We start from the raw sequence: 57,671 nt of genomic DNA, 5'->3' as shown, positions 1-57,671 counted from the left end.
TGGGAACCCGGATGATGCTCGGGGGTATCTGTATGGTCCGACACTGACATTTCTGGAAACAATAGGAGTATCATGTCGTTCAGAGCTGCCGGATTTCGAAACTCTTTCAAAGGATGAACGCCTTCTGACGATTGTTGCCGGCTCGAATGAAGGGAATCCTCGGGAGCAGGGGTTTGCTGATGAAAAAAAGAAAAACACATGAATTCAGGACATTCTCTCTCCGCACGGTTTTTTGCCGCTTCTTTGAAAGCGTTCGCGCTTCTCGTTTTGTTTTGCGGCGTGTTTTTTGTGAAGGAAAAACTTTTTTCAGGTGCCGATGATCCTCTTGGACGGGAGTCTCATGGTGATATTCAGAAGTCAGTTCCGGAGGTGGCTGGCGTCTCGGATGAGAAAGACACTTTTTCCCCGATATCATTCGAATCGAGGGATCATGCGGCGGAATTCCGCCCGATTCGGAAGGAAGGCGTGTATGATCTGGCGCTTCCGTCGGCGCATGCAAGTGTTGTGATGGATGCTGAGTCCGGCATTGTTCTGCAGGAGAAGAATTCTCATGAAGAGCGCCAGATTGCTTCTTTGACGAAACTCATGACGGCGATATTGGTGGTTGAACATACTCAGAATTTGGATGAGCCTGTGAAGATTGATGAAGAAATGATCGCAGTTGAGGGGACGAGAATAGGTTGCCCTCGAACGGGATTCTGCAATGGTGTTCGGTTGCATGTCGGTGAAGAGATATCCGTGCGGAGTCTCCTGATGGCGATGTTGATGAATAGCGCGAATGATGCGGCGCAGTCGCTTGCCAAGCATACCGCTGGGTCAGTTGATGCTTTTGTGGAGCTTATGAATGCTCGGGCACGAGCTTTGGGACTCTTGGACACGCATTTCTGTACACCGTCGGGACTTGAACCGGATGGACGGGAATCGAGCTGCTATTCTTCGGCGTTTGATATTGCGCGTATTGCTTCTCAAGCGCTCAAGTATGATATTATTTGGGAGTTGGCGCGAACGCCCGGCACGACGATTATATCGAGTGACGGAAGATATTCGCACGATATATTTAATACGGATGTATTGCTTGGTGAGGACTCGCATCTTATTGGCACTAAGACAGGTTTTACGCCACTTGCCGGGTATTCGCTTTTGGCGATTTCGTTTGATCCGGACCGGCAGCATAAGGTAGTTTCCGTTGTTCTGAACGATCCGGAGCGATGGACCAGTATCAAGAAGATGTTTTCGTGGGCATTCCAGTCTCACTATTGGCGTTAATTAAAAGGGTCATTATGGTGCAAGTATCCGACATACAGACCATTCCTGAGGTGGTACATGTGCTCAAAATCTTGGTAACGGGACTTCTGGCGTTTTGTACCGCCTTCTTTTTGACGCCCTTATGGACACATATCCTCTACCGGAACAAAATCGGCATTCGCATTAAAGATCATGGCGTTTCGGGTGATAAGCTTACCGTGGTGAGTTCTCTGCATGCCGGGAAGGCCGGAACGCCGACGATGGGAGGCGTGATCGTCTGGTTTTCTGTGGCTGTCTTAGTGTTGTATTCTCACTTCGTGTTTCCTGCGATTGCGGAATTTTCCGGGAAAAATTTTATTGCGCGGCTTGATTTCTTCAGTCGGGCTCAGGTATGGTTACCGCTTTTTGCGCTTACGGCCGGAGGGCTTTTAGGGCTTCTCGACGATTGGATGAGCGTTCGAGGTATTGGAAAAAACAAGGGTGGCGGCATGCGTTTTCTTATGAGATTCTGGTGGCTCTTTGCGATTGCCGGGACCGGTGCGTGGTGGTTTTATGCCAAGCTCGGTTGGGATCGTATTCATGTTCCTGCTGTCGGTGATTTCTCAATCGGGTGGTGGTATATCCCGGTTTTTATATTCATAATTCTTTTCGCGGCTATTTCATCCAATGAAACCGATGGACTCGATGGATTGAATGGAGGCATTCTTCTGATGGCATTCGGATCTTTTGCGTTGATCGCATTTTTTCAAAACAAAATGGATCTTGCGGCGTTTTGTTCGGCGATTTCCGGCGCGCTTTTGGCATTTCTGTGGTTTAACATTTACCCGGCGAGATTTTTTATGGGAGATACCGGCGCCGTGTCGTTGGGACTTACGCTTGGAGTGGTTGCTATGCTTACGAATTCGGCGCTCGCACTCTTTATCATCGTATTTATCTACGTGCTCGAGTCCGGAAGTGCGGCGATCCAACTTTTCAGTAAAAAGTTTTTTCAACGGAAAATTTTTCTAGCGGCGCCGATGCATCATCATTTTGAAGCGCTTGGTTGGCCTGAGCCGAAGGTTGTTATGCGCGCTTGGATATTCACGGTCATTACCGCTGTCCTCGGTACTATTGTCGCTATCCTCGGTATGGGGCGGTATCATTGACAGGTATTTACGTTTTCTGTGTGTTATTGATATCGATTTGGTAACTCCTAACTTTTCCGTTTATGAATCTTCGAAGTGTTCGGGATGCGAATGTGGCGGGTAAGAAGGTTTTGGTTCGAGTGGATTGCAATGTCGAGTTGAATGAGAGTCAAGACGTGAAGGAGAAATACAAAGTGGCGGCAGCGCATCACACGGTCGAATACCTATTGTCGCAAGGAGCGAGGGTGGCGCTTGCGACGCATCTTGGTCGTCCGAACGGGAAGCCGGATGACTCATTTTCAGTCCGACATATTGTGGATGATGTGGAGCGAATATTGGCGCGCACGGTGCGTTTCTCGGAGAGCTGTATCGGCGATGGCGTCGAATCAAGTTTGGAAGATCTCGCTGAGGGCGAAATTCTCCTCTTGGAGAATGTCCGGTTCTTCCCGGGTGACGAAGCGAATGATCCGGCGTTTGCGCAGGCGCTTGCCGCGCCCTTTGATGTCTTTGTGAATGATGCCTTTAGCGTCTGTCATCGTGACCAGGCAAGTGTGACGGGTGTTACGAAGTTTCTTCCCAGCTTCGCCGGGTTGCATCTCTTGGATGAAGTGAAGCACTTGACCGATGCGCGAGAACGGCCGATTCGCCCGGCGGTGGCGATTATCGGTGGCGCGAAGATAGAGACAAAACTGCCGATTATTCGTATGTTCGAAGAGAAATATGACTGCGTGCTTGTGGCAGGAAAGGTAGCCTGTGAGGCGCAAGATGAACATATATCATTCTCAGACAAGGTGCTCCTTCCGGAAGACTACGCTCCTGAGCGGCAGGATATCGGTAGCAAGACGCTTCTTCGCTTTCGTGATGAGATACTCAAGGCGAAAACCGTCGTTTGGAATGGCCCTCTGGGAAAGTTTGAGAACCCCGAATATGCCGCGGGGACACATATGACGCTCGCGAGCATTATTGAGAGCGGCGCTTTTTCGATTGTTGGCGGTGGAGAAACGATCATTGCTCTTGAAGAAGCGGGACTATTTCAGAAAATTTCTTTCGTGTCGACGGGCGGTGGTGCTATGCTTGAATTCTTAAGTGGCGATCCGCTCCCGGGACTTCTTACGCTTGAGGACGAAACTCGCTAATTCGTTTCGTTTCCGTTGTTTATTGTCCGAATCCGAAGAAGCTGATTGGCTCCGGGAAAGTGATCGAAGTGAGTGTTGTTGCGCTGGATGCGGTGTCGGGGAAGAGAAAGAGCAATTCGTTTTTTGTTCCGATGCTTGACAGTTGAAATGGCGTGTCGGGTAGACTGGTGATGGTCAGCGTATCCCGACTTCCTCGATCGTCGAGTTCAATGGTTTTGATATCATTTCCGGAGAAGAAGACGGCATGTTCATAGTCTTTGGTCCACTGAACGTCATGTATGGCGCTTGAAAATCTTCCAATATCGATCCGATCATTTGCTTCGCGGACAGGTTGCACCTCCCATTTCCGCGTGAAGAATGCGAATATCTCCCAGTCAGTCCAATAGAGGAGTTTCTTTCCATCATCGGAGAATTGCGCGCCTTTTGCGTTCTTCGAGAGACTTTTGTACCACTCTCCCGTTGGCCCCTCGTTGAAGAGGAACAGATCTCCCGTTGCGTGATTCAGAAGGGCTATTCTTGTTTCATCGTATGCGATGAGCGAAAAAGACGCCTCGTATTCCGGCGAAAAACCTTCCGGTGGTGTTGTTGTGATTTGCTGTTTATCCGCGGGATTTCCGCTTGGGAATCGGTACAGTATGCCGGTTTTTGGTTGAAGCGTGATGAGAGTGTTGCCCACAGTGTCAAATGATTCGATGTTTTCCGAAAGCGCGGTTTCTTTGAGGGGTGTGTTTATGGGGAGTGTAAAGAGTGTTGTTCCCGAAAGGAAGAAAATCATAGCTGCGTTTGAGCTCCATTTCGCTTCCTGTGGATGTGGGACCCCGACAATATCTTTGATATCGGTTGTTGCCGGAATGTCCGTCCGAATGAGAAAAGTATGCTCTTCGTGTGTTTCTCGGGAGAGGAGGGAGAGAAGTATGAACGTGGCGTCCTTGGGCGACCATCGGAGCGCGCTTCTCTGGGTGTCCTTGTCAAGAAAGAAGTCGGTCGTGCTAAAGATTTGCTGTTGATCTCCGGTTATCGTGTTGAGAATCACGACGGTTGTTTCCCGGTCTCTTTCAGATATGACCGCGATGAGATTTTTTTGCGGAAGCGGAAAGAATGCCTCTCCGCCTTCGAATGATGCAAGGGTTTCTTGCGGGTAGGCGGTTCGAGCGAGGAGTACATTCCAAAATTCCGTGGCGATGCCGCTTCGAATGGTGACTTCTTTGGACCAGGTACTGAATCCGGGCGCAGAGACGGTGACAGCATGTTTTCCGGGAAGGATTCCTTCGACATGGTAGGAATTGTTGAGGCGATTGCTGTCTGCGGACACAGATTTTCCGTCTATTTGTATGTCGAGATTCTGTGTGGGGTTCGCTTGGATGGAGATGGAGCCGGTATATATAAAGATACCCCGCTCGAAACTATAGCGATACCCCATGAGAAAGAGAATGAGAATGGGAGTGGTGATGAGGAATGTGATCGCAAGCGACCAAAAGAATATACGCCGACGGATCGGACTCATAGAAAAAACGAGGATGAAATTATGCTCTCATGGTACTGATTCGAAGCTTTTCTCGCAAGCGTTGACCGTGGAAGTGGCGCGGTGTACGCTTTGGGTGTGTAGTGAGGGATTCAACTCGTTTCACTTTTCTCTATGAATGTGTTCGCTTCGTTTTCATCGTTTGTACCAGCGAAGTTTGCGGGGGATATCTCTTTCGTGTTGCTCTTTGTCGGCGGGAGTCTTACGCTATCGTTTGTCTTGGGGCGCACGCGGCTCTTGAGCGTCGTAGTGTTTTCGTACGTAGCGCTTGCTTTTGTCTTGGCGCTTCCGGCAGCGTGGCTTTCGTTTGCTCCGGAGGGGCGAGCAATTGCGTTTCTCGGGCTGCTTGTGGTACTTGTAATGGTAGGGGACTATATTCTTGACATCCACATATCCAATCCAACCTCTACCTTTTTCTCGCGCGTTCTGGTAATGGGTTGTCTGGGGACGGGTCTTGCTTTGAGTATGGCGCTTTCCTTAGTGTCGTCGTCTTTTGCGCTCCGGTTCCTTTCGCCGACGGTGTATGGCTATTTTTCCGATTCATGGGCGCGTCTGGTATGGATGGCGGCGCCGCTTCTTTTCCTGCTCTTTGTAAATAAGCGGAAACGTTAGTATAATGGCTTATTTAAAGCATTATATTGGTTTTCCTGCTGGTTGGGAAGGTGAGGGTTTGTTGAAGCATGTTCAAGAAAATGACGGATGCTTGACAGAACTCTTTTTGTTCCTCTATACTGCACATGCGAAGGAAGAAAGCTTTCCGCTTTCTTTTTTATCGCCAAAGCCCCTTAACAATTTGCGAAAGTATGATTGCAATTTTTTGCGGTCAATCCAATAGTTATACGGATCTATCAGTCTTCTTTTCTTCGTAAGGGGAAGGGAAGCATTGGGTTGAGGCAATCGGATTTGTGGTTTTAGTTGTGTTTAATTGAGGAGATGTGAAATGTGTAATGATGGGTGGGAATCGAGTTTGAGCAGTTTTTTTCTTTGTTTGAGGAGCCTCCCGCTGAGTTTCGAGGAAAAGGTAGCGCTCTGTGAGAAAATAGCCGACGCGCTTGAAGGAATGCCGATCGGGAAAGTGGATTTTCTTATAAAATCTCTCAGACCATTGAGATCTAACACTATTCCTCTCTCGGAGAGAGATCTTTCGGGCAGGGAAATAAAGGAAAATGTGCCGTCTGAAAGATAGACAACAAAAGTTCTTCTTAGTGCCAACATGGATGTTGACACCACAAATCCGATTGTCTCGCCTAACTTCGAGAGATTATTTTGTTGCTGTAAGATGGGCAATGAACATTGGTTTTTCCGATGATTTCTCGTATACATCTTTATTGAGAGTTTGATCCTGGCTCAGGATGAACGCTGGCGGCATGGATAAGGCATGCAAGTCGAGTGGGTTTAGACCCACGGCAAACGGGTTAGTAATACGTAGGAATGTTCCCTTAAGTCGTGAATAATTTGTCGAAAGACAAGCTAATACACGATGTGCTCTACGGAGTAAAGATTTATCGCTTGAGGAGCAGCCTGCGTCCTATCAGCTAGTTGGTGGGGTAAAAGCCTACCAAGGCTCTGACGGGTAGGGGGTGTGAGAGCATGGCCCCCAACATTGGGACTGAGACACTGCCCAAACTCCTACGGGAGGCTGCAGTCGAGAATATTCGTCAATGGGCGAAAGCCTGAACGAGCGATGCCGCGTGTAGGATGAAGGCCCTCGGGTCGTAAACTACTTTTTTCAGGAAAGAATTTCGATGACGGTACCTGGAGAATAAGAGGTTACTAACTCTGTGCCAGCAGTAGCGGTAATACAGAGACCTCAAGCGTTATCCGGATTTATTGGGCGTAAAGAGTGGGTAGGTGGTCGTGTTAGTCAGATGTCAAATCCTTCGACTCAATCGAAGAACTGCATTTGAAACGGCACGACTTGAGGCGGTGAGAGACCAGTGGAATTCACGGTGTAGTAGTGAAATGCGTTGATATCGTGAAGAACACCAAAGGCGAAGGCAGCTGGTTGGCACCGATCTGACACTGAGCCACGAAAGCGTGGGGAGCGAATGGGATTAGATACCCCAGTAGTCCACGCCCTAAACGATGCACACTAGGTATGGGAGGAATCGACCCCTTCCGTGCCGCAGCTAACGCGTTAAGTGTGCCGCCTGGGAAGTACGAGCGCAAGCTTAAAACTCAAAGGAATAGACGGGGATCCGCACAAGTGGTGGAGCATGTGGTTTAATTCGACGATAACCGAGGAACCTCACCAGGGTTTGAAATCTAGCTGGAGATCTTAGAAATAAGAAGTCCTTCGAGGCCGCTAGACCAGGTGCTGCATGGTCGTCGTCAGCTCGTGTCGTAAGATGTTCCGTTAAGTCGGGAAACGAGCGCAACCCCTGTCGCGTGTTACACGTATCACGCGAGACCGCCCAGCTCGGAGTGTAAAAGTTTTTGGGAATTTAAGTGAAAGAGACATCGTTCTTTTGGTTTGTTGTGGACAATCTTACTACGGAAGATTTCGGATTGACATCTTGCCGGGTTATGGGTTGGAGACCTATAGACACAACAATCGCACAACGAAGCTGTCAATCTTCAGTTGTACTTAAATTCCCTCCCAATTTTTTGCATTGCGAGCTGGGAGGAAGGAGGGGATGACGTCAGATCAGCATGGCCCTTTGACACCCTGGGCGACACACGTGCTACAATGGCCGGTATAAAGGGTTGCCAAGTCGCGAGACGGAGCTAATCCCAAAAAACCGGTCCCAGTTCGGATTGGAGTCTGCAACTCGACTCCATGAAGCCGGAATCACTAGTAATCGTGAATCAGCCAAGTCACGGTGAATACGTTCTCGGATCTTGTACTCACCGCCCGTCACACCAAGAGAGCCGGCAATACCAGAAGGCCCCGTGTCATATCGGGGACGACGGTGGGGTTGGTAATAAGGGTGAAGTCGTAACAAGGCATCCGTAGCGGAAGCTGTGGATGAATCACCTCCTTTCTAGGGAGTAATGGTGAACATTTCTTTGTCGCAAGACAGGGAAATCACACATATGGTCGTTTTCTTCTCTCGCTTCGGCGAGCGGAAGAAATCAGCATCTTGAGACGTTGGATTGACCGCAGAGGATTGCATCTTGAGAAAACGAACGCTTTTTGCGTTCGTTTTTGTTCTGAACGGGGGTTTCTTTCGGGAAGACGGATTTTTTGATTTCTTGCTGATGAACTTGACTGTATAGTGGATACGTGCTACTATGTCGAGTCAAGATTCCTTGACGTTGCTTTGGATTGGAGAGTGAAATGAGTACTCTTAAAAAATCGGGGATAGCTGTAGTTGTGTCCATGGTTTTGTTGCTAGGTGTGGGTTTAGTTTGGAAAATGACCTCTAGCGGGTGTAAGTGGGCTATCGGGAGTGGCTCTGTATCTGTATCTTGCAAAGAACGTTATCCGGATATTGTCATTCAAGATATTCAGATATTGAGTGACAATAATAATTCTGTGCTTCAGCAAGGCGAACGCATGTATATAATGTATATATCTGCGCGTGCGGTTGGGTATGTGGCATGGTCTAACCAGAAGACCGGGCAGACCGAATGGTTCGAGGCTGACGCATTTCCTCCGGCGGAACGAATGAAGGAATTTCTTCCGCAAAATCCGGCTGCGCAAGGGTTGTATGATGTCTACATCGACCAAGGGAAGACTCCGGAAGAAAGCGCTATTTTGGTATTGGAAAGCTCCTTGGATATTCGGCACAAAGAATAAGGAGGGAAGACGAAAGGAAACAGTGTTTCTAGAAAATTTCCAGCGGACGAGAATTTTGTGAAAGGCGAGGTATTTCAGAATATCTCGCCTTTTCTCTTTTAGGGGAGTATTATGTGACCATGAAATGGAAATTGCCACCGAAGATAAAAATCTATGAGGCGCTCGGGTGTGTTGCGGATGGGCGTATTGAGTTGATTGGCAAGAATGAGTCTCGGGTGTATTCGTCGAGTCGTGGAAAGTTTTATGTCGTAAAGTACGATGCCGGTGCGCGAGCGATCATGGCGAATGACAATGGCTCGTATTGGCGAGGGTATCTTGGGTATCCGGCAATTGCTTTTTTGATGAGTATTGGTGCTGTGTCATTCGATACTCGGTATGCGGAGGCACTGAAGGATATCGCGTGGAAGGATATCAATACGAGGTTCAAGAATGATTTTGAGAAAACGGAGAAATATATCCACGATATTCTTCGGGCAACGGACGTGTCTCTAGAAGGTTTCCTGCGGGAAGTCGATGATATCATGTCTCAAATTGAGACACTGGATCTGTCTCTTCTGGGAAAGAAAGTAAAACCACCGACGGGGTATTGAGAGGGTTTTGGTTCTTGCAAAATATTTGAAGTTGTAGGACAATTAACCGTCCCAATGTGGACATACTACAGTTGTTTCCCAACAAAAGAGGGTTGCGGTCGTGAATGTACCATACATCGGCATAACAGGATTTGTATCACGAGAGGAAGTTAATCAGGTGCTGGATGTTTTTCCGGAGAATTCCTACCGAAAACTTATGGTTGGCGTTCTGGTAAGTGAAAAAACACTCCAGGGTGTTCCGACCAAATGGTCAAGTCGCTACCCGAGTCCCAGAAATGTTGCCGGGATATTTCCGAAGCATCCAATGACAATCAATCTCGTTCACTTTCACGCACAAGAATCAGTGAAGTTGTTTGATCGGTTGCTGGAAGTGGCGGAATTGGGCGGGGAGAATTTCCATGGTTTCCAGCTCAATATTAAATGGCCGGGTGTTCGTGTTCTGGAACGTTACAAAGCGCGGTATCCATCCAGCACAATTGTTCTTCAGTGCGGTTCGGGAGCGCTCAAGTCCGCAAATAATGATCCGAAAATACTTGCTCGTTTTGTTCGTGACTACGTGGACGTATGTGGCTATGTGCTTGTAGATCCAAGCGGCGGACGGGGCGAGACTCTTGTTCCGGAAACGGCATTGAAATTTCTTGATCATTTGCACGATGTTCTTGAGGGTAAGATGAATATCGGCGTTGCCGGTGGACTGGGGATTTCCGGTGAGACAGGAGAGTTACTTCAACCTATTTTTGACATCTTTCCAGATACTTCAGTTGATGCGGAAGGAAAACTGAGAGATATGCCGGACGATATTCTCAATGTGCCGAGAGCATGCCGGTATTCCTTGGAGGTTCTTGAAGCATTGGCATCCGTGAGTGAGTGAACTTTCTTGAAACGTGCAAGCTGAAATCGGTCGTTAAATACGAGAGCCTGACCAGCTCTTTTTGTTTTCCTGCGGAGGGGATTTTGATGAGGATATTTTTGTAGTATATTCTAGGGGAGCGTAACTTGTGATTTTATATCTATGATGGGCGGATATTTTGGCGATGGTATGGGGTGGTTCGGGTTTGGATTCGGTTGGATCGCGACGATTCTTTTCTGGGGATTTGTGATATGGGGAATTCTCGCGGTAGTGCACGCGCTTACCGGTCGAGGATCATGCCGAGGATATTGTGATGGAGTGTCTCGACATGGCGGTGATGATGCAAATGAAGGGAATCGCGCGCTGGATATTCTCAAAGAGCGATATGCTAAGGGAGAAATCTCCGAGGAGGATTTTGAGAAAATGAAAAAGAATATACAATAATTCTTCTTATGCATTTTTCAAATATTGTCAAAAACTTTCTCGTACTGTTGCTTGGGGCGATCGAGTTCTTCTTGGGGATGCACTTCGTCTTGCGGCTTTTCGGGGCAAATACGGAGGCGCCTTTTGTGCGATTTGTTTCGGAGACGAGCGCGCCGCTTCTCGCGCCGTTTACCGATGTGTTCCGGAGCGGGCACGTGGTCGGATTCGTTTTTGATTTCTCGACGCTGCTCGCCCTTTTTGTCTATGTGTTTATCGGATATCTCCTGATTGAGCTCATGCAGCACCTAGATCGCCCTCATTGACAGATCGATAGTGAGAGTGTTCTTCCGGCGTTTTGAGATGTGGTATACTGGGAGTGCCTCTTATTGAAGGGGCGGGTGTTTTTGTTAAAACAGTAAGAAATAATAATATTAAAATGTCTTATGGATGAAGTTTCCTATGGACAGGGTGGCGGAGCGTCTCCCGGAAGGGGTGTGATGTCGAAGCTCTTTCGTCTTCTTGCGGCGCCGGAACGGCGCATGACGGTGTTTACTATTGTGTTCCTTGCGGTGGCGCTTATAGCGCTCGTATGGTTTATCGTAGCGAAGACATCGGGGGAGGTGGCCGATTTGCATTTGTCGCCATCATCGACGTCGGCGACAGTGGGGACGCCGTTTAATGTCGATATGAGTGTCGATACGCACAACAACAACGTTGTTGCGGTGAAGGCGGTGATTCAGTATGATCCGGCGAATTTTACACTCCTTGGTGTGGATACGTCAGCATCAGCGTTTTCTACTGGGAATACATGTCTGTACAACAGCAAGCCATGTGAAATTATTGTGCAGGATGCAGCCAATGGAAAAGCGACGGTTACCCTCGCCAAGCCGACACCGGGTGTAAATACGGCATCGGGGAAAATCGCAACCCTGCAGTTCCGAGCGCTTCAACCGGTCGTTCCTTCTTCGGCAAATATCACGATTCAATATGTTGCCTACGGAAACTACACCGATTCGGATGTTATCTTTGATGATGGACTCGGAACGGATATTTTGAATAGCGCGACGAACACAACTGTTACTGCATCTCTTGAGGTTCCATCTGGGCTTGCCGCACCGACGAAGACCGCTACAACCGTTGGTCTCACCTGGGCGGCCGCCTCGGCAAATTCAACCATTGTGAGTTACAAGATCTATCGGAATGGCACGCAAGTTGGGACAAGCTCGACTCCGTCATATACCGATACGGGTCTGACTCCGCTTACTGCGTATACGTATCGTATAAGCGGTGTGAATGGGAGTGGAGTTGAATCTTCCCAGTCAAGCCAGGTTTCGGCGACGACACTTGCCGATACAACGGCGCCGTCTGTTCCGGCGGGTCTTACGGCGACAGCAAATGGTATGGATAAGGTGGATCTTTCGTGGACAGCATCAACGGATGATGTGGCTGTGACGGGCTATCAAGTGTATCGTTGTACCGGCGCATCGTGCTCGAATTATACGCAGATAGGGACGCCAAGCGGAACGACCTACAATGATACGGGTCTGACTGCGGAAACGACATATAGGTATCGTGTTGCGGCAGTTGATGCGGCGGGAAATGCGTCAGCGCAGGGAACGGCGGTTTCAGCGACAACAGCGCAAGATTCGGCGGCGCCCACAGTGCCGACAGGTGTTTCGGCGACAGCAGTTTCCATATCACAGATCAATCTTTCTTGGACGGCGTCAACGGATAATATTGCGGTGACAGGGTACAAAGTATATCGTTGTACCGGCGCAAGTTGTTCAAACTATACCCAGGTTGGGACGCCGAGCGGAACGACCTACAATGATACGGGTCTGACCGTGAGCACTACGTATCGGTATCAGGTGACTGCTCTTGATGCGAGAGGCAATGAGTCGGCTCGATCGACTACGGTTTCGGCAGCGACCAACTCCGATACGACTGCTCCTTCTGTCCCATCCGGACTTTCAGGGACAGCTGTCTCCATGACGGCGATTGATCTCACCTGGACGGCTTCGACTGACAATGTGGGCGTAGCTGGTTACCGGGTGTTCCGCAATGGTACGCAGGTGGGGACAACATCAGCAACAACGTATTCCGATACAGGTCTCACAAAGTCGACCGCCTACTCGTACACCGTGCTCGCCTATGACGCAGCGGGAAATCCGTCAGCGCAGACCACTCCGGTTTCAGTGACGACGCTTAATGATACGACTGCTCCTTCTGTCCCAACCGGACTTTCAGGGACAGCTGTCTCCATGACGGCGATTGATCTCACCTGGACAGCGTCAACGGATAATATTGCGGTGACAGGGTACAAGGTCTTTCGAAACGGCACGCAGATTGCGGATGTGACAACGGGGACATCGTATTCCGATACGGGTCTGACGCAGAATACGAATTACTCGTACACAGCGCTTGCCTACGATGCCGATGGCAATCAGTCGGCACAGACGAGTGCTATCTCCGTGAAAACGCTTGCGAAGACCTATTCCATCTCGGATTTCACTGCGCTGGTTTCAGTGTGGCTCCAGAACGTGACGAATAATCCGTCGGATGTGAATAATGACGGCGTTGTGAATACGCGCGATATCGGTATTATGATGAGCAATTGGCAGTAGCCTCTGCTTTTCGAAAAAGCCGAATCGAACGAGCCCTCCCGGATTCTTTCGGGAGGGTTTTGTTTTGGATAAGCTTCTTACTCTTTGAGAATTTTTTACAAATAGAAGATATAGTTTTTCCCTTAGACTAAGTATATTTGACATGTTTTTTATACTCTATATACTTATATATGCATAATACGTAAACAAACGGTATGAATATTCTCACGCCGAAGCAGAAAATAGTTTTGCAGGCAATTCGTCAGTTCTTTTCCGAACAGGGGAAGATGCCGACAGTTCGCGAGCTTCAAGAGGAATCTGGTCGTCAAGGCCTTCGTCTTAAGAGTTTGCGCAGTTTCTTCGTGTATCTCAACGAGCTTGAGGATAAGGGATATATCGAGCGAACGCACGAAGATCGCGGTATTAAGCTCAAAGAGCTGACAAGTAATATGTTCGTGAACATCCCCATACTTGGGACGGCAAATGCGGGAATGGCCCTTTCGTTTGCAGACGAATATGTTGAGGGGTATCTCAAAGTGTCTCGGAAAATCGTAAAAAGCAGCAAGAACGTCTTCGCGGTACAGATTTCCGGTACCAGTATGAATAAGGCGGAGATAGAAGGGAAGACAATTGAGGATGGAGATTTTGTTTTGGTAAATGGAGATGTGAAGGACTACAAAACGGGAGATCGAGTGCTCGTGGTTATTGATGGACTGGCAACTGTCAAGACGTTTCGTACGGTTGATGGTAAAAATATCGTACTCCTTCCCGAATCGACCGATCCGAAACATAAAGCGATATTTTTGACAGAAGATGATAACTTCGTTCTGAATGGAAAGGTGATTGATGTGCTTAAGTTACAGTAGTGCTCATGTCGAATTCTTTCTCTGAGCCTGTCAAACGCCCTTTTGGTGGACTCACTGAATATTTCACTTCTTGTGTGGTTCGTGTGTTAAGTGATATACTAATTAAATGGTGCACATTTCGGTCTCTTTTGATTTGGGGCAGAGGGTTTCGAGTACGCTCTCGATACTGCTTATTCTTCTTTTGAGTGTGCTTGTGGCTCTGCTCACGCTTCGTGCGGCTCGCGACATTGTCAGCATGGCGGAAACTTCCCCAGTGTTTCATATCGAGAATCGATCGAACGGTAATTCGGATCAGGATATGATGAGTTCTCAGTCACCGGTTCCAGCTGGTTGTTCCCGGGATGCGAAGGTATGTCCAGATGGCTCGGTAGTTGGACGTGTCGCGCCCTTGTGTAATTTTGCTCCGTGTCCCAATGAGAAGTTCGGGGAATGAGTGCGTATGTAGGAATGTTGGGAAATATATAAAGAGCCCGCCGGAAGAGGGGGCTCTTTGATTTTCCTGTCGGTCTTCTGCTAGAGGGGACACATCCTGTGGTGTTCCAATTTATTCCCATGAATCAATTGCTGCATTCTCCGTGCGAAGTAGGGTCTTCTCCAGAGAAAACACAGATCAATTGTTTCTGGAGGTATTTCGGTCGATCCACGGGTTCTTTTTAAGAAGGTTCCATAATTGGAAAGAGTAGCCATTTGGCTGGGATGACTCATATCCATCGTTATTCTCCTTCTTTTCTGTTTTTCTCGGATTTACTTCCTCTTTGCTGGGGAATTACTTCGTGTTTCTTATGTCCCAGTGCGTGTATTATACACCGTCAGTTAAGATTCGTCAATAATATTTGTCAAATTTAGTGGCTTCTTTCTCGGGGTGTTATTTTGACGAATTGGAGGGATGGGGTAGTATGGGAGTCTATGGAAACGGTCAATATGACAACTCGAGAGGCGCTTTTTCGAGCGATATTTCCTTCAGAGCCGAGGTTTCGTTGGGAGCAGGTTTTGCGTGCTTTGTTTGATCAGAAAATAGCCGGATGGCAGGAAGTGTCAACGATTTCGAAAGACATGCGAGAGAAAATCGCCTTGAGTATCCAATGGATGTCGGTCCGATCGGTAACGGTTTTGGAAAGTCGGCGGCGAGATACGAAGAAAGCGGTGCTTGAGTGTGCGGACGGGGCGCGCGTTGAGACGGTCCTTATGCGGAATGCGCGCGGGCATTGGAGCGTGTGCGTGTCGTCGCAGGTCGGATGCGCGATGGGTTGTACGTTTTGCGCGACGGGGAGCATGGGTTTTGTGCGGAATCTCACGGCTGATGAAATCGTGGACCAGTTTCGTTTTTGGCAGTACCTTCTTGGTCAAGAGGAATCTTCGGAATCGACGCTTCTCTCGAACGTGGTGTTTATGGGAATGGGTGAGCCTCTTGCGAACTATGATTCGGTGCGTGAGGCGATTCGGACATTGCTGGCACATACTTCTCTCGGAGCAACGCGGATTACCGTGTCGACCGTCGGGCTTTTACCGGTATTGCGAAAACTTCTTACTGATTCTCTCTGGCCGCCGGTTCGACTCGCCGTGTCACTTCACAGCGCCGATCCGTTGACGAGGAAGCGCATTATGCCATCGTCGTTCAACTCGTTCCTTGATGATTTGGCGCTATGGACCAAAGAATATTTCTCTCGATACAATGAGCGACGGCGACATCTCACATTCGAGTATATTCTCCTGCAAGGTGTGAATGACGGCGCAGAAGATGTCAGGAAGCTGGTTGATTTTTCTCGGCGGGTTGGGAAGGTGAAGATCAATCTTATCCCATACAATCAGACGCTGAGCGAGCATCGCGAGAGTGATCGAGTCACACCGTTTCTTGCTGAGTTAAAACAATCCGGTATTGTGGCGACGGTGCGGAAGGCTATGGGAGACGATATTGCCGCTGCGTGCGGACAGTTGGTAGTAGAGAAAAAGAATGCATAATCTATGCCCAGATACTTTCTCAAAACATTTGGGTGTCAGCAGAATGTGGCTGACAGTGAGCGGATCGCGGCATTTTATGAGTCGCGCGGATTTGAGGCGGCTCTGCAAGAAGAGGATGCGGACACTATCGTGATCAATACCTGCGTTGTTCGGGAACGAGCGGCTGAGAAGGTATTCGGACTTATTCGGAATTTGGCGCCGCTTCGGGAGAAAAATCCGGGGATTTCTTTTGTCATTACCGGGTGTCTTATCGGTGCGGCGAGTCGGGAGCCGTCTGGGAAAATGATGAAGGCGCTTCGCGAACGGCTCCCCGATGTGCAATTCTTGCCGCTTGAGGAAGTTGGATTCGAATATACGCCGAAGCGTGCCTCTGGGAAACTTGCTTCCATCCCCATTTCGAACGGATGCAATAACTTCTGCACGTATTGCATTGTGCCATTCTCGCGCGGCAAGGAACGATCGCGACCGTTTGCAGATATTGTCCGCGAGGCGGAAGAGGCGGTTCTTTCCGGGCGGGACGAGATCTTTCTCTTGGGGCAAAATGTGAATTCGTATGGAGCGGATTTCTTTGTGGATGTTCTTGGTGGTCGCGCCGATGCATTTCGATTGCCGGATGGTCGCAAAGTGAAACCGGTTATGGTGAAACATTTGGGGAGGCATCGTATCCCAACCTTGTTTCCCGAACTTCTCGATGCCGTCGCTTTGATTCCCGGTGTGCGGAAACTCTCATTCATGTCGTCGAATCCATGGGACTTTTCGGATGAGCTTATCGAGACAATCGCCAAACATGAAAATATTGATCGACTTCTTCATCTTCCGGTGCAGGCGGGGAGTGATGCGGTTTTGAAGCGAATGAATCGCTGGTATTCGCGCGATGAATATTTTGCACTCATTGAGAAGATTCGCGAGCGTATTCCGGGAGTGCGCTTCACGACGGATATTATCGTGGGCTTTCCCGGGGAAACGCTCGATGATTTTGAACAAACGCTCGATTTGGCACGGAGAGTGAATTTTGAGAAGGGGTATATTGCTTGGTATTCGCCGCGCCCGGGAACGGCTGCGTCAAAGTTTCCGGACGATGTTCCGTACAAAGAGAAGAAACGCCGCCGAGATGAGCTTGATAGGCTTGTCAATGTAAGAAAACATACGTGAAACATTGACAAAATGTCTATAATTTGGTAAACAGACAGTAGTTCCCGGAGCATTTTCCGGTTTTTCTAAAGACTTTCTTTGGAGGGTATTTGAGATGGCACCAATACAAGCGGTAGATTTTTCTTCCAGTGTAGAAGGTGGTATGAGGGATGATGAATCCATGTTTCCTGATAGACAATGGATTCATGAGAACAACACTGGACCCCACTGGGTTCCCCTGTTGTTTCTCTTTCTCGTGTTGTTCTTAATCCCAGTATTGGTGAAATGGATCTTCTTATAATGATGCTGGTCAAAGTTTCTTTCTAGTCGCCTAAGTCATAATGATGTGATCGGGCGACTTTTCTTTTTTCTTTTGGATGATAGGATGAAGAAAGTGTTGAAGCGTATGGGTCCAGCACTGTTTTATCGGTAAGGGAAAGTCAGAGATTCCTTCGTTTCTCCGCCAGCTGGCGAATTCGGTCGGAATGACAAACAAAATCGGGCGAAAGATTTTTCGCTTCTACTATTTCTCCTTTCATTTCATTTTCCAGAAACTTTCTATGAAAAAAACGATCTCTCTCTTATCGTGGAATGTAAATGGGATTCGTGCGGCGGAGCGGAAGGGGTTTGTTGAATGGATAGAGAGAAGTGAATACGATATTGTCGCCGTACAAGAGACCAAAGTTTCTCATCCGGACCAGCTTTCGGAACGGCTCAAGAACCCGGACGGGTATGAGTCGTATTGGCACTCGGCGAGTGAGAAGAAGGGGTATAGTGGTGTCGCGGTGTATACGAAGGAATTGCCGATTGATGTGAAGATGGATTTCGGAAAGAATTCGCTCTCGAAAGAAGGGCGAGTCATTGAAGTTGAGTATCCATCGTTTACACTTCTCAATATCTATTTTCCGAATGGTGGATCGGGTGAAGAACGACTTCGATATAAATTGGAATTCTACCGGGAATTTCTCGCGTATATTGTGAAATTGCGCGAGAAGGGAAAGCGGGTAATCTTCTGCGGCGATGTGAATACAGCGCACACAGAGGACGATCTTGCGCGACCGAAGGAAAATGCTGGCGTCTCCGGATTCTTGCCTATTGAGCGCGATTGGATTGATCGTGTTCTCGAGGCGGACTTTCTTGATACGTTCCGACTTTTTCATGAAGGAAATGGACACTATACATGGTGGGATATGAAGACGCGGGCGCGGGACCGGAATGTTGGCTGGCGTCTTGACTACTTCTTTGTTTCGAAGGAATTGCGGAAGCGCGTTCTGAGTGCTTCTATCCTCTCGGAAGTTCCCGGATCGGATCATTGTCCGGTTACGCTCACACTTTCCATATGAGTGCGCGCGTATCGCTTCCGGAGGCGGGAATGCTCCTCGTTGGAGGGGCAATCGGTATTCTTCCGACAGATACGATCTATGGATTTGTGGCGTCGGCGCTTCTTCCTGAATCAGTAGAGCGGCTTTACAAAGCGCGCTGGCGGGATGAGCGGAAACCGTGCATCGTGCTTCTCTCGAGTGTAGATGACATCGCGTGTTTTGATCGGGTTGTCTCTTCTGAAGAACGGCGGATTCTCGATAGGGTGTGGCCGGGCGCGGTGAGTGTGATTCTCCCCGGATTTTCTGAATCGTTCTCATATCTCCATCGAGGGACGAATTTGATCGCGTTTCGTGTGCCGGATGTGCCCGAGCTTCGTGATGTACTTCGTGTTTCTGGACCGATTATTGCTCCGTCGGCAAATCCGGAAGGTATGAAACCGGCGGAAACGATTGAAGAAGCGGAATTGTACTTTGGCGGTCGCGCAGATTTCTTTGTGAATGTCGGGAGACTCTGTGGATCACCCTCGACCATTGTACGACTTGAAGCCGATCACTCTCTGAGTCTTCTTCGCGACCGTGCTCCAGCTCACGATCACGGGTCTTAATTGGTAGCGTGACCATGAGAGAATAAATTTTGGCTTGAGGAGAGGGGATTTTACGGCACAATGGTTTTATGGTTGACACTGTGTTAATTTTATGCTTTAATGGAGTGTCGGTTAGTTGTTTAACAAGGAAGTGTTTTTCGCAATAACTTCCCCATTCCAAGCCTTTCTAGCAGGAGAGAAACATGTCCCTGAAATCGCAAGAGTTGTTCGCCGAGTTCTTGGCTAACTACAAGCCAAATCTTCCCCAAACTGTATTGGAGAAGATCGCCGAAGCCGGCACTATCAAAAAGGAAATTGACACCTTGAAAGAGGCGATTGAGTCCGATGATATAACTGTGCGACAGCTGAAACAGTTCAAGGCACGAATTTCCGAGCTTCAAGAAGTGGCATGGAAAACTATGCCACAGCTGTCCTATCCTGACGGGCTAAGGCTTGATCCCTCGAGAATTTACGAGGAGATGAAGCGGCTTGCTCAAGAAGACGTGGGTATACTAAGTAGAGAAAAAACCCAAGATTTGGGTAATCTGTCCCTCGTACTCCAGTTACTGGACGGGGAGAGGCATGTCGTAAGTCTCATCTGCGCGTGGGAGCCAATCGGCGACGCCGGGGATGCTATTTACAAAGCTCTGTTGGATGAAGCTGGGTTCGACGAGCAAGTTGCTCGAAAAAAGTACGACCAGCTGGTCGAGTTACGAAAAGTCGAGAAGGAGGAATAGAAAACTCCGTTCAATCAGGATATTCGTGATGGCATAAGAGGGAGAATTGGTCGAGGTCTGTGAAATAGTTTGGTAAAACTACTTCACGCAAACACTAGCCCCGTTGGTAAAAACCAGTGGGGTTTTTCATTTTTAATTTCTTTCCATTTTTTCACCAAAGTTTTGCAAGTATTCTCGAATTTGCTACCCTATATTAGGTTCTCCTTTCGAATTTCGAAAAATACTCAATACCCATTGCGCTTTTCTGAAACAACCAAACCAAAAAATCGAGAGGGAGAAAGATTTTTCTTGCGCGCCTCTGGCGGATCGGATGCGGCCGAGGTCGTTTGAGGAATTTCTTGGGCAGGAGGAAATTCTTGGAGAGGGGACGCTTCTTCGGGAGTCGATTCGATCGAAACGGTTGCCATCGCTCATTCTTTGGGGACCGCCCGGAAGCGGGAAGACGACGCTCGCTCTTCTTTTGGCACATGAAGTTTCTGGCGAGTTTCTGAAGCTGTCGGCGGTTGGAAGTGGTGTCAAGGAATTGCGCGCCATAATTGAACGTGCGGAGGGGAACAGACAAAATGGCGGGAGCACTATTCTTTTTATTGATGAAATTCACCGGTGGAACAAATCTCAGCAGGACGCGCTGTTGCCGCATGTGGAGCGCGGTACGATCACGCTTATTGGGGCAACGACAGAGAATCCGAGTTTCGAAGTGAATCCCGCGCTTCTTTCGCGGACACAGGTGATTGTCTTTCGTTCGCTTTCACCCGAATCTCTTGCGAGTGCGCTCCGTCACGCGCTTCTCGATACCGAACGAGGACTTGGGAAACGGAATGTTCAGGCTAACGATGATGCGATCCGTTTTCTTGCGGAACGCTCTTCGGGTGATGCGCGTGTGGCACTGAATGCGCTCGAAGTGGCGGCAACTCTTGGCGGAACGATTACGAAGGAGCATGTGCGAAAGGCGCTGACGCGACCGCGTTTCTCCTACGACAAGGGCGGGGAAGAACACTACAATATTATTTCTGCGCTTCATAAATCTCTGCGTGGCAGCGATGCGAATGCGGCACTCTACTGGCTTGCTCGCATGCTCGAAGGCGGAGAGGATCCGCTTTATATCGCGCGGCGTCTTCTGCGTTTTGCGTCGGAAGATGTGGGGCTCGCGAATTCGTTCGCGTTGCCACAGGTGATTGCTGCATATGATGCGTGTCGGTTTCTCGGGATGCCGGAGTGCGGCGTGCATCTTGCGCAGGCGGTTGTGTATCTCGCGCGATCGAAGAAAAGCAATGCACTCTACGTAGCATATGAATCAGCGATGAAAGACGCTCGTGATTTTCCATCTGAGCCAGTGCCGCTTCATCTTCGGAATGCGCCGACGAAGCTCATGAAAGGGCTGGGCTACGGAAAGGAATACAAGTACACGCCGGACTTTGAGGATGCGGAAGAGGCGAAGCAGGAATATTTCCCGGAGAAACTCAGCGGCAGGAAGTATGTTTCGTTTGGCGACGAATCTTGACAAATTCAGTGATTCGCGGGAGAATAGCGCACGAGGAGAACACGGAAAGGGACAAAAAATTAACGAATCGAGACAAATAAGAGGCTCATAACAATGAGCAAAAGGAAAGAAGGACAACTACAGCTTCATCCTGGGGATTTGCAACTTAGTTTATCCATGGGAAGTGTGTGTGTTGCTCCTGTTCGTGAAGAGGTTCCATTCTTTTTCATCGCTATTCATGATGGAGCCGGATGGCACGAACAGTTTGTGCATGTTTCGAGAGTTCTTTCGCTCCTATCCCGTTATCACGTTGACCGGAATTGGATTCAATTTCTTCGAGAGATGGTGTATAGGATTAAGGATTACCAACACAGGCATGAAGCGCAGTTATTTTTGCAGCTTCTGCGGGCTGTTGGTCATCAATAAGATCTGATCGATCTTAAGAATGCAAGAAAGCCTTGGGTGATCCCTAAGGCTTTTAAAAATGGAAATTTTTTTGAAAACGTGGTATAGGGAGAGGGATTGCTTTTGTTGTCTTTTATGAAATAAAGCACAGCGTCATTCTCGCGAAGGCGGGAATCCATGTTCCGTTTGTTCAAGAAAAACACGCTACAGCTTTCTTTGTTCGAAAAGTGGTTCTATTTGATTGGTAGCACCTAGATTCCCGCCTTCGCGGGAATGACGGGAAAGAGGTTTTAATATCTGATGGATCCGTAATAATGATATGGCTATGAAATATATTTTTCCGAAAGTTGCTTCGACAGGTGTCGCGAATATTCGCATTGCGTCGGCAAAGGAAGATGAAGTAGTGAGAGCTGCGTCTGGCGATTTGGAAATCTCGATCGGTGTTTTCGAACCCGAGAAAATGACGCGAAGAAAACTTATCTTGCTCTTTCGAAAAGCAGTTGTACTTGCAAAATCGAAACGCGCGAAACGTATTGCATTGAATGCGCACGATTTCTTGTTTTCTCATCTCGACCTGAAGGAGAAAGAATTGGGCGAACTTCTCGCCATACATTTTGAGATGGCAAATTTTCAGTTTACGGAATTTCTGACGGAGCCGAAGGAAGGATTTCCATTTGTTGAGACTGTTGAGATACTTGGCGCGTCGAAGTCGTTTCGAGAGGGAATTGAGCGTGGTCGTATGATTGGTGAAGAAACGAATGCATGCCGGCGGCTTGCGAATCTGCCGGGTGGCGATGTGACGCCAGAAACGCTGGTAGCTGAGGCGCGTCGCGTTGCAAAGGGCAAGAAAAATATGTCAGTGAAGGCGCTTGGCGTTCCGGAGATGGAGAAGCTCAAAATGGGCGGTGTCTTAGGTGTTGGCAAGGGATCGGAAATTCCGTCCCGGTTTATTATTCTTGAGTATCGAGGCGGGAAGAAAAACGAAGCGCCGATCGTGTTTGTGGGGAAGGGAGTCACCTTTGATACGGGTGGGATTAACTTGAAGCCATCGGATGCGATTCTTGGGATGAACATGGATATGTCGGGTGGTGCAGCGGTGATACATGCAACCGCTCTCGCAGCTCGGCTTGGCATACAGAAAAATATCGTAGCGCTTGTGCCGGCGGTGGAGAATATGCCGTCTGGTTCGAGCTATCGACCGGGCGATGTGCTCCGCTCTATGAGTGGGAAGACAATCGAGGTGTTGAATACGGATGCTGAGGGGCGCATTATCCTTGCGGATGCACTTCACTATGCGAAACGGTATAAGCCTTCACTCGTGGTGGATGTGGCGACATTGACTGGGGCGGCGCTTGTTGCCTTGGGTGAGCGCGCGTCGGCAGTGTTTACCCGTGACGGGGAACTCGAAACGAAGTTGCGCGAGCTGGGCGAAACATCTGGCGACTATGTGTGGCCACTTCCGCTTTGGGAAGAATACGATGAAGAAATCAAGGGAACGTTTGGCGATGTGGCGAACTTAGGGAGAACAAAATGGGGCGGCGCTATTACGGCAGCGGCATTCTTGGCACAATTTGCCGAAGGATATCGGTGGGCGCATATCGATATCGCTCCTCGGATGACGGCGGTTGAAGGGGAATTTCTGGCAAAGGGCGCTGCCGGCGCACCGGTTCGACTCTTATTGAAAATAGCGGAGGAGATGTAGGAGTCTTGATGGATTGAATCTGGAAAATAGAATAGAGGGTGGGGGAAATAGGGAATGGAGAAAGAAAACAGGACGGCACTGTGCGAAGGGTCGTCCTGTTGCTTGTTGTTGATTCAAACCTCTCAAATTTTGGTTGTGATGGCAGTTTGATTTGGCTCAGCTGTTATTTGCTGGATGGTCCAATCATCAGCTTGCCCTGACAGATGTTCAAGCCTTTCCAATATATCCAATACAAACGTCTCTGCTGTTTGTGGTTCGTCCCGAAATTTCTTCAGAACCCGCCATATTGCATAGCTTTTTGTATTGAAAGTAGACATCACAGCCGCAATACTTATGGTGTCTCGTGGCGGGCACGTTGGGTTTAGTTCGAATTGTCCGATGGCGGTCCTTGCGCGATCGGAAGCGCTGCTGATTTGTCGACAGACGATGTATATTTTCTCGATGCATTTATTGACGGCATTGCCGTCGTTGAAATGTCCAATGGTAGCGATCTCATTGGGGAAATTCTCTTGCAAGATACAGAGGAGAGTTGTCAGGATACGATTTTGGCACCCGCTTTCTAACTCATACATACCGCGATATCGCAGGTGTATGGAGATGATGGTTGTACTAATAATTGTCGATGGGCTCGCCGGCACTTCTTGACCGAAGAGCACCCTCTGGATGAGATGTGTGGTCAAACCGCGCTTATTCAGATAGTGGGTAGTTGGATCTCGTTCGAGGAGGCTGTTGGCTGTATTCAAAGCCGCTCTTGATTGCTCGAATTGATCCTTAATTCCCTCTAACTGGAGCATAATATTATTCTTTTCTTTTTCCGTGCTCTTCTTGGTGGTATACAGCATATATCCGAGTAGGATAGCTGTAGATCCGAGCGAGAGAATGATTATTATGGTGCTGAGATTCGGATTCATGATGATTCTCCTCATTTATTTTCAGGGAGTTTGTCTTTAAAGATCTGAAAGATCTTCCAATCTCGCAATCTTTCTTTGTAGGGTGCCGATGTCTGGACAGGGAAGTACCTTGAGTCCACATATCTTTGTGAGCTTTAGCATCGCTTCGAAGAGTCGTTTATTCTCCTTCTTGGCAGTGTATAACAGGTATCCGAGTATGCTGGTTGTGAAGAGGAGGATACATGCGATGGTAAGAATGAGATTTGTACTCATGTAAAGATTTCCTGTAAGTAAGTTGTTCAGGTGCTGCGTTGCTTCCTCGAGAGTTTCGGGGAAGTCTCTTTTGTATACACGAGAGTCCTGATTCTGTCTATGTTATGCGTGTTTCAGAGTCTGTTTTTCATGCATCTTTCAAATTCACTCTGTGGATATTTGACATGGAGGTATTTTGTGGAATAGAATGATGGCGAAGTGTGGTGAAGTGGTGAAAAGTGGGGAATTTGAGAAAATGCCATGTTCATTGGTGAATATACCCATAGTATTGATGCGAAGAAGCGGCTATCGCTTCCGTCAAAGGTGCGGAACGAGCTTGGAGGGCGGGTGGTCGTGACACGCGGACTGGACCAGTGCCTCTTTGTCTATCCGGTGAAGACTTGGGAGACGCTTGCGGAGAAGTTGGGTTCGATGCCGATTGGGGAGGCGGGAACGCGGAGTTTCGTTCGACTCATGCTTGCCGGAGCGGTTGATACGGAAGTGGATAGTCAAGGGCGTATCCTGATACCGGACTATCTCAAAGAATACGCCGGGCTTGCGAAGGATGTGATCGTCGCCGGACTTTGGAATCGGCTCGAGGTATGGGATGAGTCGAAATGGAAGCACTACAAGACTGAAGCTGAGGGAAATTCTGAACGTATTGCCGAAGAGCTGGGGAAGATCGGCGCGTACTAGCGCGAGGTCATTGGCACTTTCCGAATTAATCATATAGAACAGTCATTGCTTCGTTTGAGACGTCTTATTTTCCTGAAGATTTCCGATTTCCATTATGTCTGATACGGTTCATGTTCCGGTAATGTCGCGCGAGGTTCTTGAAGGGCTGAATGTTCAAGCGGGAGACACAGTCGTGGACGCCACTCTGGGGGGAGGCGGGCACGCACTCCTTGTTCTTGAGAAAATATTGCCGGGCGGCATCCTCTTTGCCTGTGATCAGGATCGAGAAGCCGTATTGCGTTTCCGCGATCGACTGGATCAAGATTCGCGGTATTCCACTGCTGTTTGCGACGGTTCGGTCCGGCTTGTTCATACGCGATTTTCGGATATCGGGGAGGCAATCCGAAAACAGGGTGTCTCTCAGGTGTCGGCGGTGTTTGCCGATCTCGGACTGTCATCTGATCAGCTGAATGACGCCGAGAGAGGATTTTCTCTACTTCGAGAGGGACCGATTGATATGCGGTTTGATCGCGAGAGTGGCGAGACGGCTGGCGATATCGTGAACGGCTGGACAGAATCGGAGCTTTCCCGGATGTTTCGTGATTTTGGAGATGTGCGAGACGCGAAACAATTGGCACGAGCGATTGTAATTCGTCGTCGAGAGAAGTCATTTGGGACGACGACGGAACTCGCGGAATTTGTGAAGCGTGTTTCCCGAGATCGGCATTCCTCAATTCATCCGGCGACAAAAGTATTCCAGGCGCTTCGAATGGCAGTGAATCATGAACGGGAATCGCTTGAGAAGTTTCTGAGAGATGCGACAGGTCTTTTGAAACCAGGCGGAAGAATAGTGGTACTCTCCTTCCACTCCGGCGAGGAGCGGACAGTGAAGCGGATATTCTCGGAAGACGCCAGGGGATGTGTCTGTCCGAAGGAATTCCCGGTCTGCCGGTGCGGAAAGAAAGCGCGGCTTCGTGTTCTCACAAAGCGGGCGATAGTTCCTTGCGATGAGGAGTGTCGCGGGAATCCCCGTTCGAGAAGCGCAAAATTGCGCTTAGCGGAAAAACTCTGAGAAATCGATTTCCCGGTTTTTCAGCGGGGTTTGATAGCAAGGGGTCTTTCGGGCGCGTTTGCAGGAAATACAAATACAAAATACGAACATGTCTCATCGACATCATACTCGTTTATCTCGTGGCGGCGGCGCTGTATTAGTGCCGGAAGGCTCTCGGAATCGTTTTCGAACGCTCGGAGTGTTTTCGCTGGCGAGTCTTTTTCTGACTATGGTCGGCTATCTCTGTATGGTGAACCGAAATGCGGTAGCGGGATACTCCGTTCGTGTAGCAGAGAAACAGGTGACGGAACTTTCTGTCGAGGCGCAGAAGTTGCGTATTCGGGAGGCGGAGTTACGCTCGCTCTATGGACTTGAGAATGCAAGCAGTCAGCTTGATATGCGACCGATTGAAGATGCAGTGTCGCTTGATGTGCCCGGACCAGTTGCCTATGGTCGCTAGAAACACTTACACTTTTTTCGAGATCGTCTCAGAGATCATAACCAGTTCATCATCTTTGAGACGATCTTCGGAATGCTGAATTTGGAAACAGTGTCTCCATGCCGAAATCTTCTCGAAAACGTGTGTCGGTAACTTCTTCTCGAAAGCACTGGCGGATTTCCGCTCTTGTGCTTTTTGTTTTCGGGCTTTCCGCAGTATTGATAGCCCGTCTCGCAATGCTTCAAGTAGTACAGCATGATTCGTATGTTTCGCGCGCAAGCGCGCAACAGAGTGTCTCGCATGAACTTCCGCCGGAACGCGGAGAAATATTCTTGAGCGACCAGGGCGATCCCTACCCGGTTGCGGTCAATCGGCAGTATTTTCTCGCGTATGCGGTTCCCGGAGAAGTTCGTGATCCGATGAAAGCAGCGCATGATCTTTCAGTGGAGTTGAACCTCGATGAATCGATACTTCTGGAAAAATTCGTGAAAACTCACGATCCCTTTGAAGTATTGAAGCATCGACTTTCGGATGAAGAAGTGGATCGGGTGCGATCGATGCGTATCGAAGGTATCTTCCTTCTTCCGGAAATATTCCGGTATTATCCGGGTTTCGATCTGGCATCTCAAACGATCGGATTTGTCGGAATGCGTGACGATCACTATGAAGGACGGTATGGCATCGAGGCATCGTTCGAGGAATCGTTAAAAGGAGAGGCTGGTTTTGTCTCAAGTAAACGAGATGCCAGCGGGCGACGGATCTCAATCGGAGAGAAATCATTTTTGGAGCCGGAGAGTGGCGCAAATATCGTATTGACTATTGAACGGGTTGTCCAGTATGAAATCGAAAAGATTCTTAAGGAGTCCATGGAGGCGTTCCAGGCAGATGGTGGAACCATTGTGGTGATGGATCCGAAAACGGGGAGTATCTTGGGACTTGCCTCGTTTCCTGATTTCAATCCGAATGAGTATGCTAAGACAGAAAATGTTGAAACATTTCTCAATCCGGCGGTGAGTCTTGCGTACGAACCGGGATCGGTTATGAAGCCGATTACTATGGCTATTGGTATCGAGGATGGGAAAGTGAATGCTCATACGGAATATGTCGATACGGGATTTGTGAAAGAAGGCGGGTTTGTGATAAAGAATGCGGAAGGAAAGGTATATGGACGGTCTACCATGATACAGGTGCTTGATGAGTCTATTAATACGGGCGTTATCTTTGTAGAGCGGTTGGTGGGAAATGAGCGATTTCGCGAATACTTCACTCGTTTTGGCTTTGGGGCGAAGACGGGCATCCCGCTTCCGGCGGAAACGGCAGGAAATATACGCAACTTGGACAATACAAACCGATCGACGGAGTTTTTTACGGCATCATTTGGTCAGGGCGTGACCGTAACGCCGATTCAGTTGGTGAGTGCTTATGCTGCACTTGCCAATGGCGGCATCCTCATGAAGCCGCGCATTGTGGATAGACAAATTTTCTCCGATGGCCGAGTGGAAGAGGTTCCTCCGGAGGAAGTGCGTTCAGTTGTGAGCAAGGAAACGGCTCGCGAAATCGGTATGATGCTTCGCGATGTGGTGGTGAATGGACATGGAAAGCGTGCGGATGTTCCCGGGTATCTTGTGGTCGGGAAGACAGGGACGGCTCAGGTTGCCAAATCTGATGCTAAGGGCTATGAAGAAGGAACGAATATCGGTTCTTTCGCCGGGTACGCGCCACTTAATGATCCGAGATTTACAGTTTTGGTGAAAATCGATAATCCGAAAAATGTTGAATGGGCGGAATCGAGTGCGGCGCCGACCTTTCAAAAAGTTATGAAATTTCTCTTGGAATCTTCTAATATAGAGCCGACTGAAACGGTTGAAAAATAGAAGCGTCATTGTCTTTTGAGCCTCTGAAACTATGAAAGTATTTCTTCTTCGCTGGTTGAAATCCGTGTTGCGTCTGATGGCAATCGCTGTGCTCAAGAGGCATCGCCCGGTCGTAATTGGCATTACCGGTTCGGTTGGAAAGAGCTCGACCAAAGAGGCGATTACAACGGTTCTTTCTTCGTGTTTCCGCGTGCGACAGAGTCCGGGGAATTTCAATAACGAAATTGGGATTCCGCTCACCATTCTCGGATCGCTTGATACGAAACGGTCGCGATGGCGTCTTGCGGTCGCGCCGTTTCGATTTCTTGCAACGATGTGCCTTCCTCGGAGCCGATACCCGGAGATACTTATTCTCGAGCTCGGCATCGATCGAGTTGGAGATATGGACTATCTCTTGGAATTTTTGTTGCCGACAGTTGGCGTTCTTACAACAATCTCGACGAGCCATCTGGAGTTCTTCAAATCAATATCAGTGGTTACTCGAGAAAAAGGAAAACTTATTCTTTCTCTTCCGAAAACCGGACTCGCCGTACTCAATGCCGATGAGCCGCGCGTGATGAAGTTTCGCGAGAAGACCAAGGCAACCGTACTTTCGTACGGTTTCGATGAGTCGGCGGATGTTCGCGGAACTCACGTTGTATTTTTTCGCGATGCAGCAGCTCTGCCAATCGGTTCGAGTTTCAAATTGGAATATGCCGGAAAGAGTATCCCGGTTCGCCTTCCGAATATTATTGCGGAGCACCATATTTCGGCAGCGCTTGCGGCGGCGGCGGTTGGTATTTTTTTCAAGATGAATCCGCTCGAAGTGGCTGAAGCGCTTCGGAATTTCCAATCGCTTCCGGGGAGGATGCGTCTATTTCAGGGTGTTCATCATTCGCTGATTGTGGATGATACGTACAATGCATCTCCGAAATCACTTGCCGCGGCGATGGGAACTTTGGGCAGTCTCGAAAGTGTCCGTCGGGTAGTGGCATTGGGTGATATGCTTGAGCTTGGCGATGACTCCGAGCGGGCGCATCGAGATGTGGCCAGGTGGATTTTCGACCACGATATTCGAGAAGTGTTTCTCATTGGTAAGCAGATGTTGTTTGCCAAAGAAGAGCTTGACCGAATGCGATATCCTTCGGATCACGTACATTGGTTTTCGGATCCCAAGTCACTCGGCGATCAACTGGCTGCTTCTCTGCGCGAGGGCGATGTGATTCTTCTCAAGGGTTCGCAGGGCATGCGTCTCGAAAAAGCAGTTGAGATGGTTTTGTTGGAACCTTCTTCTGCGCGAATGCTTCTGTGCCGGCAGTCGGATGAATGGAAAAATACGCCGTTTCTTGCCGACATATCCGCTCCCGATGTTTAAAATGATCCTTGCTTGCCATGGTCTGGTGCGGTATAATTTATGCGAAAGCGGGTGTGGCGGTAAAAGCCTGCAAATAAACGGTAATTCTTTATGAATGTGTATGACTGAGAATGCAAAAGATCGGGAGTTTGTTGAGTATGTGGTGAAGATGTTGGTGGATCATCCGGAAGATGTTCGAGTGGAGCGAAAAATAGATGAAATGGGCGTGCTTATTACGCTCGATGTGAATTCGGAGGATATGGGTATGGTGATCGGCCGTGAAGGTGTGACAGCGAAGGCGCTTCGGACGCTCCTGCGTGTGATTGGCGCGCGAAACAATGCTCGTGTGAATTTGAAGATAAATGAACCGGCCGGCTCAATGCGAAGCAATCGCGAAAGTATGATCTCTTCTCGCGAAGAGCATCGCGACGAGCCGATTGTGCAGCCTGAAAAACGCAGTCTTGATGATGTTATGGATGATATTCGAATATAATCTCCTTGAGGTTTTGAGTTGAAGCCGCCGAATATGGCGGCTTTTTCTTTGGGCATGATGGAGAAATGCTGTATACTTTAAAATAATGCGAGCGAGAGATGTGCTTCGAGTTGGGAGAGATAGATCTGATTCCGGTTTCCTACTATTTACTAACAGTATTCCGTATGGCAAACATTTCTGATGTTCACGGGCGAGAGATATTGGATTCGCGGGGAAATCCGACAGTGGAAGTCCGCGTGACTTTGGAGGATGGCGTATCGGCGGTTGCGGGCGTTCCAAGTGGTGCATCGACCGGATCGCTCGAAGCAATCGAACTTCGTGACAACGATTCACATCGCTATGGTGGGAAGGGTGTATTACGGGCAGTCGAAAATGTGAATGGCGAACTTCGTGAGAAAGTGATTGGTATGGATGCTCTTGATCAGGAGGCTCTTGATCTGGCGATCCGCGAGCTGGATGGAGCAGAGAATAAGTCGCGACTCGGAGCGAATGCGCTTCTTGGCATTTCGCTTGCAGTGGCTCGCGCGGCATCGATGAGCAAGGGCGTTCCACTCTATCAACATCTCCGCAATCTTTTCTCGAAAGGCGAATCGGGAGATATGGTATCTTATGATTCCTTTCCTATTCCGATGTTCAATGTATTGAATGGAGGGGAGCATAGCGATTCGGGACTGTCGGTGCAGGAATTCAAACTCTTTCCGCGGGGTATTGAGGGGTATGCTGAGCGACTGCGGGCCGGTAGCGAGGTTTTTCATACGCTGAAAGGTATTCTTGCAAAAGCGGGGTATTCGACAAGCGTTGGAGATGAGGGTGGGTTTGCGCCTCGTTTGGAGAGTCATGCCCAGGCGTTCGAGATGTTGATTCAGGCGATTGAAAAATCGGGGTATGCTCCGGGAAAGGATATTGCTTTCGGAATCGATGCGGCTGCCAATTCTTTCTATATTGCCTCGGAGGATATCTATGCGCTTGAACCGGAGCGCGTTCGGTTGACGCGCGACCAGTTGCTCAATGTGTATGGTGAATGGATTGAGAAGTACTTCCTTGTCTCGATTGAGGATCCGCTTCATGAAAAGGATTGGGATGGGTGGGTTCAGCAGGAGGAGCGCTTTGGGGTCGGGAAGGGCATTATGACGATTGGTGATGATTTGCTGGTGACAAATCCGAAGCGCGTCCAGGTGTCCATTGAGAAGAAGGCGTGTAATTCAGTTCTTATTAAACCGAATCAGATCGGGACACTCTCTGAAACGCTTGAGACAATGCGTTTGGCGAAAAATCATGGCTTGAAGACGGTAGTGTCGCACCGGTCGGGCGAGACCACAGACGATTTTATCGCTGATCTCGCAGTGGGCGCCGGTGCCGATTGCATTAAGACTGGATCGCTCTCTCGCGGCGAACGCCTCGTGAAGTACAATCGGTTGTTGGCAATTGCTGAAGAGATGAAAGGGTAAGTCCCTTGATAGCTTGTTTTTCTTTGTTGCGCATCTTTTTATGGATCATGTGGTTTGTGTCGGATCGGTAGCGAAGGATGTCTTCTTTCCAACAGCGGATGGAGTGTTTCTTGATACGCCGGAAGACGTGACATCGCAACGGAAAGTTGCTTTCGAAGTTGGAGCAAAGTATCAAGTCGAGGATCGGTTTGAGGCACTTGGCGGCGTTGCGGCGAATACGTCGGTTGGGCTTGCGCGTCTTGGCGTTTCGGTTTCGTGTTATGGGGCGGTAGGCGATGATGATTTGGCGGCCTGGATTCGTCGGGAGTTTGATCGAGAGGGAGTCGATGCCGGTCTTCTTGAAGAATATACGGGAGTGAAAAGTGATCTTTCAGCGATACTGGTTTTTGCGAGGGATGGAGAGCGAACTATCTTCTACAATCGTGATTCCGCCGAGTGTTTTTCTGTGAAATCGGCACAGCTATCGGGTGCCTCTTGGGTGATGATGAGCGCTTTGAACGGCAACTGGGAAGAAAATATGCGACAGGCGGTAGCGGGTGCGAAGGAGGCGGGGGCGAGGCTTGCTGTCAATCCCGGGCAGCGGAATATGAAAGATAATCCGGAGCGCGTGTTGGATGCGGTTCGCGTAGCGGATGTTCTTCTGTTAAACAAGGACGAGGCTATTGAGTTGGCACTGCACATTGTGCCAGATGTTAGTACTGATCGGATAAATGACGAAGCGTTTCTTGTTCGGACGCTCTTCAACTTCGGTGCGAAGAAAATCGCTCTCACTGATGGGGCGCGTGGCGCGTGGGGATATGATGGGAAAGATTTTCTGCGAGCAGTAGCGCGACGTCCGGAGCATGGAATTGATACGACGGGTGCCGGTGATGCTTTTGGGAGCGCATTTCTTGCGGCGGAAATTTCCGGCAAGTCTCTATCGGAGGCATTGCAATGGGGTATGATAAACGGCGCGCATACGGTGCGGCATTATGGCGCCATTGAAGGGCTGTGTCATCGGGATGCAATTGAGTCGGAACTTTCAGATATTACGGTGACATCCATGGAGAACCCGCGTCCTCTTGTGATATAATGATTGTATTGATCGGCAGATTTCGTGCGGCGTTCCGTTGCGGTGTTAAATAAAAAATATCTTCATCGTTGTTTTTCGTTATGGGCTTTCTTTCAAATGTTCTTGGGAAGAATTCTCGTGAACATTTTCTTGCGCTCGATATCGGTACGGAGATTGTCAAAGCTTTGGTGTTTCGCATCGAAGGTGGTTCGGGTATTGTTGATGGAGTTGGCTGGGTGCGACAGAAATCCGGCAATATGCAAAGTGGCGCTGTTTCTGATATCGCCGGTGTCATTGATTCGTGTCGCGAAGCAGTGTTGCTTGCTGAGGAGCAAGCAAAGGCAAAGAATGTTCGGAAAAGCATTGTGGGCATTGCCGGGGAACTCGTCAAGGGCACAACAACGACCGTTCATTATGAGCGTGTGAATCCAGAGGTGAAAATAAGTCTCTCGGAACTTCGCATGATCGTCGAAAAAGTTCAAGAGAAGGCGTACGAACGCATTCATAAGCAGCTTGTCTGGGAAACAAATCAGTCTGAGATTGATGTCAAGTTGATTAATGCAGCGGTGGTTGATGTCCGTATCGATGGATATCGCGTGACAAACCCATTGAACTTTCAAGGTCGTGATGTCTCGATGAGCATTTTCAATGCGTATGCCCCGATGATTCACTTGGGCGCTATCGAGAGTATCGCGTCTGCGTTGCATCTCGATCTGATAAACATCGCGGCAGAGCCCTACGCCGTTGCCCGTTCCGTCGAGGTCGAAGATATGCTCGATTTCAGCGCGATTTTCATCGATATTGGCGGCGGAACGACCGACATCGCCGTGGTGCGAAATGGCGGACTGGAGGGAACAAAAATGTTTGCGCTTGGCGGACGCGCGTTTACGAAGCGACTGGCTCAGGAATCCGGAATGAGTTTCGAAGAGGCGGAGAAACTGAAGATCGACTATTCATTGGGCAAGCTCGATACGGAATCAACCAACGCTCTTCATGATTTTTTCCGAGAGGACTGTCGTGTTTGGCAGGGCGGCATCGAGCTTTCTCTTGCTGAGTTCTCGGATACGGACCTCTTGCCAACGAAGATCTTCTTGTGCGGTGGCGGATCAGGACTCCCGGGTATCCGTGAGGCTCTCTTGTCCGAGGAATGGAGCGGTAATTTGCCATTTTCGAAATCTCCGCAAGTAAGTTTTCTCCAGCCGCACGATATTGTCCGAATGAGTGATTCTACGGGTGTCCTTTCAAATCCGCAGGATATTACCCCGATGGGTCTTGCCAACCTCGCTCTTCACCTGGCTGATGAAGAGAAATCTCTCGCCGGGATGCTTCGCCGGGCCATGGATACGGTTCAGCGGTAGTGTTTTTCAAAATTGCTCAAAAACAAAACTCTCAGCATATATTCTATGTCGCATATCGCATATATTGATCCGGATGAAGAAATTATTTCTGTGATCGGCCGGTTACGGAAGGCGTCGGATGCGGATGTGTTCTTGGTTGTGCCGAGACATGCGTTGTTCATGCGGAGTCTGGTTAATCTTCGCCTGCTTGACCGGGAGGCGAAGAAGATGAAGAAGCATCTTTCGTTGGTGGTGCCGGATGCGGAGTCTCAGGCGCTTGCTGAAAAAGCGGGCGTTGAGTCGAGGACTTCTCTGGAGGGTATTCCCGGGGCGCACCTGCCTCCGAAAGCGTCTCTTCCGGCACGAATCCCGCAAGTTCAATCGGGAATGTCGCCATCGTCCGATCAGAAGGATGGCTCTGCTCCGAGCCCGGTGTCGCGATTGCACTCCGAATCTATCGGGTCATCGAGCTTCTTTGTTGCTCGCGGGTCCGAGCCGGACATGGCTCCTCAGCAGAGTTCTCCTTCTACGGTTCAATCAGCTGATCCTGCACGTCTTCCCGGTCCGATTTCGGCGCCGACGACCTCCCGGACGGTTCCGGTTCGAGATCGAACACCAAAGCGGTTAACTGCATTGAATTCTGCAACGAGTTTCTCTCCGCCTCCGCCAGAAGTATCTCCGTCGGGAGTTGCTCGTGATATTGCTGCTCGGGACTCGAATGTCGCGTATCGAACACCGGACACAGCTCCTCCTTCGAGGATGGCTTCGGATACTGCATCTCGGGTGTCGTTTACTTTTTCGGCTCCGGAGACACCTCTCTCGCCGGCGCTTCCCGGTTCTTCTTCGAAAGCTCCGAATGCTCAGCCGGCTTCAATGCCAGCCCCGTCTTCTCCTGCGGCATCGCCGCAGGGTGCTATCTCATCCGGAGTCGATCAGAGTGCTCTCTCTCGTTTTTATCAGAAGGGCGTTTCGACGCCTTCCACGGGTGGTAAGTCTTTGCCGAAGAGTACTCCAAATACCCCAGACACATCCAAATCCGGAGGACATCGTGTTTTTCGGTTGGTATTATTTGGCGGAGTTGCTCTTTCTTTGCTTGCTGTCACTGGCGTGTCTCTGGTTATCTTCGTTCCGCGTGCCGATGTGACTGTTATTGCCAAGGAACATTCAGCATCACTTGATGCTGAGATAATAGCGCGTGTGGATCAGGAATCTGTTGATACAGAAAAGAAGTATATCCCGCTTCGCGTAGTGGAGACGGAAAAGGATATATCCCAATCATTTCCTAGTACGGGGCAGGCATCCGTATCCGACAAACGTGCTCGCGGAATGGTTACGATATCGAATGCATTTGGAACAAGCGAGCAGTCTCTGGTGGCAACAACGCGCTTTGAATCTCCGAACGGAAAGATATTTCGTCTGGTTAAAAATGTGACTGTTCCCGGCATGAAAGAGCAAGATGGGCAATCCGTTCCCGGGACGGTCGACGCTGAAGTGGTTGCTGACTCGTCGGGCGAAGAATATAATCTCGAATCAACCACATTTACCATTCCCGGTCTCAAAGGAAGTCCGAAATATGAGAAAATCACTGCTTCTTCGTCACAATCCTTTGAAGGAGGCGGCGGAAGCGATGGGGAGGTGGCTTCTGTTTCAGCTGATGATGTTGCTCGTGCCAAGGAATCAACGCTTAAGGCGCTTCCGGAATTGCTACGTGATGAACTTGAGAAAGACCTTCAGCCGGGAGAGAAGCTTTTGGATGACGCTATTCTTTCGGAGACGCTTTCTTCCGGAGCATTCCCAAGCGTTGGCGCGGTTGCGTCGAGTTTTGACTTTCGTGCGCATGTGTCTGTGCGTGCGCTGGTATTTTCCGAGTCTGATATTCAGACAGTTGCCGCGGCGCTCCTGGGTGACGGGGCGAAACCGGAAGACATTCAGGTAGAGTACACGGTGCCACATCCGGATTTCACCGCAAAGACACTCGGTGTAAAAGTTCGGGTTTCGTTTGCAAAAGGTCAGGATATGGATATTGAACAGATAAAACAGAGTATTCTCGGTAAAAGTGTCGGTGATGTGCAAGCGGTTTTTGCTGATTATCCGGATATTCAGAAAATCGAAGTTGTATTCTGGCCGAAGTTTATGACGAGTCGCATACCGAGCCGCTCTTCGCAGGTATCAGTGAAGGTAGAGTCAGTATCGAGCGGAGTGTCACCTTAAACTTGCATTTCTTGAGGAACCCCTCTATTCTGTGGGTGGCGGGATTTTTGTCTGTTGTTCTCTGTCTCCTATGGCATTATTTGGACCGCGAATTACTGCTCGACCGGATATGCATGGGAAGACGCTCTCTCCCAATGAGCGAAAGGCAGCTATTCGTCGCGTTGAATCGGATCTGTCACTCCTCTATAGCGATCGGCTGAAATTAGAACGTCAAAAGACAGATCGAGATCTTGCCCTTCGCAAGCTTCAAACCGAACTCCGCCGTATCCAGGTGGAAATAGAGCGTGCTGAAGCACAGGGCAAGAAAGATGATGCTGAACTTCGAACGATCGAAGAAAGCATCCGTCTGGCAAAAAAACGGTTGGTGGTGCTATAGATTTTGCCATTATTCATTCTTTAACTGCTCTTTATGGGGTATATAGACAAAAGAAAGATTCAGCGGATTGCAGAGGAATTTCTGACATCTGGACAACGGGAGACTATTGACGCTGCTCGAAGTTTTTTTGATGGAAAGATGTTTACTCTTGGCGCCTCCTTTGAGAGAGGAGATGTAAAGCGAGAAGACTTGGCGCAAAGCATAGCGGATGTCCTGAAATCATTTAAGATCTATCTGAGTTCTACCGAAATTCGGAGTTTGCAGAAAAAAATTGATTTTGCCTAAACTTCTTTGGAAGGTATTTGTCTGTATGTTGACTGTGCGGGAAATTCGGGAAAAATATCTTCAATTCTTTGGAAAAAGAGGGCACGCTCTGGTGCCTTCGTCGTCTCTGGTCCCGGAGAATGATCCGTCAACACTCTTTACAGGGAGTGGCATGCAGCCGATGGTGCCATATCTTTTGGGCGAATCACATCCTCTCGGGACACGACTCGCGGATTCGCAGAAATGCTTCCGTTCGCAGGATATCGAAGAAGTGGGAGACAATCGGCATACGACGTTTTTTGAAATGCTTGGCAATTGGTCGTTTGGCGATTATTTTAAGCGGGAACAGATTGCGTGGATGTGGGATTTTCTGACCAAGGAGCTTGCTCTTGATCCGTCCAGACTTTACTTTACGTGTTACAGCGGCAATAGTTCCCTCGGCATTCCGCGTGATGAAGAGTCGGCACAACTGTGGAAATCGCTTCTGGAACAATCGGGAGTTTCTGTGACTATTGTTGAAGATGCTGAAGAAAAAGGGATGCGTGGCGGGCGAATTTTTTACTATGGCGACAAGAAGAATTGGTGGTCGAGAGTTGGTGTGCCGGAGAATATGCCCAGTGGTGAACCAGGCGGTCCGGATACGGAAATGTTTTGGGATTTTGGCGAATATCGGGGTCTTCACGAGGCATCGGTCTGGAAGGATGCTCCTTGCCATGTGAATTGTGACTGTGGGCGATTTGTCGAGATCGGCAATAACGTATTCATGGAATACATAAAAACTGCCGAGGGATTCGAGAAGCTTCCGAAGCCGAATGTTGATTTCGGAGGAGGGCTTGAGCGGATTGCGGTAGCGGTACATGATGATCCGGATATCTTTCGGGTCGATGTTTTTTATGATGCGTGCGCAGTTCTTGAAACGCTTTCGGCGAGGCGGTACGGAGAACGCCGAGAGGACACCTATGCTTTTCGAGTGGTTCTCGATCATCTTCGAGCGGCAACTTTTTTGGTGGCGGATGGTGTTATGCCGTCAAATAAGGATCAGGGATATTTTGTACGCCGACTTATTCGTCGTGCGGTTCGTTTTGGAAAAGAGCTGATGATTTCGGATAACTTCGTTGACAGCATAGCTCGCTCGTTTATTCACTCCTATTCCAGTGTCTATCCGACTTTGGCCGAGCAGGAGGAGGGGATACTGCGCGCACTGAGCGATGAAGAAGTGAAATTTCGAACAACGCTTGATCGTGGGATGAGAGAGTTTGATAAGCGGATCGAGTCCGGGAATCTCTCGGGGAAAGACGCTTTCGATCTCTTTGCGACATATGGATTTCCCTATGAAATGACGCGTGAACTTGCCAGTGAGAATGAAATCTCCATTGATGAGTCGGCGTTTCATGATGAATTTGAGAAGCATCGGACTCTCTCTCGGACGGCATCGGCAGGGAAGTTTAAAGGGGGTCTTGCCGATACCAGTGAAAGAACAACAAAATTGCACACGGCTACGCATCTCATGCTTGCGGGACTTCGGAAATACCTTGGCGAAGGCGTGCATCAAGCGGGATCGAACATTACCGAGGAACGAGCGCGGTTCGATTTCACCTATCCGGAGAAAGTTCCAAGGGAGGTGCTTGATAAAGTTGAGTCATATGTGAATGAGGCGATACGGGCGAATTGCATGGTTGAGACGGATATTATGGATAAGGAGACGGCTCGATCGACTGGTGTTGAAGGGAGTTTTTGGGAAAAATATCCGGATAAAGTGACTGTTTATTGTATAAAAAGTGCTGATGGAACGGCATACTCCGCGGAGCTTTGCGGCGGACCACATGTTGTTGCTACTGGTTCGATGGGACACTTTCGAATCGTAAAGGAAGAGGCGTCCTCGGCTGGTGTGCGGCGGGTGAAAGCAGTGTTAGAAGACGCTGTTTGACAAAATTCGTATTCTTGAGTAGAGTGAATATTGCTTTGTTTTAGGGGCTTACACTATGATTGCTATTATTAAGACGGGAGGGAAACAGTATCGAGCGCTTGAAGGCGAGAAGCTTCGCTTGGAGAAAATAGAAGGGGGTGTTGGTGATGTCATTACCTTTTCCGAAGTGCTCTTGGTAGGGGATGAACAGTCGGTACAAGTAGGGACTCCATTGGTCTCGAAAGCTTCTGTAATTGCTAAAATTGTGGAACAGGGGCGGGCTGATAAGGTGTGGGGTATCAAACATAAGCCGAAGAAGCGGTATCGGATGAAATTTGGTCATCGTCAGCCATACACAGAGGTTGAGGTGACAAAGATTGCTGTTGCAAAGTAGATAATTTTTTTCGCATCTTCTTTTTGTGAGCTACCTGAATTGTACAGGTAGCTTTTTGTGTGGTTGCGTGCTCTTTGAAGGGTGGATATTTTCGTCTATAATAAGGACGCGTATTCTTTTGGGTTTATTCTCCACTATGCATCTCCTTGCTCTTTGGATAGTCAATGCCGTGCTCTTTTTGGTTATTGCCAATATTGTTCCGGGCATTGAGATTCGTGATTTTGGAACAGCTTTGTGGTTAGCTCTTCTCTGGGGATGTATTAGTATCACAATACGTCCGATTCTTCTCCTTCTTACGCTCCCGGTAACTATTTTGACGCTCGGTCTTTTTACATTCGTCGTAAACGGGTTTCTTTTCTGGTTGCTCTCTCAGATGGTGTCGGGATTTCGAGTCACTTCTTTTGGGTCAGCGCTTCTTGGTGCTTTTCTTTTCTCTTTGCTCGGTTGGGCGTTTGGTCGGACATTTCGGAAGTCGGGTGAGTCGTGATGGATGCGTGGCCTCTGATGTATGAAGGTAGCGTTGGTGCATGATTATTTGGTTCAGTACGGAGGAGCTGAACGGGTGCTTGAGGTGTTTGCGGAAATGTTTCCGGAAGCGCCGATTTTCACGCTCATTTATGATAAGGAGGCGATGCATGGCGCTTTTGAGGGTCGGGACATTCGTACCTCATTTCTCCAGAGAGTTCCTTGGGCAAAGCGAAATCACCGGTTCTTTCCGGTGCTTATGCCGCTTGCCATAGAACAGTTTGATTTTCGAGGGTTTGATTTGGTTCTGTCTGATTCTTCGAGTTATGCCAAGGGCGTGATCACAGATCCTCGCACGACCCATGTGTGCTATATGCATACGCCCATGCGGTATGCATGGGATGACTGCCACAAGTATGTTGAAGATTTCGGTCTCCCTCGTATCGTAAAGAAAGCTATTCCCTTCTTCATGAGTCCGGTTCGTCTTTGGGATCAGGTGAGCGCGAATCGACCGGATTTTATTATTGCGAATTCCCAATTTGTTGCCGATCGCATATGGAAATACTATCATCGTTCGGCAGAGATTATTCATCCGCCAGTCGATGTGCGTGCGTTTGGTCTGATGCCTCCTGCCGGTAGAGAGAATTATTTCCTGATGGTGGGGAGACTGATCGCTTACAAACGGCACGATATTGCTATCCGAGCCTTTAATGAATTGCAGCTCCCATTGAAGATTATCGGAAGAGGTCCTGAATATGCTCGGTTGAAACGGCTTGCTGGGCCGACCGTGGAATTTCTGGGACGCGTTCCGGATGTCGACTTGCCGCGTTATTATAGTTCATGCCGAGCATTTATTTTCCCACAGGAAGAAGACTTTGGCATCGTGGCTTTCGAGGCATTCGCATCCGGAAGGCCGCTCATTGCATTTCGTGGCGGTGATATTCCGGAGCACCTTGAAGAGGGAAGGATGGGTGTATTCTTTGAACGACAGACAGTTGGCGATATTGTTGCCGCTGTGCGAAAATTTCGCGATCATGATTATGATGCCGAAGATATTCGACGGAAATCGCTTGCTTTTGATCAGTCGGTGTTTTCGGAGAAAATTCGGTTATACCTCGATCGAGTTCTTCAGAAAAGGCAAGAAAGATTCCTTGGATGACGTTTCTCTTCTTGTAAATTGTGGCACGAGCAAACAGATATAGTGTTGATGATCTACTCCATATCGATGATGTGAATGGCATCGCCAATGGATACGAATGCGGTTTGAGTGGTTTCATTGATGGAAAAATGTGTTGCTCCTTTGAGGGCGTCGTGTGCATATTGTGCCGTGATTGACCCGGTATCGACATCGTAGCGGACAATGCGTCCCACGGTGCCGTCAAGTATAAAGAGCTGCCCTGAGTTCTCTTGAGAAGTGACAAATATATCGGTAGGGAAAATCGGCGTTGTCGAGGATTCAAATATTTTTGCTTGCAGGTTTCCGCGGAAATAGACATGAATACCTGAGGTGTCAGCGATAAAGACGGAATCGCTTACGGCAATTGTGGATTCCGGCTGTATGGACACGGATTCTCGGAACCACGATGTTGCGGGTCCGAATCCGCCCTCGGCGCGCGGATAGCGAGAAAGCACGTTGTCTGCAGGGTCCAGTGCATAGAGGTAAGTGGATGATGCGGCAATATTGGTGATATCGGCTGCGTTTGGAAGTAAGGAGTGTTCATCGGCAAAGCGATGTGTGGCGGGAGTGAAAAAGAGAACGGCTCCATCTTCGGTTAAGATAAGAATGGCGCCAAGATCCGGCATAGAGGCTCCCCGTTTTGCTGTCTTGCCATCCGGGTAGGCTGTTCTTATGGCATTTTCTCCGTCTGATCCGGCTGCGTAGATCGCGTCTTTTGTGATAAAGAAGACGTTCTCCTGAAGACTCTCGATGCTTACGATATCGGCAATGGTTGCTATGGCGGGTGATTGCTCTACGAAGTGTATGTTTGTATCTTGACTGAGTTCTCGCACTGTTTCCTTGGATGTATCCTCGATTTTCTCAGATTCTTCGAGCGTTGTTTCTGTGGATTCCTTTCTTGTGACCAATGTCCAGGCAAGTAGGAATATAACGCTTATGCCGACAATGGCAAGCCCTGTTTTTCTTAGTGTCTGTTGTTTTTGTGTGGGAAGAGTGTCGAAAAATGTCTTCAGTCGGGAGAGGATGTGTGTGCAATGCAACAAAATCGCTTTTCCTGCTTGAAATAATCGACCAATGATGGCAGTGGATGCTGATTCTCTGCGCATGGGGACGTGCTCGGTGGCTTGTTTAACCGAAGCAATATAAGGGACTATGTGAATAGTTCTTCGAATTTTCTCAATGAATGTTTTTGGGATCGTCGACCATTGGGATGGGGGTTGTTCATCGAATGTGGTTTTGGTGGCGGCGAGAGGAGTATGGCGGGGTTCGAAGTTCTTTGATGATGTCGATGACGATAGTAACTCAGCTGTTTGAGATATCTTCGAGAGTTGGTTTTCTCTTGAAGCGTAGATAGCGGCGATTATTTTGGAGGTAGTGCTTGTGATAAACGACCATGTCGCTCGAGCTCCGGAGAGTAAAGCGGGAATCAAGTTTCTTCCGAGGCGCGTTCCGAAGTCTCGAATCGATGTGCTGATGTCCTCGAGGAGTATACTCATGCGTTCCCATGTTTCGTTTGTTTCCTCGGCCGGCGCTTCTCCGGTGACATAGATATGTCCCGTCTTATCGTCAATACGATCTTGTTCGTGGTTCTTTTTCTCTCGCAAAGTATCCTCAATGCTGTTGCCGAGTTGTTTCGAAGATTCGAAAATCGTATGGCTCCAAGCGTTTGGTATGGAATCAACGGTAGCGAGCGTACGTTTCGGAGCTGGCTTTCGCTCGTATTCCGTTATGGTTCCAATCGTGATGAAAACACTGGCGGATATATCAAGCTGGTTGATGGCGGCTGTTTGTAGGAACTGTTCAAATTGGTGATTCGGTAGTCGGTTGGCAGACCGTTCGAGTTCTGTTTCTGAAAGAATAGAGAATATTTCCGGTGTTGTAACGAGTATTCGGTCTCCGGGCGAGATTTTTCCGCTGGCTACATCGGTAAACGTTTTCATCGGATGATCATTGTCCGGATCAGCCAGTCCCTCGCTGATGTCGGAAAGTCGTTTCTCTCGAAAGAGGAGTACCTTTGCTTTTCCTGCAACTGAAAAATGCAGATTGTTTCGTTCGATAATGCACAGTGCTGCGTCGAGTGTGCCGATCCACTCGGTATTGCCTTCTTTGGCGAGTTCGGCGAGTCCGACATTGACTTTGTGAAGCGCTGCCTCGAAACTTTCGATGGCTCCTCTGCGGGGATTTCCGTAGTATTCCTTCTTGGCGAGCGAGGAAAGAAAATTTACGATGTAGGCGGAGTGCTCGCTCCGGTCTTGTATGGTCATGGCGCCAGCAAGCATACCGAGAGGTTCTCGGGCGATATTGTCCGGGAGATGCTGAAAACAAACCGAATACGGCTTCAAAAAACCGTTTCGAGCAACGGATATTTCAGCGGCCGTCGGCGCAATTTTCTCCGGCGCTTTCGGCGCAGCAGTCTTTCTTGCCATAGATGTCGTTTATTATACCACAGAACCGTCAGTATCTTCGGTATGGCCACAATGTATTCTCGAGTGATTTTGTGGCTGTTTTGACTTTCCCAGGGCCGATTCGTATAATTGAGGGAAAGGTGCGGGTGTCCTCTTTATCATACTGATATGTCTGACATGTTTGAGACGCTGTTCGGATCCAAGACTCGCGCACGGTTGTTGCGGCTTTTTATTCTCAATCCCGAGAAAGCATACACGACGGAAGAACTGGCGGAAAAGGCGATCCTTCTGCGAAGTCCTCTTCTGCGCGAAGCGCGTCAGCTGGCGAAGATCAAGTTTGTCATAGAGCGCACGAAATCGGGGAAGCCGATTTTCTCAATGAATCCGAACTTTCCTTTTTTCAATGAACTCCAGTTGCTTTTTGCTCGTCCCGACTCAAGCGTGTATGAGAATATGTTTAAGAAGCTGCAGGCTGTGGGTGATGTGCGGCTGCTTCTGGTGTCGGGCATCTTCTTGAACTACCAAAAGAGTAAAGCCGACATGATTCTTGTGGTGAATAATCCGAGTCGTGCGAAATTGAAGGGTGCGATCGGGTATATCGAAGCGGAGATTGGTCGGGAGATTCGTTTTGTCCTCATGAATGGAGAGGAACTACAGTATCGTCTGAACATGATGGATCGTTTCCTTATGGAATTTCTCGAAAACCCCATGCAGGAGATAGTGAACAAGGTTCCTGAACTCAAGCGTTTTGTTGCCGGGCTTCGTCGATAATATCTTTACTATGGAGGTGCTTTTTCTATCGGTAGTTATTCTGCTTATTGGTGTTGTCATTTTTTTGGTATACGACCGGTTTCGTGCAGGGAGTCAATCGGGGAAAACGGAATCGGATATGCTGCGCGAGGATATGGCGCGGCGTATGGAGGAAATGCATCGAAACATGTCGGAGGATATGCATCGCTTCTCATCGTCGTTCTTGCAGCAAATGGGAAATTTTCAGACGAATGTCAGTCATCGCCTTGAAGACAATACCACGCGGCTCGACAGTCGACTCGATGGAGCGGCGCGCTCGTTTACCGAGGTGCGCGCGGAAATGGGCCGCGTGCGAACAGAGGTCGGGGTAGCGCTTGAGGAGGTGAAACATTCGAGCAACCGCATTCTCGAAGTGGGGAAGGACGTGCGTTCTTTGCAGGATATTTTGCGTTCACCGAAGTTGCGCGGCGGGTTCGGGGAGCTGCTGCTTGAGGACATGTTGTCTCAGATGCTGCCGCGGGAATACTATACGGTGCAGCATTCTTTCAAGAGTGGAGATGTGGTTGATGCGGCTATACATCTGAAAGGAGGCATTATCAGTGTCGATTCGAAATTTCCGCTCGAGAATTTTCGAAAACTGATCGAGTCCGGTTCGGACGAAGAACGGAAACAATTCCGAAAACTCTTTTCGTCTGATGTGCGCAAACATGCTGATGCTATTGCTCGGAAGTATATCGTACCCGAAGAGGGAACACTCGATTTTGCACTTATGTATATTCCGGCGGAGAATGTGTACTACGAGATTGTTGTAAAAGACAATGAAGGCGATGGTTTGGCGGAATATCTTTTTGCTAAGAAAATCGTCCCGGTTTCGCCGAATTCATTTTATGCCTATATGCGGACACTGCTCCTGGGTCTCCAGGGTATGCAAATTGAGAAGCGTGCCAAAGAAATTATGGGGAATTTAGATCGCCTCGGTCGGGAGTATGATCGCTTCTCCAGGGAGTTCGAGACACTCGGCGGGCACATTACCAACGCTGCGAAAAAATATGAAGAGGCAGACAAGCGTCTTGGAAAGGTGGAAGATCAGATTGCGAGAACTCGTATTGAAGGTGACTCGGAATCCTCCGGACCGGATATGATTGCCTCTGTGGATCATTGATCTGACAGCGTGTGCTTTGAGCGGATTCGTTTTCTTTAGTATTCTGGGTGCGTGTGAGCATGTGGTTTGAGTTGAATGAAACTGTAGCGGTTTTTGTCTACTCTTGGGAAGAAGTGATCAGAGCGAGATGGAATGCCTATGATATTTGATGCTTCGGATATCGCACATAACTCTCGAAAGCCTTCTCTTTTCCGACGCGGTACCGCGGCTGCGTTTTTCTATGCATCGCTTGTATTAGCAGTTCCACTCTGGTGTCTGCCGGTATTCTTTATCGGCGTCGGAAATAGCACTACGGTGCTCCGATACAATGCATATTTCGGAGTCGACCTGACGGGAGCATCATGGCAGACATTGTTTGTTCCGGCAGTGACTACTTTCTTCTTTTTTGTAAACACTATACTCGCATTTCTTTTTGTCCGAAGAGGAGTACCTGTTTTCGGGACACTTCTCATGGTAGCCTCTTTCTTTCTGCAAGTGGCGGCGCTTATTGTCGTAAGCGCTCTTATTTTGGTGAATTGATTGTTGCCATGGATATTTTCTTGTATCTCTCGCCGTTTCTGACGGGTTTTGTGATATCGACCGCTCTTCTCTTTACTGCGCGAACACTCTTTCTTCGCATGGAAAGTCGTTTTGCAGTGCCGGTCCGTCGATTCGGCGGTGTGGCAGTGATCGGCTCTTTTGCGCTTTCGATTCTTATGAATCCGCATTTGGTTCTCACGCCGGCTATTCTCGGAATAATTATAGGATCCATCGGAATTCTCTTTTTCGGTATACTGGACGATATCGCCACTTTGAGTTGGAAACTTCAACTGGCATTTCAGATATCTCTTGGAGTTATATTATTCGTTTCCGGCTTGAGAATCTTTTCTTTGCCAGTGCCGTTTGTCGGACAGGTATTTGTGGATACATTGCCTGGCGGAGAAATGCTTGGCATTATCGTGTTGATTCTTTGGGTTGTCTTTGTTACGAATGCATTGAATTGGGCGGACGGTATTGACGGGCTTCTCCCGAGCATATCAATTTTCGCATTCTTTGCATTGTTCTGTCTCTCTATATCTTCGCGGGTGGATCAGCCGCCTCTTGGCATTATTGCTGTGGTGTTGGCGGGAGCAGTGCTGGGTCTTCTGGTGTTTAACTTTCCGCCATCCTATTTTTTCCCGGGTACTACAGGCTCATTCTTTATAGGGTTCTCACTGGCGTCACTCTCTATTTTGTCCGGTGCCAAATTGGCGACAGCCATTCTCGTCTTATCTCTCCCAATGCTTGATGCGATTTGGGTGTTTGTCGAGCGCCTGCGGTGTGGACAGTCACCGTTTCGTGGCGGTGATCTTCGTCATCTCCACTATCGTCTGCGTGAACTTGGGTGGTCGGATCGTGCCATTGTTTTGGGATATGCAGCATATACGGCTCTTGTCGGAGGCATTGCGCTTTCATTCGGATCAACCGGTAAGACAATAGCCTTTCTCGTTCTGAGTATTCTGGTTGGTGTATTTCTCTTTCAAATACAGAAGAGAGTTGGGTTGGCAGGGTCGTTTTCGGCTTCCCAAGAGTTATGAAACATCGAAGAGTTATTTCCGTGTTTGGAGCATTGTTTGCGGTTCTCTTTGTGTTTTTACTTTTGAGTGCATACCAGTCAGAGGGTCCGCGGGTTCGTATTGGGAGCGCTTTGTTTTCTGTCGATATCGTTGATGAAGGGGAAGATCTTGAGCGTGGATTGGGCGGAAGAGATTCGATTTGTAAGACTTGCGGCATGCTTTTTCTTTTCGATCATGCCGACCAATACGCTTTCTGGATGAAGGATATGCGTTTCCCGCTTGATATACTTTGGATTCGTAATGGAAAAATCGTGCATATTGAACAAAATGTGGATTTTCATAATCAGCGGCGCGTATATCGCCCCAATCAGCTTGCTGACCGTGTGCTCGAAGTGAATGCCGGTTCATGTCAAATATGGAATATACGGGAAGGTGACAGCGTGTCTTTTGAGGAATTGTGAGAGGTTTCTTGAATAAAACAAAGAGAGGATGAGTGTGGAAAAACACAAAACCCCGCGTTGCGGGGCTTTGAGGTGCCAATAAAAGAACGAAAAGTCGAAAACAAATTTGCTTTGTTGAACAGTCCCTCTGTCTCTCTCCCTATCAATCCTATCAAGTCGGTGTTACATTCGTTTCTTGCCCACTTCTCTTGCATCAATTGACTGCGACCTGCCCTCAAGAGAGCGTGAGGCTTTGCGGTGTATGCTTAGCGGAGAGAAGGCGCTCGGTTCGAATATTTCTTGAGATTCGTGAGTTGTTGATCATTGAGTTGCTTCGACTTCTCGATAGCTTCTCGGATGAGATCTTTGGAAAACTCTACGCTGGTGCCGACACGAATGGGTCCGGAGACGGTGTGTTTGCGAAGGTAATCTTCGATGTACACCTTATGCTCTCTGGATATTGCTGAGTCGGGGTTTTTCTCGAGAAAGTTAGCAGCTGCTTGTCGTGCGAGTAGTGTCAGATTGTCGCCGCGAGCTGCCGTTTCGATGAATGCTGTTTCAGTTTCTTTGCTCTCTGTCATGACTGGTGCCGGCTTTGTTGTGTCGACAGGCTTTACTTCGGCTGGTTTGGCAGTAGCTGTGTTTTCAGCAGCGTCTTCTTTCTTGACCTCCGGCGCCGTATCAGCTGTTTCGTCTTTCTCGGTGTCATCTTGAGCTATCTGATCATCAGGCTGAGTTGCCTGATCGGACCCATCGCTGGATGTTGTCGTTTCTTCGGTGAGTGCTGGCGTCTGTGAGCGCTGGGAGTAAGAGTAGATGCCGCCCGCTATCGCGAATACAACGAGTATGCTCAAGATGATGCGGAGATTGTCTTCGAGCCATGTTTTCAGTCCGCCTTCTTCCTCTTGGTAATCTTCCTCTTGGTGTTCGTCTTGCATATGTGTGTCACCTGCCTTTCTAGTATTCAATCGTTAACAGAAATCACTGAGTAAGCCGCTTGCGTTGAAGTCGGATCGACCGTCTTTGTTTATTGTACGGCGCGCTATTTTTGGCGTCAACTGGACAATATGTTGGCTTTGTAGTTTAATATCCCGTACGTAATCGGATGTGTATTTGCTTCGAGGGTACGAAGTGCTTGTAGCTTCTTTCTTGTTTATGAGGGGTGTCCGATGCTACAATCGCTCTGTGTGTTTCACGTTTTAATATTGATTTTTAGGGGGAGTATTGTCGAGCGCTCTTCTTGGAAAACTTAAGTATTGATTGTTTTTGTTGCCCTTTCCGTTATGGATATACAGAGAGAACTTGCTCACTTCAAGGTTCGGGTTGATCGGGAAATTGCTCGCTATCTTGATCGAACTATTTCTGAGACAACGAAGCATGATCCCTTCATGACTGAGGCGCTTCGATATGTAAAGTCGCTGGTTTTGTCCGGAGGGAAGCGACTGCGGGCGTCGTTTATGTACTATGGGTACCTCGCTGCCGGCGGTACGGATCGAGAACGAATGCTTCGTGCGACAGTCTCGATAGAACTGATCCATATTTTCTTGCTCATCCATGATGATATTATTGATCGCGATGAAAAACGACACGGCATTGAAACGGCTCATGAGCATTTCCGGTTCGCTGCGGAGAAGCTATTTCCACATGCTGATTCGGCGCACTTCGGCAGTTCGATGGCGATTATCATCGGCGATATGGTGGGCGCTCTCGGCAACCAGATTATATTCGAGTCTGGATTTCCTCCCGACCGGATCCTTCGTGCGCTTTCGAAATTGCAGGATATTATTTCGTTCACGGTAGTGGGGCAGGCAAAGGATATTCTGATAGAATTCGCCGGGAAGGCGACAGAAAAAGAGATTCTCGCTATGTACGAGCACAAGACGGCTCGTTATACCATAGATGGACCGCTTCAGTTGGGCGTGATATTGGCAGGGGGGTCCGAGGAATTGGCAGATGCATTCGGACGATATGCGATTCCCCTTGGCATTGCTTTCCAAATTCAGGATGATATTCTTGGTGTGTTTGGGTCGGAAGAAAAAGTGGGGAAGCCTATTGGATCGGATATCGAAGAGGGGAAAATATCGATACTGGTCTCGCGAGCGCTTTCGCTTGTCTCGAAACATGCGCAGCAGGAGCTTTCTGAAATACTGCGAAAGGGCAAGGATCTCTCTCGGCAGGATATCGATAGATTTCGCGAGATTCTCATAGAGTCCGGTGCGCTTGCATCGGCGAAAGAAACAGCGAAGTCCTATATCGACATCGGGAGACGGGAGATTGTGCCGATTGAACTTCCGGCGGAAGCGAAAGATTTTTTGATCGGCATTGCCGATTATATGATGAGTCGGGAATATTAGGATATTAATTTGGTTTTTTCTTTGAGCGTATGTCGCAGCCGATCTCCTCTGTTCCTGCCCATGTGGCTCTCATCCCCGATGGTAATCGTCGGTGGGCAAAGGCGCGCGGACTTGATCCTTGGGATGGGCATGAAGCGGGTGCCAAGAATACCGAGAAAATCATAGAGAAGGCGCGCGAGCTCGGTATTCGTTCGTTTTCGTTTTGGGGATCGTCCATGGAGAATCTCACGAAGCGTCCGTTTGAAGAAAAGCGCGCTCTCCTTCGTATCTACGGAGAATATTTCACACGCATGATTGAGAATGAAACAGTGCATCGAGATCGTGCGCGTATTCGCATGATCGGTCATTGGCGAGAACAATTTCCGGACGGTCTCAAGAAGATTCTTATTCGATGCGAGGAAGAGACAAAATCGTATGATGATTACTCACTCAATTTTTTCTTGGCGTATAGCGGGAATGACGAAATGTTGGAAGCGGTCCGATCACTCATTTCAGCTGGCGTATCGTCGGAATCGGTTTCACCGGAACGACTGAAAGCGGCCCTTATGACACGCGACCTTCCGCCGGTTGACTATCTCATTCGGACCGGAGGTGAGCCCCATCTCTCTGCCGGGTTTATGATGTGGGATATCGCTGATGCGCAGCTCTATTTTTCCGAAAAACTTTACCCGGATTTCGACGAACAAGCCTTTGCCGAATCAATCGAGGAATATGCCCGTCGCGCCAGGCGATTCGGAAAGTAATGGACAAGAAGGGTGAAAGTATATATGCGTGCTGGAAAAGTCAGGTGTAGAGGGAGAAAATATCGAATGTTTTTGCGCCTTCCGTAGCAGGGGCGCTTTTTGATAGGAGATTTCTTTGAGTGCTCTTCGCTGTCGGAAAAACTGCGCCGGGTATTTCTATATGTAAAGTAAACTTGACATTGATCGGTTCTGATTTACAATGCAGTTATTGAGTGACAGAAGAGTAGGAGAATAATGCTCTGTTGAGATGATTGCGCGTGATAGCTCTTCTGCACGAGAAGCTTATGAATGATGTGCTGAAAAACAGCGTCGAGAAGTATCGGAGGGAGCGAGGCATTACTCAAGAACAGCTGGCTGAATGCGTCGGCGTGACAAGACAGACGATTATCGCGCTTGAGAAGGGGCATTATGGGCCGTCGCTCGTGCTTGCCCTCAAGATAGCTCGGTTTTTCCGGAAAAATGTGGAGTCGTTGTTTGTATTGAAATAATCTATTTTTTCATCATCTTCCATGGGTGTTTTCTCGGAAAAAATAGTGGCAATAGCACTTATTGTCTTACTCATCTGCTTTATAAATCCATTTGATTTTCTCATGACCGATGCGGTGCATATGACATTGCTTGGCGGTATTGCGGCGGTGTTCTCCGCTTTTGCTGTGTTGCTTTGGAGGGAACGAGCTGTTGATGAGCGAGAATATCTGCATCGGTTTATTGCAGCGCGTTTTGCGTATATTGTCGGAGCAATGCTTCTCCTTCTCGGGACGGTCGTTCAAGCATTTTCCCATAGTATCGACCCGTGGATCCCTTCCATACTTGCGGGCATGGTTTTCGCTAAGATAGCCGGTCGATCATTTGCCCGGCGCCAGTATTGATTGTCTGTCATTCTTCAGAAGATAATTCATAAAATATAAACGTATGAAAGCGCAGAAAGCATTATTGGCAGTTGTTGTGGTCGTTGTGACAGGTATTGGTTTGTGGGCTGTTTTTCGAAACGATCGCGATGATCGGTCAATGATGGAACCAGCGGATAGCATGCAGGATGACGGAGCCTCTCGTATGAGCGGCGAAGCGGCAATGGAAGAGGAGAATATTGATGGTGAAATGATGGAGAGTGGCGATGGGATGGGATCGAACGGTATATCGACCGATGTCGCCGACAGGCAAGAGACTTCTTCGATAACTGGTGTGAAGGGTTCCGGAGAGTATATGGATTATACTAAGAGCGTGTTTGATCAGGTAATTGGAAAGCGGCGAATCCTTTTCTTTTATGCGAATTGGTGTCCGATCTGTCGTCCTGCTGATGCGGATATTCGTGAAAATATTGCGAAACTGCCCTCAGATGTTGTGGTGTTTCGCGTGAATTACAACGACACTGACACGGATGATGATGAGAAGATGCTTGCCAAAGAATACGGTATTACGTATCAACACACCTTTGTTCAGGTTGATGGAAATGGCGGTGCAGTTACAAAATGGAATGGCGGAAAAATGGCGGAGTTGCTCAGCAATATAAAATAAAAAAGAGTTCCTATGATACTTCTTGTTTTATTCGCTTTTGCGGCTGGAATCGTAACGGTGCTCTCGCCGTGTATTCTTCCGGTGTTGCCGATTATTCTGTCGTCGAGTGTTGGTGATGCTGCAATAGGGAAGTCGCGGCCGATAGGCGTTGTTGTTGGGTTTGTTTTGAGCTTTACGCTGTTCACGCTCTTTCTTTCGGCGATTGTAAACGCAATCGGCGTGTCTGCTGATACTTTGCGACTTCTTTCGGTGGTTGTGATTGCCGGATTTGGGTTTTCTCTTCTGGTGCCACGAGTACAGCTTGCGCTTGAGGCACTTTCCTCAAAGTTGACTCGATTCATTCCGACGGTTTCTTCCAGAGGCGGATTTCTTCCAGGTCTCTTTATCGGTGTTTCTTTGGGGTTGCTTTGGACGCCGTGTGTGGGTCCCATTCTTGCTTCGGTGATTACGCTTGCGGTAACGGGCACTGTATCTTTCTCGGCATTTCTTCTCACTCTGGCGTATTCGGCGGGTGCGGCGTTTCCGATGCTTCTTGTGATGTGGGGAGGGCGAGCGCTCCTTCAGCGAGTGCCATGGCTTTTGTCTCATGGTGCGGCGATTCAACGAGCATTCGGTGTGGTGATGATAGTGACGGCATTTGCCATATTGGTGCAGGCGGACCGGAAATTTCAAACATTCGTGCTTACGGTGTTTCCAAACTATGGTTCCGGTCTTACCTCGTTTGAAGATACCGGATTTATTCGAGGAGAATTGTCAAAACTGCGCGGCGATCAAGTGGTGGGAGGAGATGCTGGTTCGGATATGACTGGGAAGCCACTTTTTGATTTGCAGCCAAAGGGTGTTCCGGCGCCGGAAATTATTTCTGGAGGCGTTTGGATTAATAGCGAGCCGCTCTCACTCGAAGCTCTTCGCGGTAAAGTCGTGCTTATCGATTTTTGGACCTATTCGTGCATCAATTGTCAGCGGACGCTTCCGTATCTTCGAGCGTGGAATGAAAAATATGCCGACAAAGGATTGGTGATTATCGGTGTGCATGCGCCGGAATTCGAGTTCGAGAAAAGCGCCGACAATGTCCGGAAAGCGGTTGCTGACTTTGGTCTCACATATCCGATCGTGCAGGATAACAACTTTGCGACCTGGCGAGTCTATGACAATCACTACTGGCCGGCAAAATATTTTATCGATGCGGAAGGGAATATTCGGTATCACCATTTCGGCGAAGGCGATTACGACGGGAGTGAGCGTGTCATTCAAGAACTTCTCCGAGAAGCAGGGGAACAGGATGTGCCGACAACGACGGATAATCCTTCCTATACGGTCTTTGCAAGAACGCCGGAAACTTATGTGGGTTCTGCTCGCATGGAGAGATTCTCCTCGCCGGAGCCGATACAAATCGATATGCCAGCAATATATACGGCGCCGAGTGCACTCTCTTTGAGTCGATTCGCTTTTTCGGGAATGTGGACGGTCGGGCAAGAATATGCGACGCCGTCACCCGGCGCCGAACTCGTGTTCGAATTTGATGCGCAAGATGTATTTTTGGTGATGCGGCCGGAGCGTGCGGATGTTTCTGCTCGTGTACATGTTTCTCTGGATGGGGTAGTTCAGAGTTTTGGCAGTGATAATGAAGGTGGTACAGTGACTGTTGATAGTGATCGGCTCTATCACTTGATTCATCTTTCTTCTCCCGGACAGCATCTCTTACGGCTCAAATTTGAGGAGGGCGCTGCTCATGTGCACGCTTTCACATTCGGGTAGATCGAAGTGCTATACTGAGAGCATGTTTCGGAGAATACTTCAGTCTGTTCGCGTCGCTTTGCGGAATCTTTCCGTTGCGAAGGGGCGTACGATACTCACGGTGCTTGGCATGGTGATCGGCATCGCCGCGGTCTTCCTTGTTATGTCTATCGGCGCGTCGGCGCAGGATTTTATATTGGGCCAGATCAGGAGTGTCGGATCGAACTTGATCGCGGTGCTTCCGGGTGCGTCCGATCCGAAGGGGCCGCCCGCAAGCGTTTTCGGCGTCGTGACGACGACCTTTACCAATAAGGATCTCGATGCGATTTTGCAGAAGAGTCGTGTACCGCATATTGTTGCCGGATCGGGCTATGTGACGGGTTCGGCCACGGCGACTTTTCAGGGAGAATCGCTGTCCGTATCGTATCAGGGTGTCTCCGCGGCGCTTCCTCAGGTCGAGAACCTCCCATTGGCTCATGGCAGGTTCTTTTCTGCGGATGAAGTATCCGGACTCGGTCGTGTTGCGGTTTTGGGAGCGACGCGTGCGACGGATTTGTTTGGGACGGAAGACCCGATCGGAAGACGATTCTCTCTGGGAGATACGAGCTTTACGGTAGTCGGTGTTCTCGAGTCGAAGGGGAGCTCGAGTTTTTCGAATACGGATGCAACGATCTATATCCCGCTCGAAACCGCTCAGAAAATATTGCTTGGTATCGACTATCTTAATTTCGCGCGGCTCAAGGTGGATGACGAGAAAAATATTTCGCATACGGTCGACACGATACGCGCGCTTCTTCGCGATCGGCATCGTATCAAGACGGATTCGCCCGACGATTTCTCAATTCGGAACACTGCCGACGCGATCTCGATACTGGGATCGATCACTGATATACTCAAATATTTTCTTTCGTTCGTTGCCAGTATATCGCTTTTTGTGGGCGGCATCGGTATCATGAATATCATGCTGATTGCGCTTAAGCAGCGCATCCGCGAAGTGGGGCTTCGCAAGGCGGTGGGTGCGCGCGATTCGGATATCTTGGTGCAATTTCTTATCGAAGCGGTGTTTCTTTCGCTTCTCGGCGGGTTTTTTGGTTTTGTCTTCGGTGTCCTGTTGACCTATCTTTCCGCACTCGGCATACGTGCGGCCGGTTACGAATGGACATTTCTTCTCACCTTTCAAGCTGCCGGTGTCGCCTTTGCTGTTTCGCTTCTTATCGGTATTATCTTCGGCCTCTATCCCGCCCGCCGCGCCGCCCGCGTCTCCCCGATGGAGGCGCTGCGGTATGAGTAAATCGCGTTTCCAGGATGTCTTATCATTTGAGTTAAATCCACTTCTTATTTATGGAAAAATCCCGACTTGTCAAAGTTGTCACGGTGGTAGCAGTCATTATATCGGCAGTCTTCTCGCTCGGTGGAGCGTTCAATGTTGGTGAGACTGGATTTTGGATGGCGACGCCGTTTATGGCGTTTCTCATAATATTCTCGTTTCGATCGGGTCAGAAATACCGCAAGATGTTTTCTATCGTTTTTATCGCTGTGTGCATAGCCATAAGCATGACGCTCTACAAAAATCCGTGGGTGTTTCCGATTCTGCAGGAAGGGACGCAGGTGGAGGTTCTAAAGGATAGTTTTTATAGAGGCTTTAGCGATGGAAGCGGTTCTTTTATAGAGAGAAAAGATGTTTATCCTGATAGACCAACGGCAGAGCAAAAAAATCAGGTTGATGTTTTTTTGGAAGATAATCAAATGTCCTCGATACAAATCCGAGACGAGATGTTTATTCCATCTGCACTTAAAACAATACACAAGTTAAAGGCGGGTCAACGTTTTCCGGTGCTTGGGGTACATAATTCCATCGGAACAAATTGGAAAAGTAGAAACTATCTTGTGACTGCGTTGGGTCATATAAGTGAAGATGAAATACAGGAAGGAAATATACGAATTGTTCCGGATTTGCCCATACAGTCACAATGGTCAAAATACTTGGGCAACCTGATGTATTGGCCGGTTTCTGTATTATTGGTGCAGTCGTATGTCAGAGAGTTGGCGGATTTTAATAAGCACTTTCCATTTATGCCACATTGAAGTTCGGTGATGTAATATCTGATCTCTTTCCTATCGAAAATCGAAGAACCTTTGTTTTTCTCTAAGGGATTCATGGGGATTTTGCTGGATATTTTTGTTTATTTTGAGGAATTTCGACATTTTACAGAGAGATTGGTTGGGGGTAGTATGGGGGGAATGTGAGAGAAGGGCAAAAAGATAAAATTTGGGTTGCCTTGCGGTGGATTAAGAGAGAATTGGGAAATTTATCTGTATATTTGATTTAATGAAGGAGGTCTTATGGATCATTCAAAAGAAGCGAAAGCGCGAATAAAAATAAACAAACTGCTTGAGCAGGCGGGCTGGAGATTTTTTGATGACGGGAAAGGACAGGCAAATATCCAACTTGAATCAAATGTAAGGCTTACACAGAAAGACATTGACGCTTTTGGAGAAGATTTTGAGTCCACAAAAAACGGCTTTGTTGATTTCCTTTTGTTTGATGAAACAGGCTTTCCGCTTGTTGTTTTGGAAGCCAAAAAGGAAGGTAAAAATCCGTTAGACGGAAAAGAACAAGCGAGAAAATACGCTCACACCGAAAACGCTCGCTTTGTTATTCTCTCAAATGGCAATCTTCATTATTTTTGGGATTTGGAACGAGGCGATCCTGAAATTATCACGGAATTTCCAACGCAAGAATCGTTGAAACACAGACAGGACTTCAAGCCCGACAATCAGCGTTTAGCGGACGAAGAAGTCAATGATGATTATATCGCCCTTACGCAAAATCCAAATTTCAAAGATGATCCTCGTTATCAGAAAGAAGAAACCCGCGAACAATATCTTTGGGACGAAAACTTGCGAATTTTGCGCCCGTATCAGCTGAAAGCAATTCACGCTTTGCAAAAATCCGCCGAAGCTGGAAATGATCGCTTTCTTTTTGAAATGGCGACAGGAACAGGCAAAACCCTTATTTCCGCCGCCGTTATCAAACTATTTTTACGAACAGGAAACGCTAAAAGAATTCTGTTTTTGGTTGATCGTTTGGAATTGGAAGATCAGGCACACAAAAATTTTGTCCGCTATTTGAGCAATGATTTTTCATCAGTTATTTACAAACAAAACCGCGACGATTGGAAAAAGGCGGAAATTGTCATTTCAACAGTCCAAAGTCTTTCGGCGCAAGATAAATACAAAAAACTTTTTTCGCCGACTGATTTTGATTTGATTATAGCTGATGAATCGCACCGCGCGATCGGCGGAAACTCGCGAGCAGTTTTTGAATATTTCATCGGTTATAAATTGGGCTTAACCGCAACACCGAGAGATTATTTGAAAAATATTGATCCGCAAAAACTTTCACAAAAAGATCCGCGAGCTTGGGAAAGACGGCAACTCTTGGACACTTACACGACTTTTGGCTGTAAAAACGGCGAGCCGACTTTCCGTTTCAGCTTGCTTGACGGTGTGCGAGAAGGATTTTTGATCAATCCTATCGTTTCAGACGCGCGAACCGACATCACCACCGAATTGCTATCGGAAAAGGGTTATGCGGTTATGGTTGAAGATGAAAATGGCACAGAGAGCGAAGAAACATTTTTCCAAAAGGATTTTGAAAAGAAATTCTTTTCCGAAAAAACCAATCACGTCTTTTGCCAGACATTTATTGAAAACGCTTTCAAGGACCCGATAAGTAGTGAAATCGGCAAAAGCATTATATTTTGCGTTAGCCAAAAACATGCTTCCAAAATAACGCAAACACTCAATCGAATGGCGAGCCAGCTTTGGCCCGACAAATACAATTCTGATTTTGCAGTGCAAATCACCTCAAATATTGCGGATAGTCAGCAATTCACAATCAATTTCGCAAATAACAATCTAAACGGACACACCAAGTTTTTGGAAAATTACAAATCAAGTAAAACGAGGG

The 57,671-nt window shown here is 48.5% G+C and carries 55 protein-coding genes and 1 rRNA gene (2 of these 56 only partly in view); 51 read left to right on the top strand and 5 right to left on the bottom strand.

Annotated features, from left to right (window positions below; translation table 11 throughout):
- The 4 genes from scpB to IPK84_01085 all read left to right on the top strand — a co-directional run.
- Positions 1–202, top strand: the 3' end of a protein-coding gene (gene scpB, locus IPK84_01100; protein QQS15950.1) for an SMC-Scp complex subunit ScpB. 401 nt of this gene lie to the left of the window's left edge; only the last 202 of its 603 coding nucleotides appear in the window; the start codon falls outside the window, past its left edge; its stop codon occupies positions 200–202.
- Complete coding sequence (locus IPK84_01095) at positions 199–1,266, top strand: D-alanyl-D-alanine carboxypeptidase (protein QQS15949.1); 1,068 nt, start codon at positions 199–201, stop codon at positions 1,264–1,266. Before scpB ends, IPK84_01095 begins: the two co-directional genes overlap by 4 nt.
- 14 nt (positions 1,267–1,280) lie before the next feature.
- The gene (locus IPK84_01090; protein QQS15948.1) at positions 1,281–2,390 is read left to right on the top strand and encodes a hypothetical protein; all 1,110 of its coding nucleotides are present in this window, start codon (positions 1,281–1,283) and stop codon (positions 2,388–2,390) included.
- 62 nt (positions 2,391–2,452) lie between these two features.
- Entirely contained in the window at positions 2,453–3,505 is a 1,053-nt protein-coding gene (locus IPK84_01085) for a phosphoglycerate kinase (protein QQS15947.1), read from the top strand.
- Between the two features lie 19 nt (positions 3,506–3,524).
- Here IPK84_01085 and IPK84_01080 read toward each other — a convergent pair whose 3' ends face one another.
- On the bottom strand, positions 3,525–5,009 hold the full coding sequence (locus tag IPK84_01080) for a PEGA domain-containing protein (GenBank protein ID QQS15946.1): 1,485 nt from the start codon (positions 5,007–5,009) through the stop codon (positions 3,525–3,527).
- Positions 5,010–5,141: 132 nt separating this feature from the next.
- Between IPK84_01080 and IPK84_01075 the strand changes: the two genes are divergently transcribed.
- From IPK84_01075 to IPK84_00995, 17 genes are all read left to right on the top strand, one after another.
- Positions 5,142–5,639, top strand: coding sequence for a hypothetical protein (locus IPK84_01075; protein QQS15945.1), 498 nt, complete (start codon positions 5,142–5,144; stop codon positions 5,637–5,639).
- Between the two features lie 712 nt (positions 5,640–6,351).
- Positions 6,352–8,011: ribosomal RNA gene (locus IPK84_01070) — 16S ribosomal RNA — on the top strand.
- Between the two features lie 296 nt (positions 8,012–8,307).
- Entirely contained in the window at positions 8,308–8,769 is a 462-nt protein-coding gene (locus IPK84_01065) for a hypothetical protein (GenBank protein ID QQS15944.1), read from the top strand.
- A 119-nt stretch (positions 8,770–8,888) separates the two neighbouring features.
- A complete protein-coding gene (locus IPK84_01060) occupies positions 8,889–9,359 on the top strand; it encodes a hypothetical protein (GenBank protein QQS15943.1) in 471 nt (156 codons plus the stop codon).
- A gap of 100 nt (positions 9,360–9,459) precedes the next feature.
- Positions 9,460–10,230, top strand: coding sequence for a hypothetical protein (locus IPK84_01055; GenBank protein QQS15942.1), 771 nt, complete (start codon positions 9,460–9,462; stop codon positions 10,228–10,230).
- A gap of 141 nt (positions 10,231–10,371) precedes the next feature.
- A complete protein-coding gene (locus IPK84_01050; protein ID QQS15941.1) occupies positions 10,372–10,653 on the top strand; it encodes an SHOCT domain-containing protein in 282 nt (93 codons plus the stop codon).
- Positions 10,654–10,661: 8 nt separating this feature from the next.
- The gene (locus IPK84_01045; protein QQS15940.1) at positions 10,662–10,955 is read left to right on the top strand and encodes a YggT family protein; all 294 of its coding nucleotides are present in this window, start codon (positions 10,662–10,664) and stop codon (positions 10,953–10,955) included.
- A 120-nt stretch (positions 10,956–11,075) separates the two neighbouring features.
- A complete protein-coding gene (locus IPK84_01040; protein ID QQS15939.1) occupies positions 11,076–13,256 on the top strand; it encodes a fibronectin type III domain-containing protein in 2,181 nt (726 codons plus the stop codon).
- Positions 13,257–13,450: 194 nt separating this feature from the next.
- Positions 13,451–14,101, top strand: coding sequence for a hypothetical protein (locus IPK84_01035; protein ID QQS15938.1), 651 nt, complete (start codon positions 13,451–13,453; stop codon positions 14,099–14,101).
- 106 nt (positions 14,102–14,207) lie between these two features.
- The gene (locus IPK84_01030; protein QQS15937.1) at positions 14,208–14,534 is read left to right on the top strand and encodes a hypothetical protein; all 327 of its coding nucleotides are present in this window, start codon (positions 14,208–14,210) and stop codon (positions 14,532–14,534) included.
- Between the two features lie 473 nt (positions 14,535–15,007).
- Positions 15,008–16,060 (top strand): 23S rRNA (adenine(2503)-C(2))-methyltransferase RlmN, encoded by a 1,053-nt coding sequence (locus IPK84_01025; protein QQS15936.1) that lies wholly within the window; start codon positions 15,008–15,010, stop codon positions 16,058–16,060.
- Positions 16,061–16,063: 3 nt separating this feature from the next.
- Positions 16,064–17,212 (top strand): radical SAM protein, encoded by a 1,149-nt coding sequence (locus tag IPK84_01020; protein ID QQS15935.1) that lies wholly within the window; start codon positions 16,064–16,066, stop codon positions 17,210–17,212.
- A 539-nt stretch (positions 17,213–17,751) separates the two neighbouring features.
- The gene (gene xth, locus IPK84_01015; protein QQS15934.1) at positions 17,752–18,534 is read left to right on the top strand and encodes an exodeoxyribonuclease III; all 783 of its coding nucleotides are present in this window, start codon (positions 17,752–17,754) and stop codon (positions 18,532–18,534) included.
- Positions 18,531–19,118: a Sua5/YciO/YrdC/YwlC family protein gene (locus IPK84_01010; protein QQS15933.1), complete on the top strand. Its 588-nt coding sequence runs from the start codon at positions 18,531–18,533 to the stop codon at positions 19,116–19,118. Before xth ends, IPK84_01010 begins: the two co-directional genes overlap by 4 nt.
- 182 nt (positions 19,119–19,300) lie before the next feature.
- Positions 19,301–19,834 carry a hypothetical protein gene (locus tag IPK84_01005; GenBank protein ID QQS15932.1) on the top strand — a complete coding sequence of 178 codons (534 nt, stop codon included), beginning with the start codon at positions 19,301–19,303 and terminating at the stop codon, positions 19,832–19,834.
- A 310-nt stretch (positions 19,835–20,144) separates the two neighbouring features.
- Positions 20,145–21,335, top strand: coding sequence for a replication-associated recombination protein A (locus tag IPK84_01000; GenBank protein ID QQS15931.1), 1,191 nt, complete (start codon positions 20,145–20,147; stop codon positions 21,333–21,335).
- Positions 21,336–22,038: 703 nt separating this feature from the next.
- Positions 22,039–23,421: a leucyl aminopeptidase family protein gene (locus IPK84_00995; GenBank protein ID QQS15930.1), complete on the top strand. Its 1,383-nt coding sequence runs from the start codon at positions 22,039–22,041 to the stop codon at positions 23,419–23,421.
- Between the two features lie 122 nt (positions 23,422–23,543).
- On the opposite strand, the gene IPK84_00990 is transcribed toward IPK84_00995, so the two are convergent.
- Together IPK84_00990 and IPK84_00985 are read right to left on the bottom strand one after the other, a co-directional pair.
- Positions 23,544–24,332: a hypothetical protein gene (locus IPK84_00990; GenBank protein QQS15929.1), complete on the bottom strand. Its 789-nt coding sequence runs from the start codon at positions 24,330–24,332 to the stop codon at positions 23,544–23,546.
- Between the two features lie 36 nt (positions 24,333–24,368).
- Positions 24,369–24,584: a hypothetical protein gene (locus IPK84_00985; GenBank protein QQS15928.1), complete on the bottom strand. Its 216-nt coding sequence runs from the start codon at positions 24,582–24,584 to the stop codon at positions 24,369–24,371.
- A 240-nt stretch (positions 24,585–24,824) separates the two neighbouring features.
- Here IPK84_00985 and mraZ point away from each other — a divergent pair, with 240 nt between their 5' ends.
- The 16 genes from mraZ (at position 24,825) to IPK84_00905 (ending at position 41,039) form a co-directional block, all read left to right on the top strand.
- Complete coding sequence (gene mraZ / locus IPK84_00980; protein ID QQS15927.1) at positions 24,825–25,259, top strand: division/cell wall cluster transcriptional repressor MraZ; 435 nt, start codon at positions 24,825–24,827, stop codon at positions 25,257–25,259.
- Between the two features lie 94 nt (positions 25,260–25,353).
- Positions 25,354–26,310, top strand: a complete 957-nt coding sequence (gene rsmH, locus IPK84_00975; GenBank protein QQS15926.1) for a 16S rRNA (cytosine(1402)-N(4))-methyltransferase RsmH — start codon at positions 25,354–25,356, stop codon at positions 26,308–26,310.
- Between the two features lie 88 nt (positions 26,311–26,398).
- The gene (locus IPK84_00970) at positions 26,399–26,749 is read left to right on the top strand and encodes a hypothetical protein (protein QQS15925.1); all 351 of its coding nucleotides are present in this window, start codon (positions 26,399–26,401) and stop codon (positions 26,747–26,749) included.
- 98 nt (positions 26,750–26,847) lie between these two features.
- Positions 26,848–28,602 carry a penicillin-binding protein 2 gene (locus tag IPK84_00965; protein ID QQS15924.1) on the top strand — a complete coding sequence of 585 codons (1,755 nt, stop codon included), beginning with the start codon at positions 26,848–26,850 and terminating at the stop codon, positions 28,600–28,602.
- Positions 28,603–28,633: 31 nt separating this feature from the next.
- On the top strand, positions 28,634–29,956 hold the full coding sequence (locus tag IPK84_00960; GenBank protein ID QQS15923.1) for a UDP-N-acetylmuramoyl-tripeptide--D-alanyl-D-alanine ligase: 1,323 nt from the start codon (positions 28,634–28,636) through the stop codon (positions 29,954–29,956).
- 100 nt (positions 29,957–30,056) lie between these two features.
- The gene (locus IPK84_00955; protein QQS15922.1) at positions 30,057–30,428 is read left to right on the top strand and encodes a KH domain-containing protein; all 372 of its coding nucleotides are present in this window, start codon (positions 30,057–30,059) and stop codon (positions 30,426–30,428) included.
- Between the two features lie 164 nt (positions 30,429–30,592).
- On the top strand, positions 30,593–31,876 hold the full coding sequence (gene eno / locus IPK84_00950; GenBank protein QQS15921.1) for a phosphopyruvate hydratase: 1,284 nt from the start codon (positions 30,593–30,595) through the stop codon (positions 31,874–31,876).
- Positions 31,877–31,916: 40 nt separating this feature from the next.
- Entirely contained in the window at positions 31,917–32,948 is a 1,032-nt protein-coding gene (locus IPK84_00945; protein QQS15920.1) for a carbohydrate kinase family protein, read from the top strand.
- A gap of 80 nt (positions 32,949–33,028) precedes the next feature.
- The gene (gene pilM / locus IPK84_00940) at positions 33,029–34,285 is read left to right on the top strand and encodes a pilus assembly protein PilM (protein QQS15919.1); all 1,257 of its coding nucleotides are present in this window, start codon (positions 33,029–33,031) and stop codon (positions 34,283–34,285) included.
- A gap of 45 nt (positions 34,286–34,330) precedes the next feature.
- Positions 34,331–36,475 (top strand): hypothetical protein, encoded by a 2,145-nt coding sequence (locus IPK84_00935; protein QQS15918.1) that lies wholly within the window; start codon positions 34,331–34,333, stop codon positions 36,473–36,475.
- Positions 36,476–36,545: 70 nt separating this feature from the next.
- Entirely contained in the window at positions 36,546–36,851 is a 306-nt protein-coding gene (locus IPK84_00930) for a hypothetical protein (GenBank protein ID QQS15917.1), read from the top strand.
- 33 nt (positions 36,852–36,884) lie between these two features.
- Positions 36,885–37,136 carry a hypothetical protein gene (locus tag IPK84_00925; GenBank protein QQS15916.1) on the top strand — a complete coding sequence of 84 codons (252 nt, stop codon included), beginning with the start codon at positions 36,885–36,887 and terminating at the stop codon, positions 37,134–37,136.
- A 25-nt stretch (positions 37,137–37,161) separates the two neighbouring features.
- Entirely contained in the window at positions 37,162–39,042 is a 1,881-nt protein-coding gene (locus IPK84_00920) for an alanine--tRNA ligase (GenBank protein QQS15915.1), read from the top strand.
- A 55-nt stretch (positions 39,043–39,097) separates the two neighbouring features.
- Positions 39,098–39,415, top strand: coding sequence for a 50S ribosomal protein L21 (gene rplU / locus IPK84_00915; GenBank protein QQS15914.1), 318 nt, complete (start codon positions 39,098–39,100; stop codon positions 39,413–39,415).
- Between the two features lie 136 nt (positions 39,416–39,551).
- Positions 39,552–39,902 carry a phage holin family protein gene (locus IPK84_00910; protein QQS15913.1) on the top strand — a complete coding sequence of 117 codons (351 nt, stop codon included), beginning with the start codon at positions 39,552–39,554 and terminating at the stop codon, positions 39,900–39,902.
- Between the two features lie 21 nt (positions 39,903–39,923).
- Positions 39,924–41,039 (top strand): glycosyltransferase, encoded by a 1,116-nt coding sequence (locus tag IPK84_00905; protein ID QQS15912.1) that lies wholly within the window; start codon positions 39,924–39,926, stop codon positions 41,037–41,039.
- A 53-nt stretch (positions 41,040–41,092) separates the two neighbouring features.
- Here the strand turns inward: IPK84_00905 and IPK84_00900 are convergent, their stop codons facing one another.
- Positions 41,093–43,483 carry a hypothetical protein gene (locus IPK84_00900; protein QQS15911.1) on the bottom strand — a complete coding sequence of 797 codons (2,391 nt, stop codon included), beginning with the start codon at positions 43,481–43,483 and terminating at the stop codon, positions 41,093–41,095.
- A gap of 147 nt (positions 43,484–43,630) precedes the next feature.
- On the opposite strand from IPK84_00900, the gene IPK84_00895 reads away from it, so the two are divergent.
- From IPK84_00895 to IPK84_00875, 5 genes are all read left to right on the top strand, one after another.
- On the top strand, positions 43,631–44,233 hold the full coding sequence (locus IPK84_00895) for a hypothetical protein (protein ID QQS15910.1): 603 nt from the start codon (positions 43,631–43,633) through the stop codon (positions 44,231–44,233).
- A 10-nt stretch (positions 44,234–44,243) separates the two neighbouring features.
- Positions 44,244–45,374: a DNA recombination protein RmuC gene (locus IPK84_00890; GenBank protein QQS15909.1), complete on the top strand. Its 1,131-nt coding sequence runs from the start codon at positions 44,244–44,246 to the stop codon at positions 45,372–45,374.
- A gap of 132 nt (positions 45,375–45,506) precedes the next feature.
- Positions 45,507–45,893 carry a hypothetical protein gene (locus tag IPK84_00885; GenBank protein ID QQS15908.1) on the top strand — a complete coding sequence of 129 codons (387 nt, stop codon included), beginning with the start codon at positions 45,507–45,509 and terminating at the stop codon, positions 45,891–45,893.
- An 8-nt stretch (positions 45,894–45,901) separates the two neighbouring features.
- A complete protein-coding gene (locus IPK84_00880; protein ID QQS15907.1) occupies positions 45,902–46,930 on the top strand; it encodes an undecaprenyl/decaprenyl-phosphate alpha-N-acetylglucosaminyl 1-phosphate transferase in 1,029 nt (342 codons plus the stop codon).
- Positions 46,927–47,370: a DUF192 domain-containing protein gene (locus IPK84_00875; protein QQS15906.1), complete on the top strand. Its 444-nt coding sequence runs from the start codon at positions 46,927–46,929 to the stop codon at positions 47,368–47,370. Before IPK84_00880 ends, IPK84_00875 begins: the two co-directional genes overlap by 4 nt.
- A gap of 245 nt (positions 47,371–47,615) precedes the next feature.
- Here IPK84_00875 and IPK84_00870 read toward each other — a convergent pair whose 3' ends face one another.
- Complete coding sequence (locus IPK84_00870; protein ID QQS15905.1) at positions 47,616–48,287, bottom strand: hypothetical protein; 672 nt, start codon at positions 48,285–48,287, stop codon at positions 47,616–47,618.
- A gap of 345 nt (positions 48,288–48,632) precedes the next feature.
- On the opposite strand from IPK84_00870, the gene IPK84_00865 reads away from it, so the two are divergent.
- The 9 genes from IPK84_00865 to IPK84_00825 all read left to right on the top strand — a co-directional run.
- The gene (locus IPK84_00865) at positions 48,633–49,703 is read left to right on the top strand and encodes a polyprenyl synthetase family protein (protein ID QQS15904.1); all 1,071 of its coding nucleotides are present in this window, start codon (positions 48,633–48,635) and stop codon (positions 49,701–49,703) included.
- Positions 49,704–49,732: 29 nt separating this feature from the next.
- Positions 49,733–50,446 (top strand): di-trans,poly-cis-decaprenylcistransferase, encoded by a 714-nt coding sequence (gene uppS, locus IPK84_00860; GenBank protein ID QQS15903.1) that lies wholly within the window; start codon positions 49,733–49,735, stop codon positions 50,444–50,446.
- Between the two features lie 296 nt (positions 50,447–50,742).
- Positions 50,743–50,934 (top strand): helix-turn-helix transcriptional regulator, encoded by a 192-nt coding sequence (locus IPK84_00855; GenBank protein QQS16245.1) that lies wholly within the window; start codon positions 50,743–50,745, stop codon positions 50,932–50,934.
- Between the two features lie 21 nt (positions 50,935–50,955).
- Positions 50,956–51,315, top strand: a complete 360-nt coding sequence (locus IPK84_00850; GenBank protein ID QQS15902.1) for a hypothetical protein — start codon at positions 50,956–50,958, stop codon at positions 51,313–51,315.
- Positions 51,316–51,358: 43 nt separating this feature from the next.
- Complete coding sequence (locus tag IPK84_00845; GenBank protein ID QQS15901.1) at positions 51,359–51,961, top strand: thioredoxin family protein; 603 nt, start codon at positions 51,359–51,361, stop codon at positions 51,959–51,961.
- Positions 51,962–51,973: 12 nt separating this feature from the next.
- Positions 51,974–53,719: a cytochrome c biogenesis protein DipZ gene (locus IPK84_00840; GenBank protein QQS15900.1), complete on the top strand. Its 1,746-nt coding sequence runs from the start codon at positions 51,974–51,976 to the stop codon at positions 53,717–53,719.
- Positions 53,720–53,741: 22 nt separating this feature from the next.
- Positions 53,742–54,989: an ABC transporter permease gene (locus tag IPK84_00835; GenBank protein QQS15899.1), complete on the top strand. Its 1,248-nt coding sequence runs from the start codon at positions 53,742–53,744 to the stop codon at positions 54,987–54,989.
- 50 nt (positions 54,990–55,039) lie between these two features.
- Positions 55,040–55,783, top strand: a complete 744-nt coding sequence (locus IPK84_00830; GenBank protein QQS15898.1) for a hypothetical protein — start codon at positions 55,040–55,042, stop codon at positions 55,781–55,783.
- Positions 55,784–56,041: 258 nt separating this feature from the next.
- Positions 56,042–57,671, top strand: partial view of a DEAD/DEAH box helicase family protein gene (locus IPK84_00825; protein ID QQS15897.1) — the 5' portion only. It continues 887 nt past the right edge of the window; only the first 1,630 of its 2,517 coding nucleotides appear in the window; it begins with the start codon at positions 56,042–56,044; the stop codon falls past the right edge of the window.

The sequence above is a fragment of the Candidatus Moraniibacteriota bacterium genome (assembly GCA_016699875.1).
GTDB lineage: Bacteria > Patescibacteriota > Minisyncoccia > Moranbacterales > UBA1568.
Note: the sequence above shows the minus strand (reverse complement) of the source record. Positions and strands in the feature narration are given on the sequence as shown.

Coding starts and splice junctions, on each gene's coding strand:
- IPK84_00885 (QQS15908.1), top strand. CDS start 45,507: ATGCCTATGATATTTGATGCTTCGGATATCGCACATAACTCTCGAAAG.
- pilM (QQS15919.1), top strand. CDS start 33,029: ATGGGCTTTCTTTCAAATGTTCTTGGGAAGAATTCTCGTGAACATTTT.
- IPK84_01090 (QQS15948.1), top strand. CDS start 1,281: ATGGTGCAAGTATCCGACATACAGACCATTCCTGAGGTGGTACATGTG.
- IPK84_01050 (QQS15941.1), top strand. CDS start 10,372: ATGATGGGCGGATATTTTGGCGATGGTATGGGGTGGTTCGGGTTTGGA.
- xth (QQS15934.1), top strand. CDS start 17,752: ATGAAAAAAACGATCTCTCTCTTATCGTGGAATGTAAATGGGATTCGT.
- IPK84_00835 (QQS15899.1), top strand. CDS start 53,742: ATGTTTCGGAGAATACTTCAGTCTGTTCGCGTCGCTTTGCGGAATCTT.
- IPK84_00865 (QQS15904.1), top strand. CDS start 48,633: ATGGATATACAGAGAGAACTTGCTCACTTCAAGGTTCGGGTTGATCGG.
- IPK84_00995 (QQS15930.1), top strand. CDS start 22,039: ATGGCTATGAAATATATTTTTCCGAAAGTTGCTTCGACAGGTGTCGCG.
- IPK84_00925 (QQS15916.1), top strand. CDS start 36,885: ATGGGGTATATAGACAAAAGAAAGATTCAGCGGATTGCAGAGGAATTT.
- IPK84_00905 (QQS15912.1), top strand. CDS start 39,924: ATGAAGGTAGCGTTGGTGCATGATTATTTGGTTCAGTACGGAGGAGCT.
- IPK84_00955 (QQS15922.1), top strand. CDS start 30,057: ATGACTGAGAATGCAAAAGATCGGGAGTTTGTTGAGTATGTGGTGAAG.
- IPK84_00920 (QQS15915.1), top strand. CDS start 37,162: ATGTTGACTGTGCGGGAAATTCGGGAAAAATATCTTCAATTCTTTGGA.
- IPK84_00970 (QQS15925.1), top strand. CDS start 26,399: ATGTCTCATCGACATCATACTCGTTTATCTCGTGGCGGCGGCGCTGTA.
- IPK84_00930 (QQS15917.1), top strand. CDS start 36,546: ATGGCATTATTTGGACCGCGAATTACTGCTCGACCGGATATGCATGGG.
- IPK84_01025 (QQS15936.1), top strand. CDS start 15,008: ATGGAAACGGTCAATATGACAACTCGAGAGGCGCTTTTTCGAGCGATA.
- IPK84_01075 (QQS15945.1), top strand. CDS start 5,142: ATGAATGTGTTCGCTTCGTTTTCATCGTTTGTACCAGCGAAGTTTGCG.
- IPK84_01035 (QQS15938.1), top strand. CDS start 13,451: ATGAATATTCTCACGCCGAAGCAGAAAATAGTTTTGCAGGCAATTCGT.
- IPK84_00910 (QQS15913.1), top strand. CDS start 39,552: ATGCATCTCCTTGCTCTTTGGATAGTCAATGCCGTGCTCTTTTTGGTT.
- uppS (QQS15903.1), top strand. CDS start 49,733: ATGTCGCAGCCGATCTCCTCTGTTCCTGCCCATGTGGCTCTCATCCCC.
- IPK84_00985 (QQS15928.1), bottom strand. CDS start 24,584: ATGAGTACAAATCTCATTCTTACCATCGCATGTATCCTCCTCTTCACA.
- mraZ (QQS15927.1), top strand. CDS start 24,825: ATGTTCATTGGTGAATATACCCATAGTATTGATGCGAAGAAGCGGCTA.
- IPK84_00945 (QQS15920.1), top strand. CDS start 31,917: ATGGATCATGTGGTTTGTGTCGGATCGGTAGCGAAGGATGTCTTCTTT.
- rplU (QQS15914.1), top strand. CDS start 39,098: ATGATTGCTATTATTAAGACGGGAGGGAAACAGTATCGAGCGCTTGAA.
- IPK84_00960 (QQS15923.1), top strand. CDS start 28,634: ATGAAAGTATTTCTTCTTCGCTGGTTGAAATCCGTGTTGCGTCTGATG.
- IPK84_01010 (QQS15933.1), top strand. CDS start 18,531: ATGAGTGCGCGCGTATCGCTTCCGGAGGCGGGAATGCTCCTCGTTGGA.
- IPK84_00870 (QQS15905.1), bottom strand. CDS start 48,287: ATGCAAGACGAACACCAAGAGGAAGATTACCAAGAGGAAGAAGGCGGA.
- IPK84_00890 (QQS15909.1), top strand. CDS start 44,244: ATGGAGGTGCTTTTTCTATCGGTAGTTATTCTGCTTATTGGTGTTGTC.
- IPK84_00845 (QQS15901.1), top strand. CDS start 51,359: ATGAAAGCGCAGAAAGCATTATTGGCAGTTGTTGTGGTCGTTGTGACA.
- IPK84_01040 (QQS15939.1), top strand. CDS start 11,076: ATGGATGAAGTTTCCTATGGACAGGGTGGCGGAGCGTCTCCCGGAAGG.
- IPK84_01060 (QQS15943.1), top strand. CDS start 8,889: ATGAAATGGAAATTGCCACCGAAGATAAAAATCTATGAGGCGCTCGGG.
- IPK84_00990 (QQS15929.1), bottom strand. CDS start 24,332: ATGAATCCGAATCTCAGCACCATAATAATCATTCTCTCGCTCGGATCT.
- IPK84_00850 (QQS15902.1), top strand. CDS start 50,956: ATGGGTGTTTTCTCGGAAAAAATAGTGGCAATAGCACTTATTGTCTTA.
- IPK84_00965 (QQS15924.1), top strand. CDS start 26,848: ATGCCGAAATCTTCTCGAAAACGTGTGTCGGTAACTTCTTCTCGAAAG.
- IPK84_01085 (QQS15947.1), top strand. CDS start 2,453: ATGAATCTTCGAAGTGTTCGGGATGCGAATGTGGCGGGTAAGAAGGTT.
- eno (QQS15921.1), top strand. CDS start 30,593: ATGGCAAACATTTCTGATGTTCACGGGCGAGAGATATTGGATTCGCGG.
- IPK84_00830 (QQS15898.1), top strand. CDS start 55,040: ATGGAAAAATCCCGACTTGTCAAAGTTGTCACGGTGGTAGCAGTCATT.
- IPK84_00935 (QQS15918.1), top strand. CDS start 34,331: ATGTCGCATATCGCATATATTGATCCGGATGAAGAAATTATTTCTGTG.
- IPK84_00875 (QQS15906.1), top strand. CDS start 46,927: ATGAAACATCGAAGAGTTATTTCCGTGTTTGGAGCATTGTTTGCGGTT.
- IPK84_00840 (QQS15900.1), top strand. CDS start 51,974: ATGATACTTCTTGTTTTATTCGCTTTTGCGGCTGGAATCGTAACGGTG.
- IPK84_01000 (QQS15931.1), top strand. CDS start 20,145: ATGCGGCCGAGGTCGTTTGAGGAATTTCTTGGGCAGGAGGAAATTCTT.
- IPK84_00880 (QQS15907.1), top strand. CDS start 45,902: ATGGATATTTTCTTGTATCTCTCGCCGTTTCTGACGGGTTTTGTGATA.
- IPK84_01080 (QQS15946.1), bottom strand. CDS start 5,009: ATGAGTCCGATCCGTCGGCGTATATTCTTTTGGTCGCTTGCGATCACA.
- IPK84_00895 (QQS15910.1), top strand. CDS start 43,631: ATGTCTGACATGTTTGAGACGCTGTTCGGATCCAAGACTCGCGCACGG.
- IPK84_01005 (QQS15932.1), top strand. CDS start 19,301: ATGTCCCTGAAATCGCAAGAGTTGTTCGCCGAGTTCTTGGCTAACTAC.
- IPK84_01095 (QQS15949.1), top strand. CDS start 199: ATGAATTCAGGACATTCTCTCTCCGCACGGTTTTTTGCCGCTTCTTTG.
- IPK84_00900 (QQS15911.1), bottom strand. CDS start 43,483: ATGGCAAGAAAGACTGCTGCGCCGAAAGCGCCGGAGAAAATTGCGCCG.
- IPK84_01020 (QQS15935.1), top strand. CDS start 16,064: ATGCCCAGATACTTTCTCAAAACATTTGGGTGTCAGCAGAATGTGGCT.
- IPK84_01065 (QQS15944.1), top strand. CDS start 8,308: ATGAGTACTCTTAAAAAATCGGGGATAGCTGTAGTTGTGTCCATGGTT.
- IPK84_01045 (QQS15940.1), top strand. CDS start 10,662: ATGCATTTTTCAAATATTGTCAAAAACTTTCTCGTACTGTTGCTTGGG.
- rsmH (QQS15926.1), top strand. CDS start 25,354: ATGTCTGATACGGTTCATGTTCCGGTAATGTCGCGCGAGGTTCTTGAA.
- IPK84_01030 (QQS15937.1), top strand. CDS start 14,208: ATGGTGCACATTTCGGTCTCTTTTGATTTGGGGCAGAGGGTTTCGAGT.